A 57671-nucleotide genomic window follows, 5' to 3' on the forward strand; every position below is an offset into this window, starting at 1 on the left:
CTAAGCTTAGAACCGGTTGAACTGAATAGTCGTTTTGAAGGTCAAGGAAACGTTTCATTTCATCGCCTTTTTCAAACTTAACTGTATCTGCGTTGAAAGAATTCACAACAGAATGATCGAACTCATCTGCTAAAAATGCATTTGCTAGATGGTCACCTAGAACCCAAGCTTCTTTACCAGGAAGAGCAAATACAGCTTCAATTCCTAGCTCATCTTTTTTGCTGTCTAACGTTTTAACTGCTTTCTCTAAATCGTCATAAGACTGAATGCTTGCTGGGTCAATGCCAGCTTCTTTGAAAATACGCTTGTTGTAAACTAATCCGTAACCTTCCTGGTTTACAGGTAAGCCAAGGATTTTCTCACCATCTTCTACTGTTGCAAGTGTACCTTCTAATGCAGCGTCCGCTGCTTTTGTATCAGCTAAATCTGTTAAGTACTCTTTATAATCTAGAACATCCTGTGGACCAGTCACGTTAAAGATGTTGATGTCTTCTCCCGCAGAGAATGAGGATTTCAGAACCGGCGCATAGTCTGTTCCGCCACCAACTGTTTTAACATTGATATCAACGTTTGGATTTTCTTCTTCATATTGTGCAACCAAATCTTCAAATTGAGTTTTGAACTCAACTTTGTTTTGGAAAATATCGATTGTTACTTTATCGCCAGATGCAGCATCTTTGTTTTTATCAGAACTTCCTTCATCTGTTCCACCGCCACAACCTGCTAGTAAAATACCAGATAATGCTAATGCTGAAGCTGCCTTAAAATAAAACTTTTTGCCTTTCATTCCATTCACTCCCTATTGAGCTTGTCTTATTTTTAAAATGCAATGAATTCGTTTGCACTATCTTATAAGCGCTTACAAACTCATTAAAATAAAGAACTTAGTGTAAGGCTTTCCATCTTAGTTGTGCAACTAAGGAAAACGTTTGCACCAGTTACTATCACGATAATAGCATATAGATTTAAGAAAACGCAAGTGCAATCGTTTTCTTAGTTTCATTTTTTTGTGTACATCCGGTGAAAACGCCTAGATTACGGCTTTTTTCTACAATGGTAAATGTTTCTCTATTTCCCCTCTAACATCGATCATGTGTATATCCTGCCGCTTTTTCGTTTTTTCTCCACAATAAGAATGTTTGTCTGCTGTACTGAATAAACCGTTGACATACGGGGAGTAAAATAAAACCATGACAGTTTGAGACTTGAAAAATTCCCTCTACGTGGGTGGTTTGTTACTGTTCTATTCCCCTTAGAGATTAACCGATCTTAAAACCCTCCTTTAATGTACCTTTCCCCCACTATTATGTAATAACCTCTTGTCTTTTATGAGAAAAACAAGGACTTTTCGCTCCTGGCAGTTAACGCATATTTACTAGATGATAAGCCAAAAATACAATTCGACTTAAAATCATTTTTAAAATGTCTTCCATTTCACTGTATATTTTAGTTTTAATTCCTTCGATTAAGACTTTTTCAATGAGCTTTGAAAAGATAACCCCGCTTCGTCGCTCGTTCCAAATCCCCTGTAAATTACCAGAATGTTGAAAAACCAAGCGAGTGCTCTAGGTGTTTTGACATAGATTCTGTAATAATGTTATCAAACTGTTATTCTCGTAAAATAATTAATATCTCCCTGTTCTTTTTTTGTAAGACTAGTTTGTTAAGATAGTCCATGACAAACGAGCAAGCGCTCGGTTTATATAAATGGACTGGTCCTACAACTGAATAAGGCTTGTCTAAAAGAACATAACAGCCTAGGTCATACTCGCCACATGAACTTACAAATAATCTGAATGCATTTTGGCATTAAAAAAGAACGCCGACGGGAGGCAAATGAAAATGAAACGAAAATTAGTATCGTTGGTTGCAACAGCCGCTATTTTTACAACAGCCGCAACCACTGCACAAGCACAGGAAGTTACCGTACATAAGGGAGACACACTTTGGGGATTTTCCCAAGAATATGGGGTTTCTGTTGATTCGATTATGAAATGGAACAATCTTTCTAGCGATTTAATTTTTCCAAATGATGTACTAGCAGTTGCGCCGATGAAAAAGATTGTCGTACAAAAAGGAGATACACTTTGGGGCATTGCGTGTGACAACGGAGTAACCGTTGACCAATTAATGAAATGGAATAGCCTTAAGTCTGATTTGATCCATCCTGGTTTAAATTTAACGATTTATCTAGATCAGACAACGACAAATAATACACCAGCACAAACAAAAGCACCTGCACAACCTGCGAGCGCAGAAACAAAAGCAACTGCCGACGTTAAAGTTGAAGCAAAAGCTGTGAAAGTAGATAAAGTACCTGAAGTACAAGAAAAGCAAACAGAAACAGTAGCAGCACCTAAACCAGAAGAAAAGGCTTCTGAGCAAGAGGCAGCACCGGCAGTAGAACAAACAAAGACTGAACAAGCTGGTAGCCAAGAAACCAATATCCAAGCTAGTACGAAACCAACTGAAACAGAGGAAAAAGAAGCAGGCAAAACCATCACAGTGGAAGCAACGGCTTATACTGCAAGCTGTGAAGGATGCTCAGGGGTCACAAGCACAGGTATTAATTTAAAAGAGAATCCTGATATGAAGGTGATCTCCGTTGATCCATCTGTCATTCCACTTGGCTCTAAAGTTCATGTTGAAGGATATGGAAATGCGATTGCTGGAGATACGGGTGGCGCAATTAAAGGAAACAAAATTGATATCTTCATTCCGAATCACGATGATGCCATCAATTATGGCCGCCAACAAGTAGAAGTAACAATTTTAGATTAAAACAAATGCGGAAGCGCCCATTATGAGCGCTGAATATAGAAGAAACACCAAGGGACACACGATTCAGTGTGTCCCTTTTGCTAGTCTGGACTGAATTGGTTGCCCATTCCAAAGAATTCGACTCTTCGCTTCTCTCTTTTTAACATCCGGCTCATTTAATAGCAGAAAGAAGTTTTTAGTTGGAAGGCTCCCCAAGTTATGCTTTTGTGACAGTACGTTCAGGTAAAACTGTCTCGCTTCTAACTGTTTCGATTGATTTTGGTTTGTGTCGGAGAAGTCATATAAAACACCCGCAGACGCCACACGGTGAACGACGTTCTGTTCAGACACGCGCAAAAAGAAATCCCAATCCCAATAATTGTGTATGTCTGGGTCAAAATAGCCTATCTCCTCATGTAACTTTTTTCGATATAAGCAGCCTGAAGGAACAAAGGTTGAAAATTTACGCATCGCTTGCAGGTCCAATTCATAGGCAAATAGTTGGCGGTGAACAGGTACCCGCGTATTGTTTTCAGAGCGAAAATGAACAATTTCTACATCAGAATAAAGCAATGCGATCTCTTCTGTGATTTCTTTTACCATTAACTCGATATGAGTTGGTACGAGTAAATCATCGTCATCCATGAGCATAATCCATTCCCCTAACGCTCGGCTTACTCCGATATTTCGAGCATGTACATGTTTTTTGTTTTCCTCTAATTCAATCACAGCGATCTTTAGCTCTGGATAATACTCCGGTATCATCCTTACACTTTCTCCATGGTCATTAACAATAATCACTTCAAAATCTTTATATGTTTGTCGTCTCAAAGATTCAATTAACTCGGCTAATATGAACCTCCGATTATACGTTGTAATGACAACTGATATGAAAGGCTCTGTCACATTTGTCCTCCTCCGATCGCAGTTTCTGAATCCTTTTACCCAGGTCATAATACCTCATACTGAACGAAAACATTGTCGCAATTTGTAATATAATCGTAAAATAACTGTCACCTAATTGTAAGCACTTTCATTATATACTAGATTCATCAACTAGCTATCGGAGGTTAACGACCTTGTTTAAGAGAATACTAGCTTTCTTATTAATGTTTACCATCATAGGAACAGTCGCTCCGTCACTGGACAATGCATCCGCTTCAGGAACATCTTATTATGTAAAAATAAATTCTGGCTCATTAAACGTTCGCAAGTCGGCCTCGACAAAAGCGACGGTTGTAACAAAACTAGCAAAGAATCAAGAAGTAAAAGTCCATAGTCAAGAAAAAGGCTGGGCAAAAGTGACAGCCAATGGCAAACAAGGTTATGTTAGCAGCCAATACATAGCTCCCAAAACAACTGACAAGAAAAGTTCGGATTATCACAGCAAAGCCATCGCTGCTGGGAAACAGCAATTAGGCGTAAAATATCGTTACGGTGGCACTACTCCAAGTGGATTCGATTGCTCCGGATTTATTTCTTATTCTTATAAAAAAGCAGGCGTTACACTTCCACGTACGGCTGCAGAAATGCATACCAAAGGTAAAAAAGTAAGCAAACTAGAACCAGGGGACTTAGTCTTCTACGCAACTAGTGGCGGTAAGAAAGTCACTCATGTTTCAATGTATATTGGCAATGGACAAGTTATTCATTCTACGACTTCTTCTGGCGTCAGCATTACTAGTATGAATAACTCCTACTGGAAAGCTAGATATATTGGTGCAAAACGAATCTAATGCTTCGCACTAGATATTGATCCCTTACAACGAAATGAGCTTAAACAGAAAAGCGATAGTTCCTATCGCTTTTTTTGCTGCCCTTATTGACATTAATAGTAATAAACTTAGTCTTGTTTCACGTTTCTACTTCTCTAACCAACAAGTCCAGCAATACCTATTTTTGCTTTTCCACTATCTTGCTAGAAAGACTCAAGGATTCTAATCAGCTTTTAAACAAGGTTGTTAAAATCCTAAAGCCGATTTTAACGGGAAAGAAGCTTTTCTACGTTACTACTTCGTTTGTAAGCTCTTTTCTCTTCTTATAAACGAATATGGAAAGGAATTATAGCTAAATCATTCTATATTTTCTTTTAAAAAAACAACAATGTTTGAGAAAAGAGCCTTAAACAAACAGACGAACATGACCATGTTTACGCCTTTACTCCTTACAAACAAAATAAAACTGCAAGCGTCCTCGACAAAGCGGTTCAGCCTGCAGCTTCTTATTAACTTATAATCCTAGCTATTCTTATTTATACAGCAAATACTTGCTTCTAAGCTTCATAAATTCCTTTAAGTTCGGCTCCCACTCTGCTTTCATTTCCTCTACTGATTTGCCAGACTCAATGCCGTCGCGGATGCTGCCATTGCCGACAAGCTGGTCAAAGAAGGAAACACCGGCACTATTCCGCGCCCTAAACTCAAATTCCTCGGGATACATGTCATGAATCGCTTTAACGATATGGACACCTGTTTCAAACGGCCGGAACTCCTCGCGGTCAGTCAAATGAATCTGAATTCCGTGGTTTAGTTTATTTGCATTTTTAGAGAAGGTCGGCGTGAATGAGGCTGCACGGAATTGAACGCCTGGAAGACCGTATGAATTCAACTCAGCAGCCAAGTCTGTTCCATTGATGAACGGTGCACCAATCAGCTCGAAAGGCTTTGTTGTTCCCCTTCCTTCGGACACATTCGCTGCCCCTTCAATCAGCGCAGCACCAGGATAGACAAGCGCTGTTTCCAGTGTTGGCATATTCGGCGATGGCATCACAAAATGCAATGGTGTATCGTCATAATACATGTGTCGCTTCCAGCCTTTCATCTCGACAACCTTTAAGTCAGCACCAATCCCAAACTCTTTGTTGAAAAGTTTTGCTAACTCACCTACAGTCATACCGTGGCGGACAGGAATCGCATACTCGCCGATGAAGGATGAATACTGATCTTCAAGCACCGGTCCTTCTACCTTCAAGCCGCCAAGTGGATTCGGGCGGTCAAGTACGACAATCGGGATATTATTTTCCTTTGCCGCTTCCATTGCTAGCGCCATCGTATAAATATACGTGTAAAAGCGAGCACCAACATCCTGAATGTCAAATAAAAGCACATCGACATTCTGCAACATCTCAGGAGTTGGCTTCTTCGTTGCACCATACAAACTATATACTGGAAGACCGGTTTTCTCATCGATGTATTTCTCGACATACTGTCCCGCCTGAGCATCTCCCCTGACACCATGTTCAGGACCATACAATGCAGTCAATTCGATATCTGGATGATTGTGAAGCAGATCGACAATGCTGTTGAGATTTTGGTCGACCCCAGTCGGGTTTGTAATCAACCCTACCCGTTTTCCTTTGACAAGCTCAAGCTCATCCTTTAGTAAAACCTCGACACCAAGCTTGAATTTGCCTGGTTTCTTCTTGACATTCTTTGCTGTCACCCCTGTCACCGTAGATAAACCAAGTAGAAGTACAAGTAGAACCATTAAAGTTTTTTTCATCGGAAGCTCCTCCGTTTCTTATTTATTCATAACTTAAACCATGTCCGTAGTTATAAAGAATGCTTCCTTCTTGGCTGTAGATTGTTACCGGCAATTGGCCGCTTGGATTGTTTTTACCAAAAATCGCATTGATGGATGCTTCGTAACTGCCTGGTCTGAAACTATATTGCGCAATATATGCTTCAACCTGTGGATAGGCCATAATATCATACGGATTGCGGATTCCGACCGCGGCCACAGGAACATCTGCTGCGATGACTTGGTTCGCCAGTTTCATCAGATTGCTATTTGGTGAACGCCCACTCACAGAGGAAGTCTGCGTTCCGAGCACAACATAATCAGCATCTTTGACCCGATCTAATTGTAGAGCAGAAAGCGGCACTTCCGTCGCGATCACTTCAACCTTTTCATGATGCTTGCGTACTTCCTCCGCCAGAAGGTTCGCACCTGAGCCAATGACAAGCACAGTTTCATCACCTTCTGGATTTAGCGGCAGTAGTTCTTCATTCTTGACGAGCGTAATCGATTTTTCTGCTGCTTCTTTTTCAATGTTTTTATGCTCTGCAGACCCAACGATCGCCTGGGCATGTGCAATCTTGTCCTCTATGCTCACTTCTTCTTCAGCTTTGAAGATGCCTCTGTTCATTTTTAGCGCTAGCACTCTTTTGACAGACTGTTCGATTCGCTTAACGGAGAGATCTCCAGAATGAATAGCATCATAAATTCCATTTGCGACTTCTTCAATTCCAACCGGCATGAGGAGAATATCTGCCCCCGCATTTACCGCACGAATGGCGGCGTCGACAGGACCGAAATGATCAGAGATGGCAGCCATATTCATCGCATCGGTCACAATCACGCCCTCATAGCCCATTTCTTCTCTGACCAAGCCAGTTAGCACCTTTTTAGAAAGCGTACCTGGAATGGCAATTTCAGAACCATCCTTTTTCGAAATGGCTTTTGTATCATCGATTTTGGGGAAGGTGACATGGGCGCTCATGATGGCGTCCATTCCGTCACCCATCGCCTGCTGGAATGGATATAGCTCAACTTGCTTCAAACGATCGATATCATGCGGTACCGATGGCAACCCGATATGAGAGTCAACAGCTGTGTCTCCATGCCCTGGAAAATGTTTCGAGGTCGCAGCAATTCCGCTTTCATGCAGTCCTTTGATATAAGCTTTACCCAAATCTGCCACAAGCTGTGGGTCCTCACCGAAAGAACGTACACCAATGACCGGATTATCTGGATTATTGTTTACATCCAGTACAGGGCCAAAATTCATATTGATCCCGAGGGCATTCAATTCCTCTCCGATTGCTTTACCGACTTTCTCAGCCATTTCCTCAGAACGCGACGCCCCAAGAGCCATGTTGCCAGGAAAATCGGTTCCCATTTGCAGCCTTGTTACGATGCCACCTTCCTGGTCAATCGAAATGAGCAGTCCAAATTTCTCAGCAGCTTGTTGATAATCGTGCACAAGCTTTGTTGTTTGTGCTGTCGTCACCGTATTCTCCCTGAATAGAATAACGCCACCTAAATGGTAGTTTTTCACAAGTTGTGCAATCTCACTGTTCATTTCCGTCACATTTTTCCCTTCCCAGTTGCGGAAATCAGGCATCAGCATTTGCCCAACTTTTTCCTCCATCGTCATTTTGGAGATCACTTTTCCAATAAGGTCATATCGCTTGGCCTTGGGCTTAATAAGCTTTGTCTTACCGCCTTTAGAAGATTGGATTCTGATTCGGTCTTCGTATCTCCCATCACTTACGCTAATAACCGCCGCCCCGTTCTGTCCAGTCAGCGTCACAGTGCCATCGTTACTGATATCGGCAACCTTTTTATTAGAGGATTTCCAAACGAGGTTTTTCCCCGCTAGCTTATATGATCCGTCTTTATAAACATGAAGTGGATGGAGCACTAGCTTGTTGTTCTCAACTTCCCTTGTTACCTCTGGAATATTGGCATCCAGTATCAGGTCCATCGCCTGCTCCTTCTGTGACGCGGCTAGACTAGCGGCAGGGATTCCCGATAGCACGAGAACAGCCGTTAACACCATAACAACCATTTTTTTCAGCATGTTCCTCTCTCCTCTCAATTTAGTCAAATGTCTCTATCCTCCGGCATTCTTGTTAAAATTGTTCAACCGAACTTTTTCATAACGTGCTTCTTCTAACGGTCCTGCCTCATTCCAGGAGGCAGCCAACACCGTGCGATAATGTTACAAGAAGTCAACTGCACTTGAATAGTCTTCTGTAAATCCGTACAAGACTTCAACGTAAAGTCATCCATGCAGGATGCTGAACACCAAAACAAAAGCGATTCATTTCTCTATATAACTCCTCCTCTACTTGAAATTTTCAATCGCTACTGCTTTTTTTAAAAAATGTAAACGCTTACTACCATTAGTAAAATCATACCTGTTGAATGTTGCTACACACATCTCCCTAAAGTACCTTTTATGGAATTTTACTGGTTATTTAGTCCTGATAATTCGGAATTATTTTTTAAAATCTATTAATTTTTATTGAAATTTTATTTTAAATAGGATGAAATCACCTGTCTTTTTGTGATAAATTGCGAATATAATAGAAATGGAGCGAACTTACCTTGAATTGGTCTTGCTTTATTGATGGTCACCACAAAATGTAAGCGCTTCAAACAGCCAGTATGCACTTATACTCCTTATTTTGATTGCCTCACTGGCAATACAAGCATAAGAGCTTGTCAAATTAGAAAAAGGAAGGTGTCATGGAATGAAAACGTACTTACAAAGAATCGGCAGAAGTTTGATGCTGCCTGTTGCGGTGCTTCCAGCTGCCGCAATTCTGATGGGAATCGGTTATGGAATCGACCCATCTGGCTGGGGAGAGGGAAGCCCGGCCGCTGCCTTTTTGATTAAGGCTGGAGGATCGATTATTGAACATATTCCTATCCTTTTTGCCGTTGGGATTGCCTTAGGGATGGCAAAAGAGCGGGACGGTTCGGCAGCATTAAGCGGACTTGTTGCCTTTCTTGTCATTACTACGCTCCTTTCATCCGGCACAGTAGCGATGCTTCAAGGGATTGAGGCAGAAGCGGTTGATCCTGCCTTTGAAAAGATTGAAAATGCCTTTGTCGGGATTCTGTCTGGTATTGTCGCTTCCTTAATGTACAACAGGTTTAGTCATGTGAAACTGCCAGATGCGCTCGCTTTCTTTAGCGGAAAGCGACTTGTGCCAATCATGACAGCTTTCTTCATGCTCCTAGTCTCGGTCGTTTTCTTTTTCTTATGGCCGTTCATCTACTCTGGGCTCGTCTCCTTCGGTGAATCAATCGCCAAATTAGGCGCCGCCGGAGCCGGGTTGTATGGGTTTTTCAACAGGTTGCTCATTCCTACAGGCCTGCATCATGCCCTAAACTCTGTATTTTGGTTTGATGTGGCTGGTATCAATGACATTGGGAAATTTTGGAGTGGTGATGGTGTCAAAGGAGTAACCGGAATGTACCAAGCTGGATTTTTCCCGGTGATGATGTTCGGATTGCCTGCTGCCGCGCTAGCGATGTACCATACAGCCAAAACGAAAAAGAAAAAACAGACAGCTTCTCTAATGCTTGCAGCCGGATTTGCGGCCTTCTTTACCGGAGTGACAGAACCGCTTGAATTCGCCTTTATGTTCCTAGCTCCGATGCTTTATCTCGTGCACGCAGTCCTGACCGGTCTATCGCTTGCGATTGCTGCAGCATTCAACTGGACGGCCGGGTTCGGGTTCAGCGCCGGCCTGATTGACTTTGTGTTAAGCTCGCAGCTTCCGCTTGCCAATCAGCCATATATGTTGCTTGTCCAAGGTCTAGTATTTGCCGTCATTTACTACTTTGTCTTCCGTTTCTTTATCACAAAATTCAACTTAAAAACACCTGGCCGTACGGATGACAGTGACGAACAAGAGCAACATGATACAATATCTTCAGATAGCAAATATGCGGACATGGCTGAACGAATTTTTGCAGGACTCGGTGGCGATGCCAATGTCACTGACCTTGATTATTGCGCTACGCGTCTTCGCATCGAAGTCAAAGATATGGACGCTGTTGACCAAAGTAAGATTAAAGCGACTGGGGTGCCTGGAATCAATGTTGTCGGCCCTAAGAGCATCCAAGTGATTATCGGGCCTCAAGTCCAATTCGTTGCGGAAGAGGTCAAAAAACTCCGCAGAAAATAATATTGCCAATCATTTTAGAGACTGGAGACAAGTTCCTTATTTCCAGTTTTTCAGGCTTCCTGAAAAAAATAAACCGCCACGAGAATGTGGCGGTTTATTTTTTCTATTTTTTCAGCTATCATTTGAAAGTACTTTTACCTTTTGTTCAATTTCCTATTTATCGTCTTCTTCTACGTTTACGAAGGAAAGATGGAATCTCTAATGAATCTTCTGGTTCCGGTTGGGACTGTTGTGGAACATATTCCACATGCTCTTCTTGTCTTTCATAATCTTGGTCTTCTTCAGGTACTTCGTAACGGATTGTTTCCCGTTGATGAGTGGCCGCTGTTTGATGATACGCTGAACTGTTTGTGGCACCCCTTTGCGGACGTTGAGGTGAGGTCTCTTCGGGCTCATCGCTGTTAAAGCCTGTAGCGATGACGGTTACAATAATTTCCTTATTAAGGTTCTCATTAATCACCGAGCCAAAAATCATATTAAGCTGGTCATCTGTTGCAGAGGCAACAATATCGGCCGCTTCTTGGACTTCATATAAACTTAAGTCCTTGCCTCCGGTGATGTTCATGAGTACCCCTTTCGCACCGTTGATCGACGTTTCCAATAACGGACTGAAAATGGCTTTCTTCGCTGCATCTACGGCGCGATCTTCGCCTGAAGCAATCCCGATTCCCATTAGTGCTGTCCCTTTGTTGGACATAATCGTTTTTACATCGGCAAAGTCTAGGTTGATTAAACCTGGGACTGCAATTAAATCAGAAATCCCTTGAACCCCTTGACGAAGGACATTATCTGCCTCACGGAACGCTTGAAGCATTGGCGTTTTTCGATCGACTATTTCGAGCAATCGCTCGTTCGGAATAATGATTAACGTATTAACCGCTTTTTTCATTTCTGCGATTCCAGAAGCTGCATTAACGGCACGCTTGCGACCTTCAAACGCGAACGGACGCGTAACGACACCAATTGTTAACGCCCCAAGTTCACGAGCAATTTGCGCGATAGCTGGCGCAGCACCCGTTCCGGTACCACCGCCCATCCCAGCCGTAACAAACACCATATCTGCTCCCTGCAAAACTTCTTGAATTTGGGTTCGGCTTTCTTCGACCGCTTTACGGCCGATTTCCGGGTTTGCCCCCGCACCTAAGCCTCTTGTTAACCCTTCACCAATTTGCATCGTGATTTCCGCTTTTGACATGTTCAACGCTTGCGCATCGGTATTGACGGCAATAAATTCAACCCCTTGAACTCCATCTTCAATCATGCGATTGACCGCGTTGTTGCCACCACCTCCAACACCAATCACTTTTATCGTGGCAAACTGATCTATATTGGTTTCGAACTCTAGCATTTTAATACCCCCGATTCTAACTTTTTTAAACTGCCCCCATATTTTCTATCTCTTAAACTATTCTATAATTCTATCTCTCTTTATAAGGGCATTTCTAGCAATTACCATTAGATTTTAAAATTTGTAAACTTAACGTAATATAAGTACAAAATCGCGACATTCTTTTTTGTGAAATCTGCTATTTGACGGCATTTTTTTAGATTATTCACAGTCCGTATCTTTTCCTAGGTAGATGGTTGTTAAAATCCTAAAGCCGATTTTAACGTAGGATTAGCCATTCTGTGCGTTAATACTAAGTTTGCTGGCTCTTTCTCCTAAATTTAAATTACTTTCCAGTGAAAACATAGCTTTTTCTCTACATTTTATCTCTAAAAGCAACAAATTTTAAGAAAAGAGTCTTTTCTTAAGAAATTAACCCTATCTATTCGCATAAATGAGACATCGATGAAGAATTCTCCGCTCCTAAAATTATAAAAAAAGAGCCAGGGTACCTCCTGGCTTCTTCTAAGCTTTCACACTCTTAATTAACCGAAATAACTGATTGGTTGTGAAGCGAAGGTTTCCGAACGTTGTATCAGCCACCATTGCTTCTTCTAGCGACATAGGAGCGTTGACAATGGAAAAGCATGCTGTCATTCCGTTTTCATTTAAAGAAAATTGATTCTGATTGATTCCTCCGGCTAAAGCGATGACAGGAATTCCATGCTTCGCTGCTAACTGGGCAACTCCCATTGGAGCTTTCCCCATCGAAGTCTGGCCGTCGAGCATCCCCTCTCCTGTCAAAACAAAATCAGCTCCTTGCAATTGTTCTTCCAACCCTGCTACATCTAAAACAAGATTAATTCCAGATTGAAGTTCAGCATGTAAAAATCCTAGAAACGCAGCACCCAATCCACCGGCAGCACCTGCTCCTTCCAGCGAATGAATCTCCAAGTTCAGTTCACGTTTGACCACACCAGCAAAATGCTCAAGCCCTTTATCTAACTCTTGTACCATTTCAAGAGTTGCCCCTTTTTGGGGACCATAAATATAGGCTGCACCATTTTTTCCAAAAAGAGGGTTATTCACATCACAAGCTACTTGAAACGTGCATTCGTTCAACAGTGGATGAACCTGATCTTGATGAATCGCTTCAACCTTAGCAAGGCTTTGTCCTCCTAAGCCCACTTCTTCGTTCTCTTTGGTTAAAAAGCGAAACCCTAGTGCCTGAAGCATCCCTATCCCAGCATCATTTGTCGCACTTCCACCTAAGCCAATGATAAACTTCCTACAGCCTTTTTCGATTGCATCTAAGATGAGCTCACCCACTCCATATGTGGTTGTTTTTAGAGGATTGCGCAAGTCAGGTGGAACAAGTGGCAATCCACAAGCAGCCGCCACTTCAATCATCGCGATATTGCCATCACCTGAAACTCCGTACTTCGCCGTTACCTTCTCCCCGAGGGGACCTGTGACCATTGTTTCCACCCATTGACCTGAAGTGGCATGAAGGAGGGCCTCGACCGTTCCTTCACCACCATCCGCGAGTGGCAGGGTGACAATCTCTGCATCCGGATAAACATCGTGAATTCCCAATGCAATGGCTTCACTGCCTTTAATGGAAGAAATACTACCTTTAAATGAATCAATTGCGATGATCGCTTTCATCCCCGTCACTCCCTACTAAGCTTCTAGTCTATAGTAAATTTTAACACAAGCAGGAAGCAGAGACAGTCCCTCTGCTTCCTTTGATTTCATAATATTTCGTTAATTTACATAAGAAATGGAGCAATAAGAGATAAAATGACCAACATCAGCGCTCCACCAATCCGTGAAGAAATTTGTAAGAATGGCATCAAGTTCATACGTTCCGATGCACTTAGTACAGCCACGTCACCCGATCCACCCATGTCTGCCATCCCAATCCCTGCAGAAATAGCGGATTCAACAAAATAGAAGCCAACCAATAATCCAAAGAATCCGGCTGCTAATGTTGCCACAATGACCGTAATTACCGTTAAACTGATATAGCTAGGATTTGTAACAATTTCAATAACACTAGAGAAATCAACCATTCCTGCACTAATCGAGACCAAAATAACTGGTACCCATGCTTTAGTAATGAAGTCATACCAGTCTTCGGCACCTTTTTCGATATGAGCTGGTAAAACACCAAAGATTTTCAGCGCAGCAGCGGCTATAATAATCCAAACATAAGAGTGGAAAGTCGGAATAAGTTCGGCAACAATTTTCCCGACTACAAAAATCGTCGTTGCCACAATCATCCCTACCATGAGACTGTTGATCGAAAACGGAAAAGCAGAGTTGTCTTGACCTTTTAATTCAACTTTTTTCCCATTCTTTTCAACGCGTAAAAGTTCACCATTACCCGAAAAGTTCTGCTTCTTGCTCCGTTTTCCTAAACCATTCAAAGCACCAGCAGCAAAAATACAAATCATATTTCCAACCATAACCGCTGGAGCAATTTTTGCTAATATATCTCCTGCACTTTCACCACTACTTTTCGCGAAAATCTCTGACATCGGCACTGCACCTGCCGCCATTCCGCCGCCCATGATCGGACCAACAACATAAAAAATGGTTTCACTAAAGCCAAAGCCGATTACCTGTCCAACCAACCCGCCTACTAAAATGGCAGAAGCAACAGCTCCAAGAAGTGGAATGAAAAAGCGTAACCCAATTTTCAAAAGCATTTTGCGGTCCATACTTAGTATGCTCCCTACAATAATTCCCGTTACAGCAAAATCCGAGAAGCCTAACTCATTATAAAAACCATCGGTTAGCGTTCCAACACTTTCTGGCAAGATGCCCAAATAAATAAACAAGGCCGGAATTAAAATACAAAGAATTGGACCTCCTCCAAAGGTATTGAAGACAGGAATCTGATCGCCAATCCACATCAGCAACATCCCAAGGACCATGGCAACAATGATTCCACTTGCCATATTATGTGGGAGGATTTCCATATAAATACCAATTAATAAGATCACAACGATTCCAAAAAAGATTGGGACATCAATCCCAGCAATTTTCTTCTTTGACTTTGAGTTGACTCCAACTGGTTCTACTACAGGCTGCTTATTTAAGTTACTCATCTTTTTCACTCCTTTTATAAGAAAAATAGATTAGAAAGCGCTTGCATTTATTTATATAAGGTGAACCTATCCATCGTGAATAGGCTCACCCTTCTATGATTTAGGCTCTAGCTTTTAAGCGTGTAATAATTTCATTGGTCACTTCACTAGTCGTATGCTTTCCGCCAATGTCTGGAGTTAACATCCCGTCATTTGTAACACTTTCAACGACATCTAAAAGCACTGTACCAAGTTCTTCTTCTCCATAATGGTCGAGCATCATTTTCGCTGTCCAAATTTGTCCGATTGGGTTGGCAATCCCTTTCCCAATAATATCTGGTGCCGAACCGTGAACTGGTTCAAACATCGATGGATATTTTCCGTTCACATTGATGTTCGCTGCTGGCGCAATTCCGATGCTTCCCATAACCGCAGCGCCAATGTCGGTTAACACATCGCCAAACAAGTTACTTGCGACAATCACGTCAAAACGGGAAGGATTGGTCACGAAGAAAGCAGCTAGGGCATCGATGTGCTGTGAATCGGTACCGATTTCCGGATAATCCTTTGAAACATCCTGAAACACTTCATCCCAGAACGGCATTGAATGAAAGATACCATTTGATTTCGTTGCACTCGTCACATGCTGCTTCCGTTTTGTCGCTAACTCAAACGCATAGCGCATCGCACGCTCAGTGCCTCGTCTCGAGAAGATCGCATTTTGAATCGCAATCTCATCTTCCCCTTGGTAAATACGACCACCAACTGAACTATATTCTCCCTCACTATTCTCACGAACGACAATGAGATCAAAGTCTTTAGGATTGACTAATGGAGAGCGAACACCCTTGAAGATTTTAGCAGGACGTACGTTGATGACTTGTTCGAATTCACGGCGCAGCTTGATCAGTAGACCCCACAACGAAATATGGTCTGGTACTAGCTTCGCATTCCCCACTGCACCTAAAAAGATAGAATCAAAGTCTTGCAATCTTTCAAGACCATCTTCTGGCATCATCACCCCATGCTCTAAATAATACTCACAGCTATAGGGAAACTCTGTGAATTCAAAAGACAAGCCTCCATGAAGGTCTGATACCGTTTGCAAAACCTCGATTGCAGCTGGTACGACTTCTCTGCCAATTCCATCGCCTGGAATGCTAGCAATTTTTAAGTTTTTCAATGTTGTTGCCCCCTCTTCAGTTTTTTGCACAAACGGTCGTCGGTCGACCGTCTTTGTTTTGTAATCCTACTATATAACAGAATTTTTCATACAGCAAGTTAATTTTTAGACTTTTTTGACTGTTTGGAGCACAGTGAACGCAACTCAAAAGGCTAGATTGGGAACTTTTCAAAACAAAAACAAGCTGTTTTATTTTGCAAACAGCTTGTCCTACCGTCTTTATTTTTCATCGTCTGTCGCAAGGACTTCGACTAAATGTTCAGTATCCAGCTCTAAATGATTAATCATTTCTTGGGCGGCTTGATCTTCATCGCGCTGTTTGATGAAACTAAAAATTAGCTGATGTTGTTGAAGGATATCTTCTGCGCGATGATTTCCTTTAAAGTTTAAGACTCGAAAATAATGGATAAGTCCTTTTAAATCGTAAACTTGCTTTTGCAAATGAGCATTGTTCGTGAAAGTTAGAATCAACTGATGAAATTTTTCATTGAGTGTAATAATCGAATTGTCATCCTGCTTTGCTTGAATCGCTGCCTCTGTATCAGCGAGTACCTGCTCAAGCTCAGCCAACTCTTGGTCACTTGCAATTTTCGTTGTTAACCTCACCGCAAACGATTCGAGTGCCATCCGGCAATAATAAATATCCTTCACATCTTTTAGAGTAGGCTCATAAACAAAAACCTTTGAGTTCTCTACAACCAGTAGACCTTCTTTTTCAAGAATGCGAACGGCCTCACGGATTGGGCTCTTACTGACATTATGTTCTTTTGCTAACTGCGTCTCATTGATCCGTTCACCAGGCTGATATTTCCCGTCAAAAATCATTTGCCTAATCATGTGATAAAACTGTATGTAATAAGGAGCTTGTTTTTCGATTGATAGGTCGCTCATCGTTTTAACCTCATTTCTATTCTTAATAACGGGTTAGAGATTGATTGGAATTTAATTTAATTAAACTATACCATTACTACTAGTAGATTTAGTAGTGTCTTCCTTTTTTAAAAGTGAGTCTTCAGTAAACTTCATTGCATGGACCAATTCAAAGTCTCTAGAATCCCCATCGGCCTATGAAAGATGGTCATTACTACCCTTCTCTTATAAAAGTGTTCAAAGTCAGATAGAACAAGTACTTCTATTAAAAATAGGGAAAAAGCCTATCTCAGTATTCGTCATTAACATAACACATAATGGAAAATACAAGTCTTACAATATATCCAGTCCTTACGGGAACACATAAGCCACGATTAAGTTAAGAACTTGAATTTTCCACGTTAGATTTTATGCCAAACCAACTGACAAAGCGATAAAAAAAGTTAAAGTAGAAACCAAGGACAAAGAGTTCCGACTCATAATTATTATAACGGGAGGCGTTATATTTTGGAGAACACTACTTTATCTACATCCACTAAGTTTCGATTTGAAGAGGTCACGGTGAAACAATTACAAACTGGCTACGCAAATGGAGAGTTTACAGCAGAAGAAGTGGTGCAGTCGTTTTTAGAAAGAATAGAAGAGTTTGAAGCAAATTACAATGCTTTTACCTTTCGAAATCCTCACATAATAGAAGAGGCAAAAGCGTTCGATCGTTTGCGTGAGGAAGGGGCAGAGCTTGGGCCACTTGCTGGCATTCCAATTGTTATTAAGGAAGCGGTTGATATAGCCGGCTATCCATCAACCTTCGGATGGGCTCCCCTCGCGAAAGCAGTAGGTGGAATGGAGCTAATGCCGGCAAAAGATGCACCAGTGGTGACGCAATTAAAACAAGCTGGAGAGATCATTCTTGGTAAAACCAATATTCCTGCTTTTAGTTGTGCCTATAATGCGAACAACAGCTGGGCTGGCCCTACTTTTAATGCAGTGAATCGCGAAATCTCACCTGGCGGAAGCAGTAGTGGCACGGCGATGGCTGTGTCAGGAAACTTTGCTGTACTTGGGGTAGCTGAAGAAACAGCAGGATCGATTCAGGTTCCAGCTGCCGCCCAAGCATTGGTCGGCATCAAGCCATCGTTTGGGCTAATTCCGTCTAAAGGCGTGACTCCGCTTGCGGGTAGTACGCGCGATGTTTTAGGCCCTCATGCTCGAACAGTGGAAGATGCAGCAATTATGTTGTCGGTCATGGCAGGCTATTCAAAGGAAGATGTTAAAACCGCAGTAGCAAAAGGCAATGTTCCTGACGCAGGCTACACTGCTTTTCTTGATGCTGGGGCACTTAAAGGAAAACGATTGGGCTTGTACGGACCTGGCTGGCGCACAGCTGAACTTTCACCGGAAACGGAAGAACTATATGCACGAGCCATTGATGAGCTTAAAAAGCTCGGAGCGGAAGTTGTCGAAGACCCGTTTGCGGGCACTGGCTTTGCAGAGTACATGAAGGCAAAGAACGGTTTTATTGGGATGGAATCGTTCTTTTACGACCTTGAAAACTATTTAAAAAATATCAGTGCAGAGCTCTCCATTCGCAGCGTATTTGAAAAAGCAGGTGAAGTTCCATGGGCCGAAGGTGGTCCATTAAGTCTTGTTAGTGATTTAATTAACGCCGAGACTGCGGCAAAGGACCCGAACTATTTACCTGATCTCACTGAATTTTCCGAGGTTAAAAACGAATTGCTACGCATCACTAATCATGTGCTGGAAATCCATGACTTAGATGGGTTTGTTTATCCGCAGATGCCAGAAGCAATTCCGGCACGAGAAGTCGATAACGTGAAATCAACAACCATTTCAGAAATCAATATCAGCGGCCTGCCGCTCATTACGGTACCTGCTGGTTATTACGAATGCGGCTCTCCGTTTGCGCTTGCTTTCTTCGGTAAAATGTGGAGCGAAGCCAACTAATTGGCATGAGTTACGCTTATGAACAAGCGACGAACCATCGTGTAGCACCGACATTAGAATCGTAGAATGATGCAGGGGACTGTTCACCGTCCCCTGCTTTCTTGAATACCTTAGGTAAAAACAATAAAGGAATGAGGATCATGCCACCTGCTTTACCTGTCAAAATTAAAACGCTCAAAGTCAGCAACGGACCGAACCAGACCATCTTTCACCCCAGAGTCGTCCGGATGGCCAACCCAACGCTGGAGCAACGGATCAACCGAGCGATTGTTCAGCAAACGCAACAGTTGATTGATCAACAAGTTGGGAATATGCCCTCCACTGTAGCCGAAATGCTTGGTACTTTTGAACTCAAAAATAACCAACGTGACGTTCTGAGCTTATCACTTAGCAACTATACGTATCACCAGCAAGCTGCGCATGGAATGACGTACATCAAATCTTTAACCTTCGACCTTTATACGGGAACAAAATCTACCTTAAAAGACCTTTTTAAACCGGGCAGTGATTATGTCGCCAGACTCTCTGCAATGATTCAAAAACAGATTAATGAACGCGAAGTCCCCCTCTTAAACCCATTCACTTCTATTCAACCGGACCAAGACTTTTACATTGCTGACAAAACACTAGTGATCTATTTTCAACTCTATGATTTGACCCCTTATGTATACGGCTTTCCGATGTTCCCGATCTCGGTCTATGACATCCAAGATATCATCAAGGAAGATGGGCCGCTTGGGAGGTTGGCTCAGAATAACTAACAGGCAGGGATATTCCCTGCTTTTTTCCGTGCCCCTAATTATCAAACCCACTTTAAAAGTCTTGATTATCTTCTCCGTGACCGATGAACCCCAAATATATGTTAGAAAACCTCACGCACTTATGGCATTAAATTCACTCTCTTTGTAACCTATAAATAGAAAATAACACAAGGGAGCGAGAAAAGATGCCAAAGAAAACTCTTAAAACATTAGGATTAGTCAGTGTAAGTGCAGCAACTCTACTATCTGCTACTCTAGTATTGAGTGATGAGACGGGGGAAGCAAAGAAGCAGAAGGAACCCACTTTTAACATCCTGCAAACCACTTCAGTGGATAAAGTTAGAGGAAAATATTATTTACCGACATCGCTGGATACAGCACAATGGGGCTACTTGCCAAATCGCGATAGCAAAGCAGTAATGACTGTACCCTCAGGTAGCACCGTCACAGTTGATACCGTCTCCCACGAAGGGATTTTAGAAGACCAGGGACGAGATCCAGTTGAATACTTTGCCCAGCACGGCATAAGCAAAGAACAGGTATTAAAAGATGCGATTGAAATTGCCGGTTCTGAATTAGATCATGATTTTGATGCGGACGGCCCTCATGTCGTAACCGGACCCATTGCTGTTGAAGGGGCTGAACCAGGAGATGTATTAAAGGTAGAAGTTTTATCCTTGGCGCCACGCGTTCCATACGGCGTCATTTCCAACCGCCATTACAAAGGAGCTCTTCCAGGTGAATTCCCAGAAAACAAAGGCCGACAAGAAGGAGCCAGCGCCGAGAACCCAGAGCTTTATAACAACGTCTCAAAGTTTACTCCATTAGAAGAAATCAACGGAAAATACTATGGAGTTCTGCCGATTGAAAGTGGCGGTGAAGTGCGGTTCCCAGTGAAGCCGTTTATGGGACTAATGGGTGTCGCTGGAGACACCAGCGACAAACTTAGTTCGGTTCCACCAACGGAAACAGGTGGAAATATTGATATCAATGAGTTAGGTGTCGGTTCTACCCTTTATTTGCCTGTTGAAGTGGCAGGTGCCCTCTTTTATACGGGTGATCCTCACTTTGCCCAAGGCGATGGTGAAGTTGCGTTGACTGCATGGGAAGCATCTTTACGGGGAACATTCCGCTTAACTGTTTTGAAACAAGATGACCCAACGCTTCCACGTGAGGGCGAATTGGTTCAACCTTTTGCTGAAACAGAAGATTATTGGATTCCAATTGGCTTGGACGAAGACTTAGATGAAGCAATGAAGGAAAGCGTCCGTGAAGCGGTAGCATTTTTAAATGAAAAATTGGGAATGGACCGTGCCACTGCCCTAGCTTATATGAGTGCAGCAACAGATTTTGAAGTTTCCCAGGTGGTGGACAAAACCAAAGGCATTCATGCGCTCATTGAAAAACGCCATTTCATTGATAACCTGGACATGAACGTGTTTGTTGACCAAAAGAAAGTCAAAGCGAAACGATTCAATGATGAATTCTATGTATCGATTGATTCTTTAGTTAAAACCTTAGGCGGGAAAACGAAAGCAAACCATAAAAAAGGTGTAGTTAACGTGACAGCAACCGTTAATGACCAAACAACAACCTTTGTAGAAAACAGCATTATTTATACCGTCGACGGGAAAGATCTTCAATTGGATAAAACACCTGTTGTACTTGATAAGGAGCTCTATGTACCCATCAGTGTGGTCGATGATCTCCTTAACATAAACGTTAACTGGAGCACTTCCAACAAGAGCTTAATCGCAAACATGACGTATAATACAAAAAAATAAGACGCGGGACAGAGGGACAGGTCCCTCGTCCCGGCTGACTTCTGTACTGAGACACGGTGCCTGTCCCTCTGTCCCACCTGACAGTTCGGTGGTTGCCAGGGGGTCTTTTCTCTTAATATTTCTTTTGTAAATAAGAAAGCGAAACTTGTAGATTTGCATTGCGTTCACGGATTAAATCGAGTAAATCTTTATCTTTCGTTTCATTTTTACTACGAATATCAAATGTGTACCGAATCATTGTTCCAAGGTTTGTTGTTTCCACTTGACGAAGAACATAATGCTTCGTATGTTCTGCGAGAAGATCATCAAACAAATTTTCATGATTCAAATTTTCTGGAACAGTTACTTTTAAAACTTGAGTACCTTTGCCTTTTCCATAATCGTACTTATATAGAAGGTAAAAAATTAAACTGGCACAAACGGTTAACATGATCGCCAAATCAATTCGATACAATCCGCAAGTCATTCCAACACATAAACCAAAGAAGATATAAGCAATGTCTTTCGCATCGGTCACCGCACTGCGGAAGCGAATCAGTGAAAAGACCGCAAATAAACCAAACGCGACCCCCGCATTGCCACTAACAACATTCATCACGACGGATACAACCACACTCATCATCACAATTGTATGAACAAAGGACTGTGAATAATGTTCTCCTGTAAACGTGATTTGATAGACATTTGTGATGATTAAACTTAATCCCGCGGCTGCAATCATCGCCAAGAAACTCATTAGCATCGTATGTTCCCCTGCGGAAACAAAAGTGAATAATTCGGTCATTTTTATCTTCCTCCCATTGTTACAACTTCTCTTATTTCTTCATTTATGACAGGGAGTATTTCCCCTTTTAATAATTCCAAGCTTGTGCAAAACTTGGAGGCACTGCGCTGCTCACATTCTAGTAATTGTAATATTCGCGTCAACCATAACGGAACACTGTGGGTGACTTTCACTTCAAGGACGACAAGATTGGGGTCAATAAAGTTCTGACCGTATGGCCCATGTTCAATTCTAAGGTCTTCGTTCCGACAACGAAGATTCAAGTCAAAAGTCACGCGTAAATCCGGATCGGTGATGCAGTGGAACGCGTGGCGATCATAGCTAACGACCATTTCTGGTCGTAAATCATAAAATCTCTTAAAATAGTCAATCTCCTTCATAATTTGCGGATTCGAAACATCATAATAAATCGGCGATGAAGTTTCATAACTCGTGTTTAGATAATGATAAGCATGCATGAGTGGAATCGCTGTTCGTCTTTTATTGACGACATTATTATGCTTTTGCTTAACCTCAAAAAAAGCAGTACCGCTGAGGTCGGTATCATCATAGATTCGTAGTCTCAGTTTTTGGCGAAACTTCAATTTATTTTTCACTTCATAATAAATCTTGTGCTCCGGATTCTCGAAATACAGACTTGTCACCGTATATCTCCCCTGATCGCCAAACTTATCAAAGCGCATATAAGGTGCCATCATTTCAACCAGCAACTCATATTGCTGCCGGGTAATCAAATACTTTTGCTCTCTACGACTAAAAACTTCTAAAGCCATCCTGTTGTCCCTCCAACTTCCTTTTTCTCATTTAACTGATACCCTTATTTTGCCTGTTGACAATGAGGATACAGCGTGAAGGAAATGAGAAAACAATGAGAACTTGGTTAGAGATAGAAAAGCGCAAGCGGCTTGTTCAGGGGCGACAGGCATAAGACTGCCTCTATTTGTTCACTCACTCCCTAACTTTTGGTTATATTTGTGGTGAACTTTAGCACAATTCTTGGTAAAATAGAGATAAACACTTAACATAGTCTTTATAGAATCACTATGTGGAAATTCTTTAAAATCATAAAACCATTTACTGTTTTTTTGCTTTAAACCTTAAAACTCTTGCTGTGAAACAAATTTAACTTTCTCAACCAGCAAGAGTTTAGAGAAGAAATTTTTAAATCCAGTAATGAATAAACTTTTTACCTAGAATAGGGTGGGACAAATGTTAAAGGAAAAACGCATAAAGCAAATTGAGGATTATGTTGTCCAACACAAATCTGTCTCTTTGGATGAACTGGTTGAGGTCTTCAATGTTTCCAAAAATACAATCCGACGAGATGTCCAGGAGTTAGTGGAGAGCGGCAACTTAAAGAAAGTATATGGTGGCGTTGCGGTCAAAGAACCTAGCAAACTTGAATCCTTTCAAGAGCGTAAAGTCCGGAACCAACCAGGGAAAACAGCCATTGGCAGACAAGCCGTTGAATATGTGGAAGAGGGCGATGTGATTTTTATCGACTCCGGGACGACAACGATTGAAATGTTTAACTTTATTAAAGATAAACAGAATATCACGATTGTAACCAATAATATTGAGTTTATTGTTCACTCGCTCCCGTATGAAAACTTAAACATTATTACCATTGGTGGAATTCTTGAGCGCAAGACCAACTCACTAGGAAGGCCACAAAACCTCGATGTGATCAAAACGTATAACATCAATAAAGCGTTTATGGCAACCACAGGTATCTCGCTGTCAAACGGAGTGACGAACGCTTCTCCGCTTGAAACAGATATAAAGCAAGCGATTGTACAGCGCAGTCAACAGGTATATCTTCTTGCCGATCACCAAAAGTTTGGCCGATATGGACTGATGACATACTGCAACCTAGAAGAGATCGACTATCTCATTACGGACAAAACTCCAGAAGAAGAGTTCCAAATCTTTGCAAAAAATAACAACGTTGAACTTGTGATTGTCGATTAAAATTAAAAGGCCAATTCCTATTTTTTGTTAGGAATTAGCCTTTACTAATGTGTTTGATCGCCCTACCAACGACAAAAAAGCGATGATCCTACTGGATTTTAGTAGGATCATCGCTTTTATTTTAATTATTCAAACGAAGGTGCTGCGTAGTTTGCTGTTACGACTTTCTTGCGAGTGTAGAACTCGACGCCGTCTTTTCCGTTCGCAGGAAGTGTTCCGAAGAATGAAGACTTCCAACCAGAGAATGGGAAGAACGCCATTGGAGCTGGTACCCCTAAGTTGATTCCAAGCATTCCTGCATCAATTTCTTCACGGAAGTAACGAATTGCCGATGCATTAGACGTATAAATACATGCACCATTGGCAAATTCTGATTCGTTTGCCGTTTGAACCGCTTCTTTCAAGTTCTTCACACGTACGATGGAAAGAACTGGAGCGAAGATTTCATCTTTCCAGATGGTCATGTCTGTTGAAACGTTATCGAAGATGGTTGGTCCCACGAAGTAACCATCTTCAGGAGCGTTTTCACGTCCGTCACAAACGAGTGTTGCTCCTTCTTCAATTCCTTTTTGGATATAACCAAGTGTACGCTTTTGGTTTTCTTCACGAATAACTGGTCCTAGGAAGACACCTTCATCCAAGCCGTTCCCAATTTGGACTTCTTTCGCTTTTTCAACAAGCTTTGCAAGGAATTCGTCGGCAACGCCTTCTTCAACCGTTACTACTGAGCATGCCATGCAACGCTCACCTGCAGAACCAAATGCAGAGGCAATCACGTTTGTTGTTGCCAGCTCAAGGTCCGCATCGTTCAAGACGATAGAGTGGTTTTTCGCACCTGTTAACGCTTGAACACGCTTTAAGTTCTCGCTTCCACGCTTATACACATATTCACCAACAGGCTTCGATCCCACGAAGGAAATTGCTTTTACAGCTGGGTGGTCTAAAAGTCCGTTCACCACATCATGCGCACCGTGAACAAGGTTCAATACGCCATTTGGAAGACCAGCTTCAGCTAGTAGCTCTGCTAATTTTTCGGCTGTAAGTGGTGTTCTTTCAGATGGCTTTAGGACGAATGTGTTACCAACAGAAATCGCAATTGGGAACATCCAGCAAGGAACCATCATTGGGAAGTTGAAGGGAGTGATTCCACCAACAACTCCGATTGGATAACGATAGTTTGTTGCTTCTACATCAGATGCGATTGTTGAAAGCGAATCCCCCATCATAAGCGTTGGGGCACCAGCTGCGAACTCCACATTTTCAATTCCGCGACCAACTTCGCCAAGAGCTTCTGTTGTGTTTTTACCGTTTTCAATTGTAATCAAACGAGCCAATTCTTCTTTGTTTTGTTGAAGCAATTGTTGGAAGTTAAATAGAATCCGAGCTCGCTTTGGCACAGGAACGCGCTTCCAAGTTTCAAATGCCTTTGCCGCTACTTCGACTGCATAGTCTACTTCTTCTTTCGTTGAGATCGGTACACGTGCAACCACTTCTTTTGTTGCTGGGTTGATAATATCTTCATATTTTGTTGTTTTACTTTCTACCCACTCACCGTTAATAAAGTTTTTAAGAATTCTAGCTTCTGCCATGTTTACTCCTCCTCACAAATATGAAAGGTCTATTTTTATAATATTTTGGGTAACTTTTGGTTAACTATATTTAAAGAATAATAGGTTTGCTCGCCACGGTCAAGTGATAATTCAAAAAAATATGAATTTTACCATATCACTTGTGAAGTTTTGGGTATGTCTTCATCATACTTCGACATTCCTTACTCTAAACATAAGGTATTCTTTATATGAAGGAAGTGAAATTACCCTATTCCCTTACAATGGGTAAAAGTTCGAGAATGTTATATAAATATTCTGAATATATAGTAAAATAAGGATGAGTTGTACCATGTTCTCTTTCTACCTCTTTTAAGTTGTTTAAGAGAACAACTATTCCAAAGATAAGGAGGTGCTTTATGTTTAATTTGCCTTTGGGAACCTTTATCGCTTTTTTTCCATGGCCGATTCTTTTTATTGGTTCAGCGATTGTCCTCTATTTTATTTTTAAAAGGCAAGATGAACGCGAAGAAGAAAATAATTCGAAGGAGGAAACCAGTTGAAGACAGATGTCATTGTATTTGTTGTCTATTTAGTGGTGCTGATGATCATCGGAATCTGGTTTACACGCAAAGCTTCGAAATCGTCCGAGCATTATTTATTAGGAAACCGTAGCATCGGTCCGGCCGTTACGGCGATGACGATGCAAAGTAGTTCGATGAGCGGCTACATGTTCATGGGTGGACCTGCATTAGCCTTTCAGCATGGTTGGTACGCGCTTTGGTATGCGATTGGCGATGCTGGGGGCGCGATTGTGAACCTGTCTGTACTCGGAAAACGAATGAGAAGGCTGTCCGAAAAGCTTGGCGCGCTTTCACCGATTGAGTATTTGGAAAAGCGCTATGAAAGCCCGATGGTCCGTGTGGTAGGTTCGATCATCTCGATTATTTTCATCTTGGCGTATGTGTTTGCACAGTTTATTGCGGCTGGTAAAGCGCTAACCCAATTAACAGGGTTTCCATACGAATTAGCTGTGGTCATTGGCGTTAGTGTGATTACGATTTATACCGTAGCCGGCGGATATTTAGCGGTCGTTTATACTGATTTTATTCAGGGCATTATCATGGTTCTTGGCGTTACCGGGATTGCCGTTTTGGCTCTAAATCATATCGGGTTGTCGGAATTGAATGCATCCCTTGCCGCTCTTGATCCTACATACCTTAGTATTTGGGGCAAGGATTTGGCTTATTATGGACAATGGGGCGTAATTATTGGAGCAATTCTCATTTATTTAATTGGGTATATGGGGCTGCCGCATGTAGTCGTCCGGCATATGTCCATGAAAAGTACTAAAACAGTTAAAGGTGCCATTGTTTGGGCAGCAACGTGGAATCAATTATTTATTTTTATCCCCTATATTCTTGGGTTAATCGGGATTGTGTTGCTCCCAAACTTAGCGGATCCAGAAATGGTCATTCCGCAATTAACGTACCAATTCTTCCCAGGCTTTTTGTCGGCTTTGCTTCTTTCAGCGATCATGGCTGCGATCATGTCTACTTCAGACTCTTTATTGATGCAAGCAGGAACAATTTTATCACGCGATGTGTATCAACGATTTATCAACCCAAATGCTAGTGAAAAGAAAGCGATTCTTATCTCTAGATTATGTATTTTAGCTGGAGGATTAATCGGGATCGTGATTGCGATTTATGAACCGCCGACTGTCGCTGCGCTGGTTATCTTTTCATTTGGAGTACTTGGGAACAGTTTCTTAGTTCCATATGTGGCTTCCGTTTATTCGAAAAAAGCAAATCATATTGGCACTCTTTGCGCGATGATTGGTGGAGCTGCGACGAATATTCTTTGGACGTTGTTAAATTTAGAGAGCCTAACGGCGGTTCATCCATTTTTAGCTGGATTAATTGTTTCCTTTATTGGCATGGTGATTGGCAGCCGTTTTGGCAAAGGTCCTTCTGATAAAATCAAGCAACTGATTGAAGAAGCAAAAGGAAAAAAAGCTCTTCCGGCAAAAATCGAGAAAAACATTGCTCACGAACTTTCACCAGAAGCCAACAATATTTCTGAAATTCTAGCAGATCCATCATGGTCACGATAAGGAGTTTGATTGTATGCAGAAGTTTACGATTTTACCAGATTCTATTTCGAAAGAGGCTGCCGTTGCCACCATTCATAAATTAGACTCAAGTCAGCCTTATATCGCCGAGCGTAAAATCTATTATCCTTATCAATTTGTTTCTTATCAAATGAAAGTAAAAGCCTTGTTGGTCAAGGAAGGCGCTCTTGGCTGTACAATCGATATGATTAGCGGGCGTGAATCGGTGATCGATAGCAAACCTTCTTTCGAGCGCTCAGTATTAGACGAAGCGGAGCGGTTGCCCGCGGTCCTGTCAAAAGAAAAAGCCGAGAAAAAAGCGGTGCAGTTCTTTCAGCGCCATGCCTCGAAAAAATATAAGTTTTTAACCGTCCCACGATTTTCTTTAAAAGAAAGTCAGCTGTTTTTCCGCCCGTTTTGGGTCGTGAGTTCGGAACAGAACCGGTTTATCGTTGATGCTGTTTCGGGGAAGTTTCATCCGTTGTAGAGGTTTATTCGCCCTACGGAGAATAAAGTTGGGGGCTTATTCTCCCTACAGCGAATAAATGGCTCTTGACGGCGAATATATTGCTTGTGACGGCGAATAAAAGTTCGTTTAGGGCGAATATATTTGATTGAGGGATCGGGGTATTCGTCCTACAGCGAATAAAAACTGGTTTAGGGTGGATATATCTGGCTGAGAGGCCCATTTATTCTCTCTACAGCGAATTAAAAATGGGGTCGAACCTTTTGGGTCGTTCTTTAGGACCAGCATTTACCTCTTTAAAGAAGGTATGCTGGTTTTTTCTCAAACAAACGCAAAGAAATACCTTCTCGCCATAGCTAAAAATGACATTAAACTTCTGTTCATCCACCTCTGACCTTGTTGTCTGCTAAAAATAGAAAAAGCACTCCCCAGAGTGCTTTATTCTTTTGAAAGTGTTTTGACACTTTCGCGTTTAATTAGTTCATGAGGGACAAAGACGCGTTGTTTGGTTGATTTCTGTTCCATCATTTCTTGTAGTAAGGTAGCGGCTTGTTTGCCAATTTCAAAGAAATCTTGCCTTACAGTGGTAAGGAGCGGCTGCGTATATTCTGCAATGATTAACCCATCAAATCCAGTAATCGAAATATCCTCAGGAATCCGCAAACCGGACTCTTTTACTGCCTTCATTACACCAAACGCCATCAGATCACTGAAGCAGAGAAAGGCTGTTGGCTGCTTTGTTTTAAGGTATTCTTTGGCCATAAGATAGGCTTGTTCCTCAGAGAAGTTTGCATGCAACACATCTTCTTCTTTTAACTCCAGCCCATTTTCTTTAAATGCGGCCATGACCCCTGAAAGCCGTTCCGTATTGACAACTGTCTCTACTTTTCCTGCCATGATAACGATCTTTCGATGATTGCTCTCGATTAGATAATTCGCGACTTCTCGACTTGCTTCATAGTTGTTCGTTGAAACATTGCCAATAAGTCCTTCTTTATCGCTTTCAGTTGTTAAATCGATGAGCACACATGGAATATTGGTATCGACTAATTCTTTAAAGTAAGGGTCATCTACACTAATCCCTTGTAAAATCGCTCCACCTATATTTCGTTCCCGACAAAATTGGGCATAACTCTTTTCCTTCTGCTTAACAGAGTCAGTAAAGAAATAAGCCAATTCGTATTTCTCCTCTACCGCGCTATACGCACCTTTGTACATATTGAAAAGGTTAAAATTATCTTTTCCATCCATATTTAATAAACCGGATGTGATCATTCCAATTGTTAGTTGTCTTTTCGATGATAGGTTTTTTGCCACAACGTTGGGCGTATAGTTCATTTCCTTCGCGATATCTAGTATCCTTTGCCTAGTTTTCTCACTAACATCTGGATAATTATTGAATGCCTTCGAGACAATTCCAATCGACACACCCGCTTTTTTTGCGACATCCTTTATAGTGGCCATTCTTTCATCTACTCCCTGACTAACGGTAATTTTGTTTATCCAATTTTCACACTAGCGGCTTCTTTTAACTGACTCCAAACTAGTTCTTTTGTATTTGTTAAAACTAAATCTGCACCAGCTTTTTTCATGACTTCAGTTGTTCCAACTCCAACTGCGAACATATCGGCTTTCTTTATTGCCTCAATACCCGCTTCAGAATCTTCAATGCCGATGCATTCCTGCGGTGAAACGCCTAATTGTTCCGCCGCTTTTAAGAAAATATCCGGTGCTGGTTTTCCATTTGCGACAGAATCTGGGTTAACAATCGTATCAAAGTAATCTGTAATCTGTAAATATTCTAGGATTGCAGGTCCATTTTTACTTGCGGACGCTAATCCAATTTTTAGTTTGCTTTCCTTTAAAGAATCTAGTAGTTCTTTGATACCTGGATATATATTTTCAGGGTTTAAATGAACTAATAGAGTTTTATACTCTTCGTTTTTCTTCGTCGCCAATCCCACTTTCTCTTGCTCTGTGTATTGGTCTTCCACGCCACCATGGCTTAAAATCTTGTTTAAGCTATCCATGCGGCTAATCCCTTTTAATTCTTCATTAAATTCACGATCAAAGTCAATCGAAATGGAGTTGGCAAGGTTTTTCCAAGCCTGATAATGCAACTCAGCTGTATCCGTAATCACACCATCTAAATCAAAAATAACTGCTTTAACCATACAAAACCCCTCTATCTGTTTTTATTTTACCCCAGCGGTTTGGTCGTTTTCCGTAATAAAATATTTGTTCAACACAATATAAAGAATGAAAATTGGAATGATGGATAGTAAGGAACCCGCCATGATCACATCCCATTGTGTTGAGTTTTTAAATGTCTTCGACAAAGCGTTTAATCCTTGTGTAAGCATGTACTTATCAGGGCTAGAAATAAATAACAACGGTTTCATAAATTCATTCCACACACCCATAAACACAAACACACCTTGTGTGGCAACCGCTGCTTTTGCATTTGGAAGTACGATGCGGATAAAGGTTCCAAAACGACTTAGCCCGTCCATCGCCGCAGCTTCTTCCACATCACGTGGGAAGTTTATAAAAAACTGTCTCATCATAAAGATGTAACCAATATTAATCATCGTCGTAAAAATGATTGACCATTGAGAGTCGACCAAGCCCAAATCAGAAATGACAATATAAAGAGGAATCATCGTTACCTGGGAAGGAATCATAATTAAGACTAGTAGAAAACTAAATAATACTTGGCGTCCTTTAAAATCAATTCTGGCAAGTGCATAACCGGCCATTGTATTAAAAAAGATATTAAAAACAGTCGTTAATAGTGCAACAAATAATGAGTTCATCACCCATTGTGGGAATTGTGATTCCAAAATCGTTTGATACCCATCTAAACTCCATGTTTCAGGGAAAAACGTCCCCCCACCTGCGATCTCAGCTGTTGTTTTAAAAGAGGTTAAAATACTCCAAACAAACGGGGCTAGAGTGACAAGCGAGTATAAGATTAATAACGTATAGATAATGGTTTTAAGGGTCCGATTATTCTTTTTCATGTTCATCACCCATTCACTTCATCGGCTTTTAGTAGTTTATTCACAATGAACGTTACGGTAAAGATAATGATTCCAAGTAAAAATGCTAATGCTGTAGCTCGTCCCATATCATTGCTTGAGAAGGCTAATTGATAGATATATAGGGAGAATGTGAGCGTTGAGTTTTGTGGTCCACCTGTACCATTTGAGATTATGAAAGCTTGGTCAAAGATTTGGAAACAGCCAACTAATCCCATTGTCACAACATAAAACGTAATGGGCATAAGCTGCGGAACCGTAACATGGAAAAACTGTTTAACTTTAGTTGCTCCATCAATCGATGCAGCTTCATAAAGACTACCAGGAATATCTTGCAGTCCAGAAAGAAAGACAACCATAAAATGAGGTACCGTTGAAAAAATATTCATCACCATAATGACGGTAAGAGCGAGGTCTGGATTCGTTAAGAACTGGACTTTTGCCCCAAAGACAGATTCAATCAAGTTTGTGACTAACCCATTGTTGTTAAACAACCACATAAAGATTAATGTCATGGCGGAAGAAGATGTAAGTGTAGGAATAAACATAACGGTTAGAAATGCACGGTCAAACTTAACTTTGCTATTTAATAAAGCCGCCAAGATCATTGCAATAATCGTTTGAATCGGTACTACAACGGCTACGTATTTGAACGTATTTTGAAACGATGCCCAAAATTTAGGATCGCTAAAGATTTTTTCAAAGTTACCGAATCCTACAAATGTTCTTGTCCCTGATAAAAGATCGACTTTAAAGAACATCATGAAAAACGCATAGGCAATCGGAACTAAGGTAAAGACAAGGATCACCACTAATGCCGGCATTAAGAAGGAATAACCTTGTATATTATTGTATCGTTTCTTCCCCATTATCTTTTCACCTCTTATTTAGAGAACCACAAGCGATTTACCAACAACCTGATTAGAGTAGTTTGTTTTTCATCCGCTCGTTGTAATTGGTTAAGGCTGTTTTCGTAAAGATTGTTGTTAAAATCCTAAAGCTGATTTTAACGAAATAGTAGCTATTTTGTATGTTTAAAATTAGTTTGCAAGCTCTTTTCTCATAAAATGTAGCTATTTTTATGAATAACCTTGCATATTCAGAGTATTTTTTGTTGAAAAACAACAAAGTTTGAGAAAAGAGCCTTGGTTAAAGAAGGGCTATTTATCCGAAAATAGCCCCCTATTTACTGAATCCATTATTGCTGACGTTCGATCTCGTCATTTGCCTCTTTTTCTGCATCTTTCATTGCCTGCTCTACGGATTTGTCTCCGTTAATAGCTGCTAAGAATTGGTTATCAAAAGCAGTGGCAATGACAGGAAGATACACACCAGAAGACCATACTGTACCGTATTCAGCACCAAGAACATGAGCTTGTAGTTTTTCATTGCTTTCAAGGCCCATCTTTTCCGCTACCGATTGGCGAGTCGGGAATGTTCCAGAGATTTCGCTCCACTGTTGTTGACCTTCTCCAGTCATGTAGGAAACGAAATCTACTGCTGCTTTTTTGTTGTCAGTATCTTTTGCAATTGCATAACCAACATTAAATGTCATCGTTTGTTTCTCCCCATTAACGGTTGGCGCTTCCAAAACTTCAAAGTTTACATCAGGGTAATTCTGGTTCAAAGCACTTAGTACCCAGTTTCCTTCAATCATGATTACGGCTTTGTTTAACCCAAACGCTGCCCCTGCAGAGTCCATACCAAGATCAATAGTTGGATTTTGAAGGTAACCGGCTTTATTTCCATCAACTAGGCTTTGCAGATAGTCAAGTGCCTCTGGGCTTGAAGTAAAGTCAGCACGGTTTTCTTCATTCACTGGATTTAATCCACTTGCAATTAAACTACTCATATTTCTTGCCATTGTTGCGTCAAAAATCACTGCAGCTTGGTCACCCGATAATTTGCCTTGAAGTTCTTCAGCAAAAGCAACCAAACCGTCCCAATCTGTAGGAACATCTTCAACAGAATAACCAGCTTCTGTTAATAGATCTGTATTAATGTACATCCCAAGTGTTGAATAATCTTTTGGAAGGGCATAAAGTTTGCCTTCTTCATCTTTGAAAGAGTCTAATAGTGGCTGATAAAAATCCTCTGGATTTTCTACATCTTCAGAGATGTCCGCTAACACTCCACTGGCGATAAATTTAGGAGCCGCAAATGATTCAAGGTAAAATACATCTGGAGCATTTTTCGCTGCAAAGCGTGCAGTTAAAGCATCTTGGAAATTATCTTGAATCACTTCAATTTCTACATCTATACCAGATGCTTCTTCAAAGCTTGTAACTGTTTGCTCTAAACCTTCTGTTTCAGCAGGTGAAGAACCCCATACTGCTAGAGTAATAGAGTCATCTCCCGCTGCACCACCGTTTTCACTATTTGTTTCATCCGAAGATCCACAAGCTGTTAACCCTGCCACTAAAAATGCACCTGCAATAAACTTAGCTACTTTTTTCATGAGTTTTCCCCCTTAAGGAATTATGAATTAATTTTAATTTCTAATTGGTCTTTGCACTCATAAGTGTTTCCGAATGTTTCAAAAGCGAATATTTCATAGTTTTCAGCTTTAACTGTTAAAGAGCTTTGTGTAATGGTCAAGGTCACAGGTTGTCCTTTCCAGTAGATTGTGAACTTCATATCATCCCAATGCTTCGGTAACTTTGGATTAATCCGTAGTTTTCCATCTAGTACACGCACACCTGCAAATCCTAAGACAGCTGACATCCAGATTCCACCGATGGAGGCAGCATGGACACCATGATCGGATGAGAATTTCGCTGGACCCAAGTCGATTTCAGTTGCTCTTTTAAACAAAGAATACGCAAGATCTTCTTCACCAAGGTCATTAGCCAGTATCGCATGTGTTGAAAGACTTAACGAAGAATCGTGTAAGGTTCTTGGCTCATAATAATTGAAGTTCGCTTTCTTCACTTCTTTTGAGAATGATTGCTCTAATAGTAATTGCAAGATGACCACGTCTGCTTGCTTCGTAATTTGCATCTGATTTACTTGCTCAAGGTTATATTCATTGAACAAACTACCAACCTTTTCTTGATTTTTGTATTTGGTTAAATCGATTTCTTTTAACTGTAAATACGTATCATCTTGCGGAATGACCAGATCCTCTTCCCGTGGCTGAGGCAAATATAATTTATCTGATTTAGACTGCCAATTTTTATAAGCTGCGTCTAAATTTAAGTCATTATTAAGTGCTTTATAGCGTTCTGGGTTTTCTTGCTTAAGCGCATCTGCATAACGGATTGCAAGCTGCATATTGTGGTGAGCCATATAATTCGTGAAGGCGTTGTTATCAACATGTTCTTTGTATTCATCTGGCCCGACAACTTGATTAATTTGGTACTCTTGTTTATCTTCATTCCATTCAAGACGGCTTGCCCAGAATGTAGCGGTATCGAAAATCATCTCATACCCATATTCATCCATAAACTCTTGGTCACCTGTAATCGTATAATATTGATGAACGGCATTCGCAATATCTGCCGTAATATGCTGTTCGATAAAACCGGACCAAATTTTTGTTTGCTCACCAGTCACAATATCAACCGCGCCCCAAACCGGTGTCACTTCACCATCTGTTGGCCAAGCTGCTTCCCAAGGGTACATCGCGCCTTCATAACCATTTTCGGCTGCCTTTTTACGTGCACCTACCAGGCCAAGGTAACGATATTTTAAGAGAGATTTTGCAACTTCTGGGTTCGAATACATAAAAAATGGTAGAATAAAAATTTCGGTATCCCAGAATGAATGACCTTTATAGCCTTCCCCACTTAATGCTTTTGCACCAATTCCCATTCTTTCGTCATGAGCAGGTGTCATAATGGTTAAATGATACATCGCAAAGCGAAGCGCAAGCACATCAAATGAGTCTTTACTATTTACTTCGAGATTATAGGCATTCCATACTTTTCGATTCCAAGCATCTTGATGCTCTTCCAACAAGAATTGATAGCCTTTTTCAAAGCTTGTCCGTAAATCCTCTAATGAAGTTTCACGCAACTGCCCAAGGTCGTAATCTGGTGTATCAAATTCTTTGTCACGGCTAGTATAAACAGTTGTAACCTTTTCCATTTCTAGTTTGTCACCTGGTTCAAGATTCGCTTGGAAGTTCAACCAAACTTTACGGCGATCCATATTCATCACTGGTTCAGATACTTCAACACCATTCACCATTACTTTGTGTGCCGTATTTAATACCATATCAATTTTAGACTGTGTAGTAGTTTGAACGAGTTGAACAAATCGCTTATCAAAAATTCTACGTTCGCCTTCATGGAAATGCTGGGCACCCGTATTGCTCATTTGAGCATTAATTCCAGAGTCAAAAGAAATCGTAACGGGGTGTGTGACACTTTCCACGTCCATCTTCATTCCAATCAAGTGAAGGTTTTCGAGAGAGACAAAACGTCTAAAGTGGAATCGTACCGTTTTTCCTTTTGGAGAGGTCCAAGTAAATGTTCTAGTTAATTCTGCTGTCTTTAGGTTCAGTTGACGAACATAATCCTCTGTTTCTCCAAACTCTAAGCTGAAACGCTCTCCATCAATCCGAATATCAAGACGAGTTACATCTGCTAAGTTAGGTAGCTCCGTTACTTCATTTTCATCGAACTTGTTAAAGGTACCGCTTACAAATAAGTCTCTAGTTTCTTTTAGATAAGCTTCTTCTGTGGCAGACCGAAGGCCCAAATACCCATTTCCAAGATACATAATGGATTCGCATTTCCCCAATGTATCTGGAGAGAATTCCACCTCCGATACGATCCAGTTTGTAAAGTTGCCTTTCCCCATCGTGTAGTTCATCATCATAAACTAGCTCCTTTCCGAAAACGTTTTCGAGTTAGGTTAAAAAAATAATACTCTTTTTCTCGAAAACGTTTTAGTGTTTCGGTAAAAAAAATTCTCTTCGTCACCGAAAACGTTCTAGTGTAGTGGCAAAAAAAGAGAGTTCTTTCCTAGTCTTTCTGAGCGAAAACGTTTTAGTTTTCTTCCAAAAAAATATTTTAGTGTAAACCTCTAAGACAATAACTTGTATATACACAATATAATGTAACCGTTTTAAAGAGTCAACAAAAATATTATTCAAATAATAAAAAAATTACCTCGATTATTACGGTATACCTTCCCTCTTACCTCTAATAAAAAATAAAACCCCTGCGAATCAACATTCGCAGGGGTTTTTTATACTACTTCTCTTCCAACACTTCAACAACTTCTTTTAAAGTGTCTTTTGTTCCAACGTTTCCTGGGAAGACAACATAAGAAGTGTGTGGGAATTTGCTTTCTTCGCCTGTTTTCCAGACTGGAATTCCTGGTGCGACTTGACCGGATACTTCTGCACGTTTAACAGATAAACCGACTGTACCGATACTTGAAGAGGTAATTCCACCTTTGGCGATAATGTACTTCGGCTTTACTTTTAAGTCATGAACGATGCTTGTGACGGCGTCGGAAATTTTTACGGAAAGCTTTAACTCTTCTTCCGCACGGCCTTCGCCTAAGTCTAAGCGCTCACGGCGAGTGTAATACACGACAGACTTGCCAGCGGTGATTAGCTCTTCACAAGTCGTACGAACACGATCAACTTCTTGCTGGAACTTCTCGTCATCTAACACTAAGTGAACATCAAACTCAACTGGAGTCACAAGACCACTATCTAAAAGCGCATATAATTGCTCGGTTGTCTTTTGTACGTGTGAACCAACCGCGACAAGACCACCGTTTGTTGTTTCTTCGGTAATTAGTTCTTCTCTTGTTAACAACGCTTTGTCAGGGATGCCACCGATGACTTTTGTGAGCGCAGCGGCACTGCGGCAAATAAATTTCTTGCCTTCTTTCATCGCTTGAATGAACGCTGTGACAAATACTTCAACATCGACATAATCAACGGCATTGACGACTACTTTATTAAAGTTTGTTACACTCATTAACTGCTCTTTAATTCCTGCAACATTCAAGGAACGAAGGTCTTCTAGGCTAATGTAAGTTGTACCTTCTTTTGTATACTCCCCATTTGTTTTTTCTTCGACCCATTCACCTAAGTGAGAGGATTGATAACCGAAAGTACGGTCTTTCGCAAACTCTGTTTCGCCAGCAGGAACCAGTTCTTCCCCGTATTGAACGTAATGAACATTGTTGATTGTTAAACGTCCACCTTCTTTGAAGAAGGGAATAATGATTTCGCCGTCAAAAGAAGCATCACCTATGTTTTCAATTGTGTTTTTCATTGTTTCTGTTTCAAGCGGGTAATGTCCACGCAATGTGGAATCACCTCGGCTGATGATTACATACGGAATACCTTCCTGCTGGGACACTTCATGCACACGACGCGCGATGTCCTGGTGCACTTCCATTGTTTCCTTTGCTGTAAAACTACGCGAATTGGTTAGTAAGAAAAAGATGCTTTTTTCTTCACGGAAACCTTGCTCGATGCTTTCTTTCGTCCAATCGGTATAAACGGAGACACCATGAACGGTTTGAACACCGGTTGGGTCATCATCAAGGACAACAATTTTATAGTTAAAATTCTTGCGCTCTTCCACTAGATTCGCTTGAATTTCTTCATGATTCACGTCTTTAAGGTTTGCTAATAGTTCAGATGCTTTTGCCATTTTTATTGCTCCTTTCCGCCAACAACTACATTCGCTAGTTTCTCATAATGTTGCACAATACTTGCATGATCTAACGCTTCTTTTCCGTCCGCTTTTAAACTATGGAAGATTTCAAGCAGTTGCGCAGATAATGGAAGTGGAACAGCTAGTTCATGCGCTGTGTTCATCACGTTCGTTAAATCTTTCATATTGATATCGACACGGCCGCCAGCTTTGAAGTTGCGGTCAATGATCATTGGAATTTTCGCATCCATGACCGTGCTTCCTGCCAGTCCCCCACGGATAGCTTGGTACATTTTTTCTACATCGATTCCAGCTTTTTCGGCAAGCACAAGCGCTTCAGAAACAGCAGCAATGTTTAAGTTTACGATGATTTGGTTCGCAAGTTTCGCCGTTGTTCCACATCCTGAATCCCCAACAAGTACGATGTCGCTCCCCATATCAGCTAGTATAGGTTTTACATCTTCAAACACTTCCGCATTTCCACCAACCATGATCGCAAGCGTTCCATCGATTGCTTTTGGCTCCCCACCACTTACTGGTGCATCAAGGAAGTAAACACCTTTTTCGGCAGCAAGGCTCGCCATTTCTTTTGATTCAACTGGTGAAACCGAACTCATGTCGATGATGACCGTGCCTTCACGAGAGCCTTCCATGACTCCATTTTCACCGAAAACAGCTTGGCGCACGTGTACGCCTTTTGGTAACATCGTGATGACGACATCGCTAGCTAGTGCGACTTCTTTCCCGGACGATGCAGGATTCGCTCCCTCAGTTACAAGCGTATCAACGGCTGCTTGGTTTAAGTCGAACACAGTAACTTGATTCCCGTTCTTCAATAAGTTGCGTACCATCGGTGTTCCCATAATTCCAAGTCCAATAAATCCAACACTTTTTTTCATAATAACTCCATCTCCATTCTAGTAGTCTAAGTTTGTTTATAATCTCACAAATGATTTTTAAAGGGAAGCGAGTGACGAATCATCTTCACTCGCAATCTATCATTCTAACAAGCTCCCAGTCTTACAATCCTGGTAAAATTCCTGTAAACATGCTCAAAATATAAACAGCGATAAGGGCCGTAACACCGGATAAGAAGCCACCGATCGACCATACTTTCAATGTTTCGGTCATTGACAAGCGACCGAATTTACTTACTACCCAGAAACCTGAATCGTTTGGTAAAGATAAACCAACACCACCGGCACAGATCGCAAGCCCTAGTAATACTGGTGATACGCCAAGCTCAATGGCCATCGGTCCCATGATCGCAGAAGTTGTGACAAGTGCAACTGTTGCAGAACCTAGTGATGCACGTAAAATTTGCGAGAACAAGAACGCAAGAAGTAAAGCTGGCATGCTTAGACCTTGCATTAAGTCGATGATCAAGTCACCAATTCCAGTTTCTTGAACCACTTTTCCGAATGCTCCACCAGCACCTGTGATTAAAATAACCATTCCGCTTTGATCAAATGCATCAGAGAAGATTTTGCTGCTGTCTTCTTTAATGTAAGGTTTTAATACGAACATCGCGACAATCACACTGATTAATAGGGCTACGTTTTTGTCCCCGATCACCGCAAAGAAAGTGTTTACAATATGATCTGGATTCTCTTTAAAAATTAAACCAACAACTGTGTTTGATAAAATCAACACGATTGGAAGAAGCAACATTCCAAAAGAAAGACCTGTTGAGATTTCTTTTTGGTTCGGATCTTTTGTTTCTTCCATTTCTGTAATTTCAGAGGGATGAAGACGACCTTCGTTGGTGATCTTTTTCCCAATAAACTTCCCGTAAATAATTCCTCCGACTAGAACCCCAGGAATCGCAACAAGCAAACCGTAGATAAAGAAAATCCCGATATCTGAACCAACTTGGTCAGCAACAACGAGCGGACCTGGAGTTGGAATGATTAAGCTGTGCGCAGTGATTAAACCAATCGCAAGAATCGCGACAAAAGTAGAAAGAGAGATTTTCGTTTTAATCGATAAGTTCTGAATCAGTTTGTGTAAAATAATGAACGCTGCATCAAAGAATACTGGAATTGAAACCGTGATGGCGGTCGCACCCATTGCGTATGGAGAGTTTTTCACTCCAAAAGCGCGAAGCATCCCAGTGGCAATTTTACTAATCGCACCAGAAGAAGCTAAGAATTGGCCAAAAATAATTCCAAGACCAATCAAAATCCCGACGCCGGTTAACGTACTACCAAATCCACCGGCAACGATGCCCGGTACATCTTTCGCAGGAATACTCGAAACTAGGCCAAGCCCAATCGCGATAACTAATAGCGAGATAAAGGCGTCCCATTTAAATTTAATAATAAAGACAAATAGTAGAATAAGAGCAACAATGAATCCTACAATAAGGGCATTGCCTGTTAACATGTTGTGTTCCTCCCCAAATTATACGTTTTATAACGCTTCCATTTTTAGTCTGTTTATCTTATTAGCGCTTCCATTTTATTGAAAGTTCTATTTTTTCATGCGTGTAACCGCGAGTCGCGACAAATTAACCGCTTTCTTTATGTCGCTGTCTCCTACACTCACTACCCGTGTATACAATGTATCAATTAACGCAAGTTGGACCAGTCGACTGACCATCGCATCGGAGCGGTTTTCCGTTTCCTGCGCTTGCGTGAGCAGCAAGATATCTGCCATTTTGGCGAGCGTAGTGTTGGGATTTGACGTAATAATGATGCAAGTTGCCCCACTCTTTTTACTCATATCTACAACCTCAATGATGTTAACGGTTTCTCCTGAGTGCGAAATCGCAATCACTACATCCTCTTCTGTCATATGACTTGCATAGATCGCTTGGTAATGAGGGTCTTTCACAGCAAGGGTTGTTCCGCCAATTCGCATGAATTTATGAGCACCATCTTCAGCTATCGTTCCAGAAAGGCCTTGTCCAAAGAAAAATAGTCTAGCCGCTTTCGCGATTTTCCCCACCGCTTCTTCCATTTGATCGACATTCAACTTTTCTTTTGTCATCATCATTGCACTAGAAAGTTGATCGCCGATTTTTTCAAACACCACATCTGCTTTGTCACTTTCTTTGATCTCATTATTGTCAGAAGAATAAGATGGACCATTAGCTGCATGCTCTTGTGCAAGCGCGACCTTTAGTTCTTGGTAACTGGCATAACCTAACTTTCGATACAAACGGACGACACTGGGTTCACTGACACCGCTTAAACTCGAAAGTTCGTTCATTGATAATAGAAACGGTTTTTCGTGTTTTTCTAATTGTTCAATGATTTTTTGCTCTGAAGCTGTTAACGCTTCTCTTTTTTCGTTCACACGTTCAAGAAAATTTGGCACTTGGTTCAACACCTCCTTGCTTCTGTAGTAATATTACTACATGATTAGCGCTTTCACAAGTGTTTTTTCACAAAAACGACAAATTTTCGACATAGATTCGACAAAATGTAGTTGTTTTCTTGTAGTTTTCCCCATAATATTGAGAATATAATGTAGTTTACTTACAAAAAGTGGAGGGGATTTTGACATGATTACTACAACGAAGGAATTGCTACAATCAGCAGAAGAAACTAATAGCGCGATTGCTGCTTTTAATTGCTACAATGCAGAAACCGTTCAAGCAGCGATTGCCGCTGGAGAAAAGGCAAATAAAGGCGTGATCATTGCCTACGGCGAGCGCTATCAAGATTATATGAACATCGAAGCATTTGCGGCGTTTACACTGGAAGCTGCGCGTTGGGCTTCTATCCCTGTTGCACTTCATTTAGACCATAGCTATCAATTGGAAACGGTTAAACGTGCGATCGCATGTGGCTTTTCGTCTGTTATGTATGATGGCTCGGCTTTACCAATGGAAGAAAACGTGAAAACAACGAAGCATGTTGTTGAACTTGCACATGCTGCAGGTGTTTTTGTGGAAGCGGAAATTGGCTCAATGGCAAAAGGTGACTTTTCAGACGAGGAAGAAGGCGATGGTCGTTTGACAGATCCGGATGAAGCAGCATGGTTTGTACGCGAAACAAATGTTGACTTTTTAGCCGCTTCCATTGGAACGGTTCATGGGATGTATAAAGGCGAACCAAATTTACAGTTAGAGTTATTAGAAAAGATTGCTGATCGTATTCAGATTCCACTTGTGCTCCACGGCGGCTCAGGAACACCGGAAGATCAAGTGTTACAAGCGATTGATCGCGGCATTCGTAAAATTAATGTGAATACCGAAATTTCGTTGGCTGCGGTTGGGGAAATCGTAAAACAAGTAAGTGCGAATCCACAGATTCACCTTAGCAATTTGATGACCGCGGCACAGGAAGTTATGACTGCACAGATGACGAAGATTATTGAAGTTTATAAGAATAATTGATTTTGGTTTATTTTCCCTAGGGCGAATATATCTGATTGAAAGGCCGAATTTATTCGCTGTAGAGCAAATAAATCTCGGCAACTATTCTCCCTACAGCGAATAAACCCGTGCATTTTACACTTAGAAGCCCTACAACACTGTTGCAGGGCTTCTTTTATTTAGTTCGCAGCAGCTTTTGGCTCCTCATCACATGGTGTAACCGCCTCTTGAAGTGCTTTTTCTAGAGTGCATTGATGCTGTTTCTTCTGTTTAGCATTCCACTTAAACTGATCGGCCATATAATTAAGCACTTGTGTTTTCCATTTATCAACAAGTTTGATATTAAACAAGATCGCTCCTGTGCGACGGTTAAAGAAATCGAGCGGTGTGGCGACCATTTCTTGATCCATCGCATAAACAAGTTTCGCAAATAAAGGTAAAGGCAATTTGTATTTGGCCGCGTCATCCTTCTTTTGTTCAAGAAGCCCGTAAACCTGTTCAATATTCGAGCCGTACGTTCTTGCCAGTTGCTCGGCTTCGTCTTTTGTAAACCCCAAGTCCACTCCTTTTTGAATCTGGTTTGCTACAAATGAATCAAATTGCGCAGCCCCGCCGACATTTCCTCCTGAAATCGGTAAATGTTTTGTTTTACATGCTGGAACTTCTCTTCCTTGCTCTGCTTTAAATTTAGTAGCAAGCAAGTCGACAATCATTTCGGCCATTTTCCGGTAGCCTGTTAATTTTCCACCAGCAATCGTGATCAAACCGGAGTTTGATTCCCAAACTTCATCTTTCCGTGAAATTTCAGATGGGTCTTTGCCTTCTTCGTAAATAAGCGGCCTCACACCAGCCCAGCTGGATTCAATGTCTTTTTCACTGATTTTTACATCCGGGAACATATAGTTAATCGCGTTGATAATATACGTACGATCACTGATGGTCATTCTAGGATTCACAGCATCTTCATTATAAAAAGTATCGGTTGTACCAACATATGCCTTGCCATCTCTTGGAATCGCAAACACCATGCGTCCGTCTGGCGTATCGAAGTAAACCGCTTGTTTTAACGGGAAACGTTTTTGGTCAATGACGACATGAACGCCTTTTGATAACTGCAATGTTTTGCCTTTTTTCGATTGATCCATTTCCCGAATTTGATCCACCCATGGACCAGCTGCGTTGACAATCTTCGTTGCCCGAATTTCGTATTGTTCGCCTGTTAATTGATCTTCAACGAGCACCCCGACTACTTTTGAGTTTTCATAAATAAGATTGATAACTTTCGTGTAATTGGCGGCAACTGCGCCTTGTTCAACCGCTGCTTTCATCACTTCAATCGTTAAGCGAGCATCATCGGTACGGTATTCCACATAATACCCACCACCTTTTAAGCCGCCCTTTTTGACAAGTGGTTCTTTCGCTAACGTTTCGTCAACCGACAACATTGAACGCCGTTCTGATTTCTTAACTCCTGCTAAAAAGTCATAAACTCGAAGCCCAATGGATGTGGAAAACTTGCCAAACGTTCCGCCTTGATGAAGCGGCAACAGCATCCACTCAGGTGTTGTCACATGTGGACCATTTTCATATACAATTGCTCTTTCCTTTCCGACCTCAGCGACCATTTTCACTTCGAATTGTTTTAAATAACGGAGACCGCCATGTACGAGTTTCGTCGAACGACTGGATGTTCCTGCGGCAAAGTCCTGCATTTCAACGAGAGCGGTAGAAATCCCGCGCGTCGATGCATCAAGCGCGATCCCAGCACCTGTAATTCCTCCGCCAATCACTAGCACATCATAATGTTTATTTTTTAAAGTATTCACAAGCTCAGTACGCTGTAAATTTGAGAATGTCATGTTGAACTCCTCCTGTTAGTTTTATATTCGTGAAAAAACAAAAAGAGACCGCAAAAGACATTACTCCTCAATACAGTAATGTTTTTGCGGTCTCTCCTAATCTCCAACCTATTATTAACTTATTTATAGTGTACCATTAAAAGTTTTTTTCGTACAGTGTAGAACGCCCTTTTGCATGATTAAAAGTTCTTTTTTAAAACCTATTTAAACACCATCGCAGCCTGAACCGCTTTTTTCCAGCCTTCATATAACTTGGAACGCGTTTCTTCGGTCATGCTTGGTTCAAATCCGCGATCAACAGCCCATTGTTTGCTAATCTCTTCTTGGCTTTCCCAGAATCCGACGGCAAGCCCCGCTAAATAAGCTGCACCTAGTGCTGTTGTTTCATTAATTCTTGGTCTTTCTACGGACACATTTAAAAGGTCACTTTGGAAATCCATAAGGAAATTGTTTTTCACGGCGCCGCCATCAACCCGAAGTTTTTTTACTTGGATTTCTGCATCCGCTTCCATGGCAGCTAAAACATCTTTCGTTTGATAAGCGAGTGATTCGAGTGTCGCACGAACAAAATGTTCTTTTGATGTCCCGCGTGTCAAACCAAATACGGCGCCACGAACATCGCTGTCCCAATAAGGTGTTCCTAAACCGACAAACGCTGGCACCACATAAACACCTTCTGTCGAATCCACTTTCGCTGCATAACCTTCACTGTCTTTGGCATCTTTGATCATTCTTAAACCGTCACGAAGCCATTGAATCGCAGAACCTGCAACAAAAATGCTACCTTCTAACGCATATTCAACTTTTCCATCTAAGCCCCAAGCAATCGTTGTTAACAATCCGTGCTTAGAAGAAACGGCTTTTTCCCCAGTATTCATCAGCATAAAGCAACCTGTTCCATACGTGTTTTTCGCCATTCCTTTTTCAAAACATGCCTGACCAAACAATGCTGCCTGTTGATCACCTGCCGCGCCGGCAATCGGTACTTCTTTGCCAAAGAAATGATAATCAATCGTATGCGCATAAACCTCAGAGGAAGCTCGAACTTCTGGAAGCATTGATTTAGGCACATCAAGGATTTCAAGCAACTCATCATCCCATTTGAGCGCGTAAATATTATACATCAGCGTTCTTGCGGCATTCGAATAATCGGTTACGTGAGCACGTCCTCCGGATAGTTTCCAAATTAGCCACGTATCAATCGTTCCAAACAAGAGCTTTCCTTGTTCTGCTTTTTCACGCGCACCTTCCACATTGTCTAGTATCCACTTCACTTTTGTTCCCGAGAAATAAGCATCAATCAGCAACCCTGTTTTTTCACGAAACAAGTCATTATAGCCTTTTGCTTTTAACTCGTCGCAAATTTCACTTGTTTGTCTCGACTGCCAAACAATCGCATTGTAAATGGGTTCTCCGGTTTCTTTATCCCAAACTACCGCTGTTTCTCGTTGATTGGTGATGCCAATCCCGGCGATTTGTTCCGGCTTAATTGCTGATTCTGACAACACTTCGGCAATCACCGATAAAATTGAACCCCAAATTTCATTTGCGTTATGCTCAACCCAACCTGGCTTTGGAAAGTATTGCGTAAACTCATGTTGAGCGGAATGCGCAATCTCTCCTTTTTGATTAAAAAGAATCGCCCGGGAACTTGTTGTTCCTTGATCTAAAGATAAGATATAGTTTTCCATCATTATTTCCCCCGTGTTCTAATATTCATTAAGCGGTCTTTGATGCCTGACCTTGAATAACTCCCTTTTCACTTACAAAAAACGCAACACCTAGCACAAGTGCATTTAACGCTACTACACTCCATAATAATCCATTCATATTTCCGATGAAAGCGGCTTGGTAAAAAACAGTTCCCAAACTGCCACCTAAAATCGGACCAACGACAGGAATCCATGCGTATCTCCAGTTGGAGCTGCCCTTTCCAGCAATCGGCAAGAAAAAGTGCGCAATTCGTGGACCAAGGTCACGAGCCGGATTGATGGCATAACCTGTTGTTCCTCCTAAAGACATCCCAATCACGACAATCAGCAAGCCAACCGCGAGTGGATTCAAGCCTTCGGTAAATTGGTTCGCGCCAATGTATAAAAGTCCCAGTACCAGGAAAAACGTTCCAATGACCTCACTTAGTAAATTTGAAAATGTATGTGGAATCGCTGGACTTGTTGAAAACACGCCTAGCTTTACACCAGGATCTTTCGTTTCTTTCCAGTGCGGCAAATAATGCAAATATACAATCACAGAACCGATGATCGCTCCAATCATTTGGGCGACAATATAAGCTGGAACCTCTGCCCAAGCGAAATCTCCATTCAGTGCCAACGCAATGGTGACAGCCGGATTCAAGTGTGCACCACTAACCGACCCAACCGCGAATACCCCCATCGTCACCGCAAGTCCCCAAGCAAGTGTGATAACAATCCAGCCCGCATTTTGGGCGTAAGATTTCGATAATGATGAACCAGCACCAATCCCAGCACCTAAAACGATTAAAATCATCGTGCCGACTAATTCTCCAACAAACGGTGTCATTTTCTCCCTTCCCCCTTATACATATTTACTCGACGAAAACAAAAAGAGACCCACAACAGAACAACCCATCGAAATGGGCGCTGCGTGAATCTCCTTCTCTCCGTCACAAATCTATTAACTTTTAAAGCTAGTATAAATTTGCATGAAAACGTTGTCAACAACTTAATTAAGATAAAGATAGTAAAAATCAGTGCCACAAGTCGGTTTTTGAAGTGGTAATCGCAGTGGCACCGGCATTCAGTGCATTTTCTACTTCTTCTTTTGTGCGAATTAATCCGCCCGCAAAAATCGGGACGCCCACTCGCTCTTTTACTTCAGTAATCATCCATGGCATTGCCCCTGGAAGCACTTCGATATAATCAGGACGTGTTTTTTCAACCAGTTTTAAACTTTTCTCCAGTGCATGACTGTCGAGCAAAAACACGCGCTGAACCGCGACAACTCCTTTTTGTTTTGCTTTTTGAATCACGCCTGTCTTTGTCGAGATTAACCCAAAAGGCTTAAATTCTTGGCAAATATATTCAGTCGCATATTCATCACTTTTGATGCCTTGAATGAGATCGACATGATAAATCATTTTCTTGCCAGCCGCTTTGGCCATTCTGTTGACGTTTTTAAGCTGGGCAATATGTAAATCTAGAAAGACGCCAATTTCATATGGGCTTTCTAAAAACCGTTCAAACTCTCGCATATTTGATGAAGCCGGTAGGATTTTCTGGTCAATCATTTTTGAACCTCCACAGTCTAAAAAATTACTTACTATCTTAATAAGAAACATGCTAGAACACAAGAGAAGTTTATTTGCACAATCTTGTATTCCATCTCTATCTAAGTTATAGTGATACCTATCTTATATAACAAACATATAACCTTTGTATAAGGTGGTGTAAGGTTTTGTACAATATTAAGGCTGTTTCCAAAATGGTGGATATGCCAACGGTGACGATTCGATCTTGGGAACAGCGTTATCAGGCGGTCGTTCCAGAGCGAACCGAGTCTGGTCACCGGGTCTATACAGAAGCACAAGTGAATGATTTAAAATGGTTAAAAAAACAAGTGCAAGAAAATGGGATTGCTGTTAGTCAGGCGGTCAAAATGTTGCATGATAAGCAAAAGGAAGCACCGCTTTCTTTTAACACATCTGAACTGAACCACGACCAGCAATTTGAAAATCAAATCAATGAGTTATTTCAAGCCGTAACCAAGATGGACGCTAAGCAATGTCATTTTTTGCTTGATCTTTATTTTTCACAATTTCACTATAAAACCGTATTTTTCTCAATTATTGTTCCGCTCATGTACAAAGTGGGCGATGCTTGGGAAAGAGGCGAGCTGCACGTAGCGAAAGAACATATGATTAGCAATCTGGTTTTGCAGCGAGCGATGACGTTTTTTAACTTGTTTCGCACATTCGATACCTTGCCAAAAGTGATGGCTTTCTGCCCTGAAGGCGAACACCATCAACTTGGGTTAATTCTTTTCACATTGTCACTACGCGAGCAGCATTATCCGGTTTATTATATCGGAGCTGATACACCGCTCGACGGACTTAGTGACTTGATCAACGAAAAAGACATCGAAATTGTTGCCATCTCCACGTCCCGTAAAAGTGATGAACCGATAATTTCGCACTATATCGAAACCTTAAAAACTGAAAATCCAAAGCTGAAATTTATCGTTGGCGGGTTGGCCGTAAATCAAAGCAAAGCCATGCCACCAAGGTGGGACATCTCCCCTACCGACCAAAATTGGTTGCAAACATTGTCTCCTGTTTTAGACAAAAACCTAGTTTAACTGCTAGGTTTTTTTGTTTGCCTTATTTTTACAAAAATTATATATTAGTTATACAATAGTTATACAAAGTAACTAAAGGAAGTGAATCCATGTTTCTGGCTTGGAACGAAATGAAAAACAATAAACTTCGGTTTATGCTGATTGTTGGTGTATTAACCCTCGTTTCTTACTTGGTTTTCTTTTTATCAGGATTGGCGAACGGGTTAGAAAGTTTAAATAAAGAAGCTGTTTTAAAATGGGATGCTGATGGAATTATTTTAACGGAGGAATCGGATGTCAACTTGCCACAATCGAGCTTGAAGTTGGACGATTATGACGGTCATGGCACCGACGAATATGCAGTTTTAGGGCAAATGAATGCCATTGCAACTTCTGGTGAACTAAAGTCCAATGTTTCCATTTTCGGGATTAAGAATGACGAATTTATAATGCCCGATGTCATTGAAGGCGAAGCTTTTACTGATACAGGTGAAGTGATTGCTGATGATTCCTTAAAAGAGGAAGGCTTTGAGATTGGCGACGAGTTAGAATTATCCGCAACAGACGAAACGTTGATCATCACTGGTTTTACCGAGGATGCGAAGTTCAACGCCGCACCGGTATTATATGGAAGTCTTGAAACGTTAGAACAGCTACGGATGAATAGCACAGTGAATGGCTTTGTCATCCGCACCGACAATCTTGATGACGTTCCCGTTAGCGAAAAACTGCAAGTGATTCCAACACAAACTTTTATCGAAAACATGCCTGGATATTCTGAGCAAAGTTTGACGTTAGCGTTTATGATTTATTTCTTGTTTATCATTTCTGCTGTCATTCTCGCAATCTTCTTATATGTTTTAACCATCCAGAAGATTAGTATTTTCGGTGTGATGAAGGCGCAAGGAATTTCAAGCGGTTATTTAGCAAAATCCGTTGTCGCGCAGACATTTTTACTCGCTTTAGCTGGTGTCATCATTGGCTTGGCGCTAACGATTACCACTGGTTTCTTCTTACCAGCTGCCGTTCCTGTCGCATTTAATGCTCTTGATTTGTTCATTTATGGAATCGTACTCGTACTCGTTTCGGTGCTAGGGGCGTTATTCTCAGTCCAAACGATTGTCAAAATTGATCCTTTAAAAGCGATAGGAGGTTAAACCATGGCATTGATTCAATTAAAGAACGTTAATAAAGTATTTCCAACAGGAAAGGCGGAAATACAAGCGTTAAAACCAACGAATTTCACCGGGGAAGCTGGTGAGCTGATTGCGATTATTGGCCCGTCCGGCTCAGGAAAAAGTACATTTTTAACGATTGCCGGCGGACTTCAAACACCTACTAACGGCGAAGTCATTATTAACGGCAAAGACATTACCGAGTTAAAGGAAAAACAGCGCGCAAAAATCAGACTAGAAGAAATTGGCTTTGTGCTTCAATCTTCGAATCTTGTTCCGTTTTTATCTGTTCAGCAGCAAATGAAATTACTTGACCAGGTTAAAAAGAACAATCTCTCACCCGAAAAGCGAGAACAAGTCTATCTTTCTTTAGGAATCCAAGAATTAATGACCAGCTTCCCGTCTGAGTTGTCCGGTGGTCAGCGCCAGCGCGTCGCGATCGCCAAAGCTTTGTACACAGACCCGAGCATTATTTTAGCAGATGAACCGACCGCATCGCTTGATTCAGAGCGTGCTTTTGAAGTGATGGAAATGTTGCGGAAAGTAACCACTGACAACAAGAAAACAACCATTGTCGTCACCCATGATACGCGCCTCATTGATTATTGCGACAAGGTATACCGCATTACCGATGGAACATTACATCAAGAAATGGCAAGCTTAACTTCATAAAAACAACGTTTGGCTTATATGTGCGAAGGGAATAGAAAAATAGATAGAGAGAGAACGACTTCGCTTTTACGCTAAGATGGGAATACTTTCATAGAGGGTATGGCTAAAAAAATTAGGAGGGAATGGATGTTACTTCTAAAAGACCATGAATTACTCAACGCCTACAAGAAAGCAGTAGAGATGAACTTAGAAGAGGACTTCCTCAATTTACTAGCCACTGAGTTGAATCGAAGAAAAATTGAATTTTTACAGAAGCCGAGGGGGGTTTCCCTCACGTCGAAATAAAAAGGAAGCACAGCTTTTGTGCTTCCTTTTTTAGCTATATTACAACCGAGACTTTGCGCTTTTTACACACCTACTGCCATCAAATATAGTGGAATGATGAGCAACATGAGCAGAACAAATTTGAGATTCCAGCGTATCGAGACGTCGATGAGATTTACGTTTAATAAATTGGCAAGCAGGTTGTTCACAGCTGTAGCGGGTGCGATGGTATTGGAAACACCCCAACTTCCTAGCAGCAACAACGCAAAGTATTCTTGGCTAAAGCCAATTTGTGCGGGATCAATGCTTGTAACAAAAATAGTGATTGGCACAATTGGGTGAATCCCGACGAGCGCCGTCAAGAACACAATCCCCGCTAAAAACAGCGATGCGCCTAGTTGAAACGATCCGAAAACTTGTTGAATGAAGCCCACCAAAGGTCCACTCAAATCGGTGTGGACGAACGCACCACTGAAGAATCCGGCAATTAAAAAGAGAACAATTTCTTTTTTCACGCGGGGAATGCCGATAAATACGTGGTCTTTCCATTCACGCCAATAAACATTCCCCTTTCCTTTCAACAGACACCACAAAAGTGGAAAGCTGATTGACACTAAACAAATCATAAACACAATCGACGAGGATGTAAGAAACTCAAGCAAAAGCACCATTGCCGTAATGAACACTAAATAAAAAACAAGTTCAGCCACTTTCTTTTTAGCATCCTTTACTTCCTCAGCACTATAGACCCGAGCTTCTTTATCTAGTCTTATATTTGTTTTGATAAACGGCCTTTCTAAAAATAAGCTGAGCAAAATACTGATCAAAGATAAGCCGAATGAATAGAGCACAATCGATGACCATTGAATCGGAATCTGACTAAGTATTAACGCCATGGCGGCAAAATAAGGCGACCAAAACATTGTCGTCACAAAGCCACGATTGATGGCGGTCGCAACGAGGCGAGGCGATTTAATATTGGAAGCTTGTGTTAATTGGCTAACAATCGACACCGCTCCCATGTTTAACACGACGCCAAGACCATGCGTCAGCAGTTTCGCTCCTAAAAAGAAAAAATGAGGTTCGTTCATTTTTTTCGCTAAGACAATTTTTAACGCTTCCACATAACCGCCTGTTTTGACGGGAATGCCTAGCAAAGGCACGACAAGAATGATCGACACAAGCGTTAAATTGATGCGCAACGAACTGAACCACTCTTGAGCTGGGACATGGTGATACACCATTAAGCTAACTGCTGTAATAAGCAGAAACAAACTGATGGTCAAAGTCGCGCCTCTTATTCCAGGCAACACCCAAATAATCACGGCTAAAATCATGAAACTGACCATCCATTGCAGTTCAGCAACCGGCAATACTTGCAAAACGAGGAACCCAAGTGCTAGGCAACCAATGAGGATCCCCAAAACTCTTTCATGCCCCTTACGTTTTTGCCTTGGACTTGTTTGCAAGGAAGGGATTGATTGAGCTTTCACGACGGTCTCCTTTCGAACGGGGGATTGAATTTAGATAAAAGCAGCATTAGCGATGATTGGTACCATCGACCACACCATTGACCAATTTTCCAATCCCTTCAATTGCTAATTCAACCTTATCTCCTGGTTTTAATGGACCGACGCCAGATGGAGTTCCGGTGATAATGATGTCCCCTGGGTTTAACGTCATCACGTCGGTGACGGTTTCAATGATGGACGCTACATCATGGATTAAATCATCCGTATTGGAATGCTGCTTCACTTCCCCGTTCAATGTCAATTGAATATCAACCTGGTTTGGGTTGAGTTCGGTTTCAACTACCGGACCTAATGGCTTAAACGTTGCGTATGATTTTGCTCTTGTATATTGGCCGTCCTTCGCTTGCAGGTTTCGGTCAGAAACATCATTGCAAATGGTATAGCCGAATACATAATCAAGCGCTTCTGCTTTATTGACTTTTTTTGCTTGTTTCCCAATCACAACAGCTAATTCGACTTCAAACTCAATTGCATGCTCTAAGTTTGGCAAGACAATGTCTTCTCCATGAGCAATGATCGATGACGGTGACACCATAAACATCATCGGCTCTTCTGGAATTGCTTTGCCCATTTCTTTGGCATGCAAGACGTAGTTCAAGCCAATGCCCACTACTTGACCAGGATTGACAGGGGTGAGCAATTTTGCCTCTGCTAACGGATATTCAGCACCTGTTAATTGAGCATTCTCTGTTAGAAAGTCACGGTCCAGTTGTTTGATGGTTTCACCTTCTAAAACTCCATAGAAAACTTCCTCGTTTCTGCTAAAGCGCACATATTTCATTGAATGCTTCCTCCTCTAAATGATTGAGTTATTTTTGACTTAGACCACATTTTCGAATCAAACTGAATATGTATTTGTTAATGGTTATTTATTCTAGGATTACACGCCAAAAATATTTAGTCAATAACCAATATTCAGTTTATTTAGTCTTTCGAAGCAATTCCTTAAAAATGAAATAAATGTCTAGCATTTGGGTAAGCTATGTTCATGAATGGTGTTTTATCCCCTTTCAAACCCTAAAAAGACCAGCGTTCCGCCTCCTCCCGGGCAGAATGCTGGTCTTTTGCTTGTTAGGATCTTTTCTCAAACTTTGTTGCTTTTGAACACAAAAAACCGACTGAATGAGCTACGTTATACAAAAAAATAGCTTCATTTATGAGAAAAGAGCTTGCAAACTTTATTAAACATACGAAATGGGTACTATTGCGTTAAAATCGGCTTTAGGATTTTAACAACAATCTTTAGTTTTATTCAATGGTAAATTCGATTGTCGCTTCGTACTGCGGGCCGTCCTTTGGTGTCATCCATGATGTTAACACATAAGTGCCTGGTTCAAGATTCAGATCCTTTAATTGCAGTTCATAACTTAGAACATCGCCTTGTTTGACATGTTCAGTGCCTAATACTTGCAAGAAAGACGTCATACTTGAAAACAAGAAGACTTCTTTTCCATCCTCTGTTTCCACAGAATAATCAAAGCGTTGTGAACTTGTAAAGTCTAGTTTCACTTCTTGTTCCGTTTGGTTTTTTACTTTATATTCAAAAACCAATGGACTTTTTTCAACTAGGGTCGCTTCCATTTCACCTGCCACGATTCCGTTCCCTCCTGTTTCGACTGCTGGTTCCTCAGACACAGGCTGCTCCGCTGTCCCACAGCCGACAAGTAACATACCAATTAACATGAAAGACGTTAGTAACTTCATAAACCGACCTCCTAATTGTCTTGGTTATATGCTCAAATCGTGTTGTATATGGTCAAAAATGTTGTCTAGTTTATTTTTAGCATAGGTAGAAAATCGAGCCTAATTTTACGAAGATGTCCTTTGAAATACCTTATGTTCGGACGAGACTTATTAAAACATGAATGGAGGTCGGATTGATACCGGTAATATATGTATGATAAGCAAACATGCTGATTATGGTGACATAAGACGCAAGTTTAAAAAAAGAATACAGGAGTTGATCGATGGACCAACTCCTGTTTGGTACTACCAGCCGCGACTCGCTCCACCACCACCTGAGGAACCGCCGCCACCGCCAGTATATCCACCACCACCGCCGCCACCTCGGCCGCGAGAAAGAATCGACAGCAAAATATGAGTTAAAAATCCGCCGAAGAATTTAAAGTCTAAAAAAATCACGACAGCAATGATTGGAATCAGCAACCAAAGCGGAATTCCGATTCCTTCATCGGTCGGTTCAGCTTGTGTGTACGGTTGCTCAATCGGTTGCTGGCCACCTTCAATGCCGTACTCGGCGAACACTTCATTTGCGAGAACTTTATAGGTTTCGATAATGGCTGTGTTCGGTTGGTTCATCTTCAAGTAAGGAATCGTGATTTGGTCGAGAATCCGGCCGACTTTTCCATCAGGCAATCTCCCTTCAAGGCCGTAACCGACTTCAATCCGAAGTGGGCGTTCGGTCATTCCCGGCGACGGGTTAAAACCGATTACCAAGAGCACTCCATTGTCTTCCGATTCACTTCCAATTCCATACTGCCGAAATGCTTCATTCGCATACTCTTCAATCGTCGTCTCCCCGATGGAATCAACCGTGAGAACAGCAATTTGTGCAGTCGTTTGGTTTTCAATGCTTCTCCCAAACTGCCGGATTTCAAGCTCTTCCTGCTCCGACAAAACATTGGCAAAGTCTTGAACATAAATGTCACCAACAGGAGCTGGAACTTGTGGACTTTCAGCAATGGCATTTCCTGCAAGCAGAAAAAAGGATAGAACTATCCAGATGATGCTGAAAATCCGCGTTTTGATCATTCGTCATTTCCTCCAAAGTCTACTTCTGGGGCTTGTTGCGCATTTGGGTCCGCCTCAAAGTATTCTTTTTCATCAAAGCCGGTGACGTTCGCAATGATCACACCTGGAAAACGTTTAATTCGTTTATTGTATTCCGCTACCTGGTCATTGTAATCTTTCCGGGCTACGGATATCCGATTTTCGGTTCCAGATAACTCGTCCATTAATTGTGTAAACTGTTGATCTGCTTTTAACTCTGGGTAATTTTCAACCACCACCAGAAGTCGGCTTAGAGCACTGGATAACTCCGCATTCGCTGTCGCTTCTTCCTCCGGGCTTCCCGCACCGGCAAGTCGTGCGCGCGCATCGGCAATTGCGGTCAGTACTTCTTCCTCATGCGATGCATAGCCTTTTACAGTATTCACAAGGTTGGGAATCAAATCGAGTCGCCGTTGCAACTGATTTTCAATTTGTGCATAGGATTGATCCACACTTTCCTCGAGACTCACAAAATTATTATAACTTGGCACAATCATAAGCAATAAGAGCACCAAGATTGCGATGAAAATGCCAATTCCTAAGAAACCTTTTCGCATACCACCACGCTCCTTATAAGGATAGTATGTAACAATGTGGTGGAGGATATGAGTGGTTGTGGTGACTGATTTCTCTAGATTTCAGGCCATAGAGTTCACATGTGACTTCGACATTTTTATAACGTTTTATAGAAAGGCTGTTTTACTTTGAGAGATAAAATAAAAAAATGAACTGGTTTTTCACTAAGCAGCAACTTTAATAGGAGAAATCAAACTTATTATGAACGCACAAGTTACTTATCGTGCGTTAAAATCTGTTTTAGAATTTCAACAAAAATCTTTCGAAAAACAGCCAATAAAAATGGGTTAAAATGCCTATTTCTTCAAAGCTGATTATCTTCCCAGTATGAGGGAATCGTGGTATCTTGATGACAGCAAGGAGAATTGGGTTTTATGGAGAGGAGATCACCAAAATACATGAGTGCAAAGAAATGGGATCAAATTGAACTCACTGGCAAAAATGCCATTGTGACAGGGGCAAATAGTGGAATTGGGCTTGAAACCGCGAAGGAACTAGCTAAAAGTGGTGTTCATGTGGTCATGGCGGTTCGGAATGAAGAAAAAGGCAGCACTGCAAGAAGTGAGATACTCAACGAACATCCGCAAGCAACGGTCGATGTAATGAAATTAGACTTAGCCGACTTGAGCAGTGTTCGTGCATTTGCGAAGGCATTTGCAGATCGCTTTCGTACGCTTGACTTTTTGATTAACAATGCTGGAGTGATGACTCCGCCTTATGGCAAAACGAAAGATGGTTTCGAGCTCCAATTTGGCAGCAATCATCTTGGTCATTTTGCGCTCACCGGTTTGCTTCTTCCACTGCTAAAACAAACACCCGGCGCACGCGTTGTGACCGTCAGTAGCCTTGCTCACCGCGGGGCCATGATTGATTTTGATAATCTTGATGGCGAAAAAGGCTATAAAGCAATGAAGTTTTATGGGCAAAGTAAGCTCGCCAATTTGCTGTTTGCAAAAGAATTGGATTTGCGCTTTAAACAGCAAGGGATTGAAGCGAAAAGTATTGGCTGTCACCCTGGCGTTTCAGCCACCAACTTATTTAAGTTTGGCAAGCAGCAAACGCCGAAATGGACGAAAGTACTCATGGACCGCCTCCTTCAACCGGCAGACATGGGCGCTCTTCCGACTCTTTATGCGGCGACTGCAGCAAGTTTAAGTGGTGGTGAATACATTGGGCCTGAAGGAAGAGGCCGGATGCGAGGCTACCCAGCGATTGATACGCCGCACCGGGCTGCCAACGACGACACGACAGCCGAAAAGCTTTGGGATGTTTCTGAGCAATTAACGGGCGTCACGTTTCACTTTTAATGGAGCAGATTTTCTGCTCCTCCTCCAACCTCTTCCGATACTCCGCCACAAGTTGATGAAAAATTTGATTTAACTCGCGTGGTTTATGTTGCTTTAACCATTCAACTTGGTCAATCGGCAAAGTGAGTTTTAACGTCACTTTTTCATTTGGCATTTCTACTTTACGAATGTCTTCTAACGTAATGCCTTCTTCGATATTCGGAAAGTTGTTGTCATTTTCATTTACTTGAAGCAAGTCCGCATATTCATCTGTGTCCTCGAGATCACAGAACAAATTCAATTGCGGCAGTCCGCCTGGCAATACTTTTAGATACATAATACAACTGATGATACGACCATCTTCTAGCTCGATTTCTACAATTAGACTGTCTTCTTGTTGATATCTCCGCAACACAACTTCACTTACAAGAATGTCCAATTGCAAAGTACTCCCCGTTGTTGACGTAAAAACATAGAGGGCACTATTAAAAAGATGGATCAGTTCGCCATCGATTTTTACAGATTTTACAGCTACCATGTTCCTCTCCCCCAACCTTGTTAATCTAGTTTTATAATAAAAGGCTATTTTCGTAAAGATGTTCGGACCTTGTTTTGTGGGAAACTCTTCTAACAAAAACATGGCCATTCTAGTCTAAAACCTTCAAGCACATGAAACCCCTGAAATCTCTTATAATCAATCGATTGATTAAATTGAGCTTGATAGAACGGTATTTAGCGAGGGTGTAGCTCAACTAAATGCAAAAAACGCCGCCATTTTTAGACTGCGACGTTTTTGCTTTTACCTATTCTTTATGGTCAGTTTCTTCTAGAACAACCTGTTCACGCTCCGTTCGCTCTGGAATCGTGACATGAACGG

At 41.5% G+C, this 57671-nt stretch carries 49 protein-coding genes (2 of these 49 cut by a window edge); 16 read left to right on the plus strand and 33 right to left on the minus strand.

The features are described from left to right. A protein-coding gene (locus tag M3182_RS06180) for an ABC transporter substrate-binding protein (RefSeq protein WP_251557413.1) crosses the window boundary here: on the minus strand, positions 1-787 show its 5' portion. Its footprint begins 527 nt before the window's first position; the window shows 787 of its 1314 coding nt (coding positions 1-787); its start codon is at positions 785-787; its stop codon lies off the left edge, out of view. Positions 788-1842: 1055 nt separating this feature from the next. Here M3182_RS06180 and M3182_RS06185 point away from each other — a divergent pair. Beyond that, a complete protein-coding gene (locus M3182_RS06185) occupies positions 1843-2781 on the plus strand; it encodes a LysM peptidoglycan-binding and 3D domain-containing protein (protein ID WP_251557414.1) in 939 nt (312 codons plus the stop codon). 63 nt (positions 2782-2844) lie between these two features. Here M3182_RS06185 and M3182_RS06190 read toward each other — a convergent pair whose 3' ends face one another. Further along, positions 2845-3714: a glycosyltransferase family 2 protein gene (locus M3182_RS06190; RefSeq protein WP_432806688.1), complete on the minus strand. Its 870-nt coding sequence runs from the start codon at positions 3712-3714 to the stop codon at positions 2845-2847. A gap of 125 nt (positions 3715-3839) precedes the next feature. Here M3182_RS06190 and M3182_RS06195 point away from each other — a divergent pair, with 125 nt between their 5' ends. Next, positions 3840-4496 (plus strand): C40 family peptidase, encoded by a 657-nt coding sequence (locus M3182_RS06195; RefSeq protein ID WP_251557416.1) that lies wholly within the window; start codon positions 3840-3842, stop codon positions 4494-4496. Between the two features lie 511 nt (positions 4497-5007). On the opposite strand, the gene M3182_RS06200 is transcribed toward M3182_RS06195, so the two are convergent. Both M3182_RS06200 and M3182_RS06205 read right to left on the minus strand, forming a co-directional pair. Beyond that, positions 5008-6261 carry an exo-beta-N-acetylmuramidase NamZ family protein gene (locus M3182_RS06200; RefSeq protein WP_251557417.1) on the minus strand — a complete coding sequence of 418 codons (1254 nt, stop codon included), beginning with the start codon at positions 6259-6261 and terminating at the stop codon, positions 5008-5010. Between the two features lie 22 nt (positions 6262-6283). Then, entirely contained in the window at positions 6284-8344 is a 2061-nt protein-coding gene (locus M3182_RS06205) for a glycoside hydrolase family 3 protein (protein ID WP_251557418.1), read from the minus strand. A 676-nt stretch (positions 8345-9020) separates the two neighbouring features. On the opposite strand from M3182_RS06205, the gene nagE reads away from it, so the two are divergent. After that, positions 9021-10466 (plus strand): N-acetylglucosamine-specific PTS transporter subunit IIBC, encoded by a 1446-nt coding sequence (nagE, locus tag M3182_RS06210; RefSeq protein ID WP_251557419.1) that lies wholly within the window; start codon positions 9021-9023, stop codon positions 10464-10466. Between the two features lie 157 nt (positions 10467-10623). Here the strand turns inward: nagE and ftsZ are convergent, their stop codons facing one another. The 5 genes from ftsZ to M3182_RS06235 form a co-directional block, all read right to left on the minus strand. Further along, positions 10624-11814, minus strand: coding sequence for a cell division protein FtsZ (gene ftsZ, locus M3182_RS06215; RefSeq protein ID WP_251426425.1), 1191 nt, complete (start codon positions 11812-11814; stop codon positions 10624-10626). Positions 11815-12318: 504 nt separating this feature from the next. Further along, the gene (locus M3182_RS06220; RefSeq protein ID WP_251426426.1) at positions 12319-13461 is read right to left on the minus strand and encodes a glycerate kinase; all 1143 of its coding nucleotides are present in this window, start codon (positions 13459-13461) and stop codon (positions 12319-12321) included. A 104-nt stretch (positions 13462-13565) separates the two neighbouring features. Next, positions 13566-14909 (minus strand): 2-hydroxycarboxylate transporter family protein, encoded by a 1344-nt coding sequence (locus tag M3182_RS06225; protein ID WP_251557420.1) that lies wholly within the window; start codon positions 14907-14909, stop codon positions 13566-13568. 100 nt (positions 14910-15009) lie between these two features. Beyond that, the gene (locus M3182_RS06230) at positions 15010-16071 is read right to left on the minus strand and encodes a tartrate dehydrogenase (protein WP_251557421.1); all 1062 of its coding nucleotides are present in this window, start codon (positions 16069-16071) and stop codon (positions 15010-15012) included. Between the two features lie 219 nt (positions 16072-16290). Then, positions 16291-16962: a GntR family transcriptional regulator gene (locus M3182_RS06235; protein ID WP_251426429.1), complete on the minus strand. Its 672-nt coding sequence runs from the start codon at positions 16960-16962 to the stop codon at positions 16291-16293. Positions 16963-17448: 486 nt separating this feature from the next. On the opposite strand from M3182_RS06235, the gene M3182_RS06240 reads away from it, so the two are divergent. The 3 genes from M3182_RS06240 to M3182_RS06250 all read left to right on the plus strand — a co-directional run bounded on the left by M3182_RS06240 (position 17449) and on the right by M3182_RS06250 (position 21451). Beyond that, positions 17449-18906 carry an amidase gene (locus M3182_RS06240; RefSeq protein WP_251557422.1) on the plus strand — a complete coding sequence of 486 codons (1458 nt, stop codon included), beginning with the start codon at positions 17449-17451 and terminating at the stop codon, positions 18904-18906. A gap of 140 nt (positions 18907-19046) precedes the next feature. Continuing rightward, complete coding sequence (locus M3182_RS06245) at positions 19047-19667, plus strand: DUF3298 and DUF4163 domain-containing protein (protein ID WP_251557423.1); 621 nt, start codon at positions 19047-19049, stop codon at positions 19665-19667. A 185-nt stretch (positions 19668-19852) separates the two neighbouring features. Beyond that, the gene (locus tag M3182_RS06250; RefSeq protein ID WP_251557424.1) at positions 19853-21451 is read left to right on the plus strand and encodes an acetamidase/formamidase family protein; all 1599 of its coding nucleotides are present in this window, start codon (positions 19853-19855) and stop codon (positions 21449-21451) included. A gap of 112 nt (positions 21452-21563) precedes the next feature. Here M3182_RS06250 and M3182_RS06255 read toward each other — a convergent pair whose 3' ends face one another. Continuing rightward, positions 21564-22235: a DUF4956 domain-containing protein gene (locus tag M3182_RS06255; protein WP_251557425.1), complete on the minus strand. Its 672-nt coding sequence runs from the start codon at positions 22233-22235 to the stop codon at positions 21564-21566. Between the two features lie 2 nt (positions 22236-22237). Then, on the minus strand, positions 22238-23008 hold the full coding sequence (locus tag M3182_RS06260) for a polyphosphate polymerase domain-containing protein (RefSeq protein WP_251426434.1): 771 nt from the start codon (positions 23006-23008) through the stop codon (positions 22238-22240). 436 nt (positions 23009-23444) lie between these two features. Here M3182_RS06260 and M3182_RS06265 point away from each other — a divergent pair, with 436 nt between their 5' ends. Further along, positions 23445-24206 (plus strand): DeoR/GlpR family DNA-binding transcription regulator, encoded by a 762-nt coding sequence (locus M3182_RS06265; RefSeq protein ID WP_251426435.1) that lies wholly within the window; start codon positions 23445-23447, stop codon positions 24204-24206. Positions 24207-24331: 125 nt separating this feature from the next. Here the strand turns inward: M3182_RS06265 and M3182_RS06270 are convergent, their stop codons facing one another. Further along, on the minus strand, positions 24332-25795 hold the full coding sequence (locus M3182_RS06270) for a CoA-acylating methylmalonate-semialdehyde dehydrogenase (protein ID WP_251426436.1): 1464 nt from the start codon (positions 25793-25795) through the stop codon (positions 24332-24334). Positions 25796-26172: 377 nt separating this feature from the next. Here M3182_RS06270 and M3182_RS06275 point away from each other — a divergent pair, with 377 nt between their 5' ends. The 3 genes from M3182_RS06275 to M3182_RS06285 are packed head-to-tail and all read left to right on the plus strand — an operon-like array spanning position 26173 to position 28353. Then, complete coding sequence (locus M3182_RS06275; protein WP_251426437.1) at positions 26173-26316, plus strand: hypothetical protein; 144 nt, start codon at positions 26173-26175, stop codon at positions 26314-26316. Beyond that, positions 26313-27869: a sodium/proline symporter gene (locus tag M3182_RS06280; RefSeq protein WP_251426438.1), complete on the plus strand. Its 1557-nt coding sequence runs from the start codon at positions 26313-26315 to the stop codon at positions 27867-27869. The genes M3182_RS06275 and M3182_RS06280 overlap by 4 nt, the downstream gene beginning before the upstream one ends. 13 nt (positions 27870-27882) lie before the next feature. Beyond that, positions 27883-28353, plus strand: a complete 471-nt coding sequence (locus M3182_RS06285) for a hypothetical protein (RefSeq protein WP_251557426.1) — start codon at positions 27883-27885, stop codon at positions 28351-28353. Positions 28354-28770: 417 nt separating this feature from the next. Here M3182_RS06285 and M3182_RS06290 read toward each other — a convergent pair whose 3' ends face one another. From M3182_RS06290 to M3182_RS06335, 10 genes are all read right to left on the minus strand, one after another. Continuing rightward, positions 28771-29796 (minus strand): LacI family DNA-binding transcriptional regulator, encoded by a 1026-nt coding sequence (locus tag M3182_RS06290; RefSeq protein WP_251426440.1) that lies wholly within the window; start codon positions 29794-29796, stop codon positions 28771-28773. A 35-nt stretch (positions 29797-29831) separates the two neighbouring features. Then, positions 29832-30506, minus strand: coding sequence for a beta-phosphoglucomutase (gene pgmB, locus M3182_RS06295; RefSeq protein ID WP_251557427.1), 675 nt, complete (start codon positions 30504-30506; stop codon positions 29832-29834). Between the two features lie 21 nt (positions 30507-30527). After that, on the minus strand, positions 30528-31355 hold the full coding sequence (locus M3182_RS06300; RefSeq protein WP_251426442.1) for a carbohydrate ABC transporter permease: 828 nt from the start codon (positions 31353-31355) through the stop codon (positions 30528-30530). A gap of 5 nt (positions 31356-31360) precedes the next feature. Next, positions 31361-32242 (minus strand): carbohydrate ABC transporter permease, encoded by an 882-nt coding sequence (locus M3182_RS06305; RefSeq protein WP_251426443.1) that lies wholly within the window; start codon positions 32240-32242, stop codon positions 31361-31363. Between the two features lie 329 nt (positions 32243-32571). After that, entirely contained in the window at positions 32572-33831 is a 1260-nt protein-coding gene (locus M3182_RS06310) for a sugar ABC transporter substrate-binding protein (RefSeq protein WP_251426444.1), read from the minus strand. A gap of 20 nt (positions 33832-33851) precedes the next feature. Beyond that, the gene (locus tag M3182_RS06315; protein WP_251557456.1) at positions 33852-36194 is read right to left on the minus strand and encodes a glycoside hydrolase family 65 protein; all 2343 of its coding nucleotides are present in this window, start codon (positions 36192-36194) and stop codon (positions 33852-33854) included. Positions 36195-36574: 380 nt separating this feature from the next. Then, positions 36575-37999 carry a four-carbon acid sugar kinase family protein gene (locus tag M3182_RS06320; protein ID WP_251557428.1) on the minus strand — a complete coding sequence of 475 codons (1425 nt, stop codon included), beginning with the start codon at positions 37997-37999 and terminating at the stop codon, positions 36575-36577. 2 nt (positions 38000-38001) lie between these two features. Further along, the gene (gene garR / locus M3182_RS06325; protein ID WP_251557429.1) at positions 38002-38901 is read right to left on the minus strand and encodes a 2-hydroxy-3-oxopropionate reductase; all 900 of its coding nucleotides are present in this window, start codon (positions 38899-38901) and stop codon (positions 38002-38004) included. A 121-nt stretch (positions 38902-39022) separates the two neighbouring features. Beyond that, the gene (locus M3182_RS06330; RefSeq protein WP_251426447.1) at positions 39023-40387 is read right to left on the minus strand and encodes a GntP family permease; all 1365 of its coding nucleotides are present in this window, start codon (positions 40385-40387) and stop codon (positions 39023-39025) included. A gap of 87 nt (positions 40388-40474) precedes the next feature. Next, positions 40475-41323 (minus strand): MurR/RpiR family transcriptional regulator, encoded by an 849-nt coding sequence (locus tag M3182_RS06335; RefSeq protein ID WP_251426448.1) that lies wholly within the window; start codon positions 41321-41323, stop codon positions 40475-40477. 187 nt (positions 41324-41510) lie between these two features. On the opposite strand from M3182_RS06335, the gene M3182_RS06340 reads away from it, so the two are divergent. Then, positions 41511-42347 (plus strand): class II fructose-bisphosphate aldolase, encoded by an 837-nt coding sequence (locus tag M3182_RS06340; RefSeq protein ID WP_251557430.1) that lies wholly within the window; start codon positions 41511-41513, stop codon positions 42345-42347. 158 nt (positions 42348-42505) lie between these two features. Here the strand turns inward: M3182_RS06340 and M3182_RS06345 are convergent, their stop codons facing one another. From M3182_RS06345 to M3182_RS06360, 4 genes are all read right to left on the minus strand, one after another. Then, a complete protein-coding gene (locus tag M3182_RS06345) occupies positions 42506-44185 on the minus strand; it encodes a glycerol-3-phosphate dehydrogenase/oxidase (protein WP_251557431.1) in 1680 nt (559 codons plus the stop codon). A gap of 200 nt (positions 44186-44385) precedes the next feature. Continuing rightward, on the minus strand, positions 44386-45876 hold the full coding sequence (gene glpK / locus M3182_RS06350) for a glycerol kinase GlpK (protein ID WP_251557457.1): 1491 nt from the start codon (positions 45874-45876) through the stop codon (positions 44386-44388). Positions 45877-45904: 28 nt separating this feature from the next. Next, positions 45905-46726 (minus strand): MIP/aquaporin family protein, encoded by an 822-nt coding sequence (locus M3182_RS06355; RefSeq protein ID WP_251557432.1) that lies wholly within the window; start codon positions 46724-46726, stop codon positions 45905-45907. A gap of 187 nt (positions 46727-46913) precedes the next feature. After that, positions 46914-47453 carry a glycerol-3-phosphate responsive antiterminator gene (locus tag M3182_RS06360; protein ID WP_251557433.1) on the minus strand — a complete coding sequence of 180 codons (540 nt, stop codon included), beginning with the start codon at positions 47451-47453 and terminating at the stop codon, positions 46914-46916. A gap of 167 nt (positions 47454-47620) precedes the next feature. Between M3182_RS06360 and M3182_RS06365 the strand changes: the two genes are divergently transcribed. The 4 genes from M3182_RS06365 to sda all read left to right on the plus strand — a co-directional run bounded on the left by M3182_RS06365 (position 47621) and on the right by sda (position 50631). After that, positions 47621-48520 carry a MerR family transcriptional regulator gene (locus M3182_RS06365; protein ID WP_251557434.1) on the plus strand — a complete coding sequence of 300 codons (900 nt, stop codon included), beginning with the start codon at positions 47621-47623 and terminating at the stop codon, positions 48518-48520. Between the two features lie 89 nt (positions 48521-48609). Continuing rightward, complete coding sequence (locus M3182_RS06370; RefSeq protein WP_251557435.1) at positions 48610-49656, plus strand: ABC transporter permease; 1047 nt, start codon at positions 48610-48612, stop codon at positions 49654-49656. Between the two features lie 3 nt (positions 49657-49659). Next, on the plus strand, positions 49660-50346 hold the full coding sequence (locus M3182_RS06375) for an ABC transporter ATP-binding protein (RefSeq protein WP_251557436.1): 687 nt from the start codon (positions 49660-49662) through the stop codon (positions 50344-50346). Positions 50347-50472: 126 nt separating this feature from the next. Then, positions 50473-50631: a sporulation histidine kinase inhibitor Sda gene (sda, locus tag M3182_RS06380; protein WP_251426456.1), complete on the plus strand. Its 159-nt coding sequence runs from the start codon at positions 50473-50475 to the stop codon at positions 50629-50631. 62 nt (positions 50632-50693) lie between these two features. Here sda and M3182_RS06385 read toward each other — a convergent pair whose 3' ends face one another. The 5 genes from M3182_RS06385 to M3182_RS06405 form a co-directional block, all read right to left on the minus strand. After that, positions 50694-52103 (minus strand): hypothetical protein, encoded by a 1410-nt coding sequence (locus tag M3182_RS06385; RefSeq protein ID WP_251557437.1) that lies wholly within the window; start codon positions 52101-52103, stop codon positions 50694-50696. A gap of 46 nt (positions 52104-52149) precedes the next feature. Then, positions 52150-52923 (minus strand): fumarylacetoacetate hydrolase family protein, encoded by a 774-nt coding sequence (locus M3182_RS06390; protein ID WP_251557438.1) that lies wholly within the window; start codon positions 52921-52923, stop codon positions 52150-52152. Between the two features lie 467 nt (positions 52924-53390). Further along, entirely contained in the window at positions 53391-53846 is a 456-nt protein-coding gene (locus M3182_RS06395) for a BsuPI-related putative proteinase inhibitor (protein ID WP_251557439.1), read from the minus strand. A 285-nt stretch (positions 53847-54131) separates the two neighbouring features. Continuing rightward, complete coding sequence (locus M3182_RS06400) at positions 54132-54914, minus strand: TPM domain-containing protein (protein ID WP_251557440.1); 783 nt, start codon at positions 54912-54914, stop codon at positions 54132-54134. After that, complete coding sequence (locus M3182_RS06405) at positions 54911-55489, minus strand: LemA family protein (RefSeq protein WP_251557441.1); 579 nt, start codon at positions 55487-55489, stop codon at positions 54911-54913. The genes M3182_RS06400 and M3182_RS06405 overlap by 4 nt, the downstream gene beginning before the upstream one ends. A gap of 417 nt (positions 55490-55906) precedes the next feature. On the opposite strand from M3182_RS06405, the gene M3182_RS06410 reads away from it, so the two are divergent. Continuing rightward, on the plus strand, positions 55907-56815 hold the full coding sequence (locus M3182_RS06410; RefSeq protein WP_251557442.1) for an oxidoreductase: 909 nt from the start codon (positions 55907-55909) through the stop codon (positions 56813-56815). Here M3182_RS06410 and M3182_RS06415 read toward each other — a convergent pair. Both M3182_RS06415 and M3182_RS06420 read right to left on the minus strand, forming a co-directional pair. Then, the gene (locus tag M3182_RS06415) at positions 56799-57332 is read right to left on the minus strand and encodes a hypothetical protein (RefSeq protein WP_251557443.1); all 534 of its coding nucleotides are present in this window, start codon (positions 57330-57332) and stop codon (positions 56799-56801) included. The two genes, M3182_RS06410 and M3182_RS06415, sit on opposite strands and share 17 nt — an antisense overlap. Before the next feature lie 265 nt (positions 57333-57597). Beyond that, positions 57598-57671, minus strand: the end of a protein-coding gene (locus tag M3182_RS06420) for a flotillin family protein (protein WP_251426464.1). The gene runs 1408 nt beyond the window's last position; only the last 74 of its 1482 coding nucleotides appear in the window; its start codon lies off the right edge, out of view; the stop codon is at positions 57598-57600.

Origin of the sequence: Mesobacillus maritimus (assembly GCF_023715205.1) — a bacterium.
In the GTDB taxonomy this organism is placed as follows: Bacteria; Bacillota; Bacilli; order Bacillales; family Cytobacillaceae; genus Mesobacillus_B; species Mesobacillus_B maritimus_C.

Coding starts and splice junctions, on each gene's coding strand:
- M3182_RS06185 (WP_251557414.1), top strand. CDS start 1,843: ATGAAACGAAAATTAGTATCGTTGGTTGCAACAGCCGCTATTTTTACA.
- M3182_RS06190 (WP_432806688.1), bottom strand. CDS start 3,714: ATGACCTGGGTAAAAGGATTCAGAAACTGCGATCGGAGGAGGACAAAT.
- M3182_RS06200 (WP_251557417.1), bottom strand. CDS start 6,261: ATGAAAAAAACTTTAATGGTTCTACTTGTACTTCTACTTGGTTTATCT.
- M3182_RS06205 (WP_251557418.1), bottom strand. CDS start 8,344: ATGCTGAAAAAAATGGTTGTTATGGTGTTAACGGCTGTTCTCGTGCTA.
- nagE (WP_251557419.1), top strand. CDS start 9,021: ATGAAAACGTACTTACAAAGAATCGGCAGAAGTTTGATGCTGCCTGTT.
- ftsZ (WP_251426425.1), bottom strand. CDS start 11,814: ATGCTAGAGTTCGAAACCAATATAGATCAGTTTGCCACGATAAAAGTG.
- M3182_RS06220 (WP_251426426.1), bottom strand. CDS start 13,461: ATGAAAGCGATCATCGCAATTGATTCATTTAAAGGTAGTATTTCTTCC.
- M3182_RS06225 (WP_251557420.1), bottom strand. CDS start 14,909: ATGAGTAACTTAAATAAGCAGCCTGTAGTAGAACCAGTTGGAGTCAAC.
- M3182_RS06235 (WP_251426429.1), bottom strand. CDS start 16,962: ATGAGCGACCTATCAATCGAAAAACAAGCTCCTTATTACATACAGTTT.
- M3182_RS06245 (WP_251557423.1), top strand. CDS start 19,047: ATGCCACCTGCTTTACCTGTCAAAATTAAAACGCTCAAAGTCAGCAAC.
- M3182_RS06250 (WP_251557424.1), top strand. CDS start 19,853: ATGCCAAAGAAAACTCTTAAAACATTAGGATTAGTCAGTGTAAGTGCA.
- M3182_RS06255 (WP_251557425.1), bottom strand. CDS start 22,235: ATGACCGAATTATTCACTTTTGTTTCCGCAGGGGAACATACGATGCTA.
- M3182_RS06260 (WP_251426434.1), bottom strand. CDS start 23,008: ATGGCTTTAGAAGTTTTTAGTCGTAGAGAGCAAAAGTATTTGATTACC.
- M3182_RS06265 (WP_251426435.1), top strand. CDS start 23,445: ATGTTAAAGGAAAAACGCATAAAGCAAATTGAGGATTATGTTGTCCAA.
- M3182_RS06270 (WP_251426436.1), bottom strand. CDS start 25,795: ATGGCAGAAGCTAGAATTCTTAAAAACTTTATTAACGGTGAGTGGGTA.
- M3182_RS06275 (WP_251426437.1), top strand. CDS start 26,173: ATGTTTAATTTGCCTTTGGGAACCTTTATCGCTTTTTTTCCATGGCCG.
- M3182_RS06285 (WP_251557426.1), top strand. CDS start 27,883: ATGCAGAAGTTTACGATTTTACCAGATTCTATTTCGAAAGAGGCTGCC.
- M3182_RS06290 (WP_251426440.1), bottom strand. CDS start 29,796: ATGGCCACTATAAAGGATGTCGCAAAAAAAGCGGGTGTGTCGATTGGA.
- pgmB (WP_251557427.1), bottom strand. CDS start 30,506: ATGGTTAAAGCAGTTATTTTTGATTTAGATGGTGTGATTACGGATACA.
- M3182_RS06300 (WP_251426442.1), bottom strand. CDS start 31,355: ATGAAAAAGAATAATCGGACCCTTAAAACCATTATCTATACGTTATTA.
- M3182_RS06305 (WP_251426443.1), bottom strand. CDS start 32,242: ATGGGGAAGAAACGATACAATAATATACAAGGTTATTCCTTCTTAATG.
- M3182_RS06310 (WP_251426444.1), bottom strand. CDS start 33,831: ATGAAAAAAGTAGCTAAGTTTATTGCAGGTGCATTTTTAGTGGCAGGG.
- M3182_RS06315 (WP_251557456.1), bottom strand. CDS start 36,194: ATGATGAACTACACGATGGGGAAAGGCAACTTTACAAACTGGATCGTA.
- M3182_RS06320 (WP_251557428.1), bottom strand. CDS start 37,999: ATGGCAAAAGCATCTGAACTATTAGCAAACCTTAAAGACGTGAATCAT.
- garR (WP_251557429.1), bottom strand. CDS start 38,901: ATGAAAAAAAGTGTTGGATTTATTGGACTTGGAATTATGGGAACACCG.
- M3182_RS06330 (WP_251426447.1), bottom strand. CDS start 40,387: ATGTTAACAGGCAATGCCCTTATTGTAGGATTCATTGTTGCTCTTATT.
- M3182_RS06340 (WP_251557430.1), top strand. CDS start 41,511: ATGATTACTACAACGAAGGAATTGCTACAATCAGCAGAAGAAACTAAT.
- M3182_RS06345 (WP_251557431.1), bottom strand. CDS start 44,185: ATGACATTCTCAAATTTACAGCGTACTGAGCTTGTGAATACTTTAAAA.
- glpK (WP_251557457.1), bottom strand. CDS start 45,876: ATGGAAAACTATATCTTATCTTTAGATCAAGGAACAACAAGTTCCCGG.
- M3182_RS06355 (WP_251557432.1), bottom strand. CDS start 46,726: ATGACACCGTTTGTTGGAGAATTAGTCGGCACGATGATTTTAATCGTT.
- M3182_RS06360 (WP_251557433.1), bottom strand. CDS start 47,453: ATGATTGACCAGAAAATCCTACCGGCTTCATCAAATATGCGAGAGTTT.
- M3182_RS06370 (WP_251557435.1), top strand. CDS start 48,610: ATGTTTCTGGCTTGGAACGAAATGAAAAACAATAAACTTCGGTTTATG.
- M3182_RS06375 (WP_251557436.1), top strand. CDS start 49,660: ATGGCATTGATTCAATTAAAGAACGTTAATAAAGTATTTCCAACAGGA.
- sda (WP_251426456.1), top strand. CDS start 50,473: ATGTTACTTCTAAAAGACCATGAATTACTCAACGCCTACAAGAAAGCA.
- M3182_RS06390 (WP_251557438.1), bottom strand. CDS start 52,923: ATGAAATATGTGCGCTTTAGCAGAAACGAGGAAGTTTTCTATGGAGTT.
- M3182_RS06395 (WP_251557439.1), bottom strand. CDS start 53,846: ATGAAGTTACTAACGTCTTTCATGTTAATTGGTATGTTACTTGTCGGC.
- M3182_RS06400 (WP_251557440.1), bottom strand. CDS start 54,914: ATGATCAAAACGCGGATTTTCAGCATCATCTGGATAGTTCTATCCTTT.
- M3182_RS06405 (WP_251557441.1), bottom strand. CDS start 55,489: ATGCGAAAAGGTTTCTTAGGAATTGGCATTTTCATCGCAATCTTGGTG.
- M3182_RS06410 (WP_251557442.1), top strand. CDS start 55,907: ATGAGTGCAAAGAAATGGGATCAAATTGAACTCACTGGCAAAAATGCC.
- M3182_RS06415 (WP_251557443.1), bottom strand. CDS start 57,332: ATGGTAGCTGTAAAATCTGTAAAAATCGATGGCGAACTGATCCATCTT.